Source organism: Rugamonas rubra (assembly GCF_900114705.1).
Lineage (GTDB): Bacteria > Pseudomonadota > Gammaproteobacteria > Burkholderiales > Burkholderiaceae_D > Rugamonas > Rugamonas rubra.
Window position 1 is genome coordinate 1 of sequence record NZ_FOTW01000016.1, and the last position, 56,218, is coordinate 56,218.

Below are 56,218 nucleotides of genomic sequence, written 5' to 3' on the forward strand. Positions count from 1 at the left end.
GGGATCAACCAGGAGATCTGGGGCGCGTGCATCGCCTACAACCTGGTGCGCCTTGAAATGGCCAACGTCGCCGCCGACGCTCAATGCAACCCCACCGACATCAGCTTCGTCCGTGCATTTCACATCATTCAATACGAACTAACATGGGCCGCCGCGACTCGCGCCTATGGCAAGCTGCCTTCCCTACTACAAAGAATGCGGCAAAGGCTAGTCACAGAACTGACTGTCAAACGACCCGGCCGTCATTTTGACCGGGTCGTCAAATCAAAGGCACAGCGCTACCCATACAAGAAGTCAAAAGCTTAAGTCAACGGCATTAGGGTCAGACCCTAGGTTTTCGCCGTTGGGTTTTCTTTGGGCCGCTGGTGCCGCGCTTAGATCGTGCCGTAGCGCCGCATCAGCCAGGCCTTGCCGGTCTGGCACAGCGCCAGGTAGCCGAGCAGGATGGCCGGCAGCGCCAGCCAATAGCCGGGCGGCATGGCGGCGAAGCCAAGCGCGGCGCCGAAGGGCGACACCGGCAGCCACACGCCGACGCCGCAGATGCCCAGCGTGGTGGCCAGCAGCGCGCGGCTGGGCTTGCTTTCGACGAAGGGGATGCGGCCGGTGCGGATCACGTGCACCACCAGCGTTTGCGACAGCAGCGATTCGAGGAACCAGCCGGTCTGGAACAGCGCCGGGTCTTGGCCTGCGCCGAAGCCGAACCACAGCACGGCGAAGGTGAGGTAGTCGAACAGCGAGCTGATCGGGCCGAGCACCAGCATCACCCGGCCGATGTTGGCGATGTCCCAGCGGCGCGGCCGGCGCAGGTAGTCGGCGTCGACGTGGTCGCTGGCCAGGGTGGTTTGCGACACGTCGTACAGCAGGTTGTTGAGCAGGATCTGCACCGGCGCCATCGGCAGGAAGGGCAGCAGCACGCTGGCGCCGAGCACGCTGAGCATGTTGCCGAAGTTCGAGCTGGCGCTCATGCGGATGTATTTGCTGATGTTGCCGAACACCCGGCGGCCCTCCAGCACGCCGTCCTTCAGGGCCAGCAGGCTCTTTTCCAGCAGGATGATGTCGGCCGACTCCTTGGCGATGTCGACCGCGCTGTCGACCGAGATGCCGACGTCGGCCGCCTTCAGCGCGGCGCCGTCGTTGATGCCGTCGCCCATGTAGCCGACCACGTGGCCGCCGCTCTGCAGCGCGCGGATCACGCGCGCCTTCTGCGCCGGCGCCAGCTTGGCGAACACCGTGGTGGTTTCGGCGCGGGCCGCCAGGGCGGCGTCGTCGAGGGCGTCGATGTCGCTGCCGAGCAGGGACTGCTGCACCTCCAGGCCGACATGGCGGCACACGCTGCGGGTGACCGCCTCGTTGTCGCCGGTCAGCACCTTGACGGCGATGCCGTAGTGGCGCAGCGCGCTGATGGCCGCCGCCGCGCTGTCCTTGGGCGGGTCGAGGAAGGCGATGTAGCCGACCAGCACCAGATCGGCCTCGTCGGCGGCGCCGAAGCCGGCCGCGCCGGCCGGCAACTCGCGGCAGGCCACGGCGATGACGCGGAAGCCGTCCTCGTTGAGCGTTTCGACGACGCGGCCGAGGGCGGCGCCGTGGTGGTCCTGCAGGGCGATCAGCTGGCCGTCCAGCTCGGCGCGGGTGCTGACGGCCAGCACCTCCTCGACCGCGCCCTTGCAAATGAGCACGCGGCTGCCGTCGGCCCGCTCGACGATCACCGACATGCGGCGGCGCTGGAAGTCGAAGGGCAGCTCGTCGACCTTGCGGAAGCCGGTCTCCGGCTTGATGTGCTCGTGTTCGTCGACATAGCGCAGCACGGCGACGTCGAGCAGGTTCTTCAGGCCGGTCTGGTAGAAGCTGTTGAGGTAGGCGTATTCGGTGACACGGGCCGAGTCCTTGCCGCCGATGTCGAGGTGTTTCTCCAAAATCACCCGGTCCTGGGTCAGGGTGCCGGTCTTGTCGGTGCACAACACGTCCATCGCGCCGAAGTTCTGGATGGAATTGAGGCGCTTGACGATGACCTTCTTGCCGGACATGGCCAGCGCGCCCTTGGCCAGGTTGATGGTGATGATCATCGGCAGCATCTCCGGCGCCAGGCCGACCGCCACGGCGACGGCGAACAGCAGCGCGTGCAGCCAGTCGCCCTTGCCGACGCCGTTCAGCAGGAACACCAGCGGCACCATCACCAGCATCACCCGCATCATCAGCCAGACGAATTTGTTGACGCCACGGTCGAAGCTGGTCAGCTCGCGCTGGCCGGACAGGTCGGCGGCGATCTGGCCGAAGCTGGTGGCGTCGCCGCTGGCCACCACCACGCCGCGCGCGCTGCCGCTGACCACGGTGGAACCCATGTAGGCGATGTTGGGCAGGTCGAGCGCGGCCGGGGCGGGAGCGTCGCCGCCGTCGGCATTGGGCGGCAGGGCGTGGGCCTGCTTTTCCACCGGCATGGCCTCGCCGGTCAGCGCCGACTGGCTGACGAACAGGTCGCGGCAGGACAGTAGGCGCAGGTCGGCCGGCACGATGGCGCCGGCCGACAGCAGCACGATGTCGCCCGGCACCAGCTCGGCCAGCGCCACCTCGCGCGGCAGCGGCCCGCCGGCGCTGCCGCGCAGCACCGTGGTGGTGGTGCGCACCATCGAGCGCAGTTGCTCGGCGGCGCGGTCGGAGCGGTGCTCCTGGACGAAGGACAGCAGCGAGGACAGCACCACCATGATGGCGATGACGCTGCCGCTCCAGGTTTCGCCGGTGAGGAAGTTGACCACCGCCAAGGCCAGCAACAGCAGCGACAGGGGGCTGGCCAGCAACAACAGGAAGCGCAGCAGGACGTTGCGGCGCGCCTGGTGGCGTATGGCGTTGGGGCCGTGGCGCTTGAGGCGCAGCGCGGCCTCGGCCTCGGCCAGGCCGTCGGCGCCGCTCTCCAGCGCGGCCAGCACGGCCGTCGGCTCCTGGCGGGCGAAGCGCAGCGTGGCGGCGGCGGCGGCGGCGGGTTGGGTGGGTGCGGTCTTGCCGTTGCTGCCGTTGGCCTTGCTTGTGTGGTCGAACAAAGCGGGGTTCCTTGCGGTGGTGGCGGGCGGATGGGCGGGCGCGGCGCGCTGACCTTGTTTCTGCGACGTGCTTGCAGAATATCAATGCTTCGGTGGAAAAAAATGACATGGATCAAAATTGCCCGAAAAACCAAGGTGTTGGGTGTGCAATGCTGTTTTATCGGCATATTTGATCTAGGTCAATCGGATCTACTGACTTTGGCCGGCGAGGCGCTCACAGTGGGGTGGGCGGCGCGTTGCGCGGCAAGGAATCACCACTAAGCAGGAGGAAATATGGAACACATGGAATGGTCGCCGGAAATGGCGCTGGGCATCGAGTCGCTCGACCAGGCGCACCAGGCGCTGCTGGCGCAAATGCTGCACCTGGCGCAGGCCAACGACGACGCGCTCGACGACGGCTTCGCCTTGCTGGTCAAGCATCTGGAGCGCGACTTCCGCGAGGAGGAGGATTTGATGGAGACCATCGCCTATCCCGCCATCCAGAGCCACCGCGAGCAGCACGCCCGCGTGCTGGGGGCGCTGCACGTGGTGGTGCCGGGCGACCACGCCGCCGCGCGCGAGGCGCTGGGCCTGCTGCCGCTGTGGTTCCAGGTGCACTTGTCGACCCAGGACGCGGCATTGGCGATGGCGCTGAACCTGGCCGACGCCTGAGCGCCGGCGCGCTTTCAAGGCGCCGGCGGCTATCACACCACCCAACGGCAACGAGCCAGGGTCAGACCCTCAGGGTCTGACCCTAGATTCACGCCGCTGGGTTTTCCTAACTCCGCTGCGCTCACGCGGGATGGCGCAAGCGCGAATGGCTACGGCCGCTATCGCGCCTTGAGGTGCTGCCGGTTCGGATGCTGCTCGGCCTCCTCCTGGCAGGGCAGACACATGCGCGCGCCGGGCTGGGCGCGCAGGCGCTCGGTGCCGATCAGCGCGCCGCAGTTGGCGCAACTGCCGTAGTTGCCGGCGGCGATGCGGCCCAGCGCGGCGTCGATGCTGCGCAGTTCGGCCAACTCGTGGCTCAGCTGGGCCAGGTTGGCCTCGTTCTCCATGCTCGCTTCGGCCTGGTCGCCACCCTCTTCGAAGAAGTTGGCAAGCGCCAGTTGTTGTGGATCGTCGCCCTGGTGCAGGCGTTCGCGCACGGTGGCGATCAGTTGCTGGCGCTGCGCGCGCAGTTGCGCGCCGAACTCGTCGACCAGTTGGCTGGCGAATGGCGTGGTCATGGCGTCTGCCCCCGGCTGCGCTGGGGCGCGTCGATGATGGCGTGGCGGACGGGAGTTGACATGATGTTTCCTTGTAAGCGGCCTGTGGCGCGCGGATGCTTGGGGGTTGCGAATTGGCCGAACGGCGGGGCCGGACGGCGTACCGGACGGTGTGCCGGACTGATTGCCCGGCTGCACATGGCGCTGCCTTGATTGCAATGTAACTGCGTAGCCCCGTCTAGTCAGTAGGCAGATTTGATCTAAGTCAAAGATCCGGACAAAAGACTGGCGGCCCCCTCCGCCGGCTCGGCTTTTGTCAGAACAGCCCGAATACGTTAAACTGGCCGTTGCCGCTATTGAAACGCTACGCCGTCAGGACTATCCCCTTGAAGAATTTGGTAATTGAAGGACAGAGCCTGGAATGGTTGCTGACGTCGGCCACCGACGCCATGCTGATCATCGACCACGAGGGCAAGATCGTGCTGCTCAACCCCGCGCTGGAGAAACTGTTCGGTTACGCGCCCGCCGCGCTGCTGGGCCAGACCATCGAGATGCTGGTGCCGGCGCGGCTGCGCCACGCCCACGTCGGCCAGCGCGCCGACTTCTTCAGCCAGCCACGGCCGCGCGCCATGGGCGGCGGCGCCGAGTTGATGGCGCTGCACCGGGACGGCCGCGAGTTCCCCGTCGAGGTCAGCCTGTCGCCGCTGCAAGGCGCGCAGGCGCAGCCACTGGTGCTGGCCACCATCCACGACATCACCAGCCGCAAGGCGGCCGAGGCGGCGCTGCAGGAGAGCGAGGCGCGCATGCGCGCCATCTTCGAGACGGCGGTCGACGCCATCATCACCATCGACGAGCGCGGCATCATGGAGCGGCTCAACCCGGCCGCGCAGGCGCTGTTCGGCTACAGCGAGGCCGAGGCGGCCGGGCAGAACGTGTCCATCCTGATGCCCGCGCCGCACCGCGCCCGCCACGACGGCTACCTCGAGCACTACCTGGACACCGGCGAGAAGAAGATCATCGGCAAGGGCCGCGAGGTCGAGGGCCTGCGCCGCGACGGCACGCTGTTCCCGATGGACTTGACGGTGACAGAGATGAAGCTGGGCAGCCGGCGCATGTTCACCGGCATGGTGCGCGACATCACCGCGCGCAAGGCCGCCGAGCAGCACAACCGCGCGCTGCTGCAGGAGATCAGCAGCGCCAACGAGGAGCTGACCAACTTCGCCTACGTCGTCTCGCACGACCTGAAGGCGCCGCTGCGCGGCATCGGCTCGCTGGCCGACTGGCTGGCCACCGACTACGCCGAGCACTTCAACGACGAGGGCAGGGAACACATGCGCCTGCTGATCAACCGGGTGCACCGCATGGGCGCGCTGATCGACGGCATCCTGCAGTACTCGCGCGTCGGCCGTGTCAAGGAGGCGCCGCTGCCGGTCGATTTGAACAAGCTGCTGGCCGACGTGGTCGACCTGCAGGCGGCGCCGGCGCACATCCGCGTCACCGTGGCGCCCGGCCTGCCGGTGGTGGTGGTCGAGCCGACCCGCATCCAGCAGGTGTTCCACAACCTGGTGTCGAACGCCATCAAATACATGGACAAGGCCGACGGCCGGGTCGAGGTGGCCTGCGCCGACGCCGGCGCCGACTGGCGCTTTGCCGTCAGCGACAACGGCCCCGGCATCGAGGCGCGCCACTTCGAGCGCATCTTCCAGCTGTTCCAGACGCTGGCCTCGCGCGACCGCGTCGAGAGCACCGGCGTCGGCCTGGCGCTGGTCAAGAAGATCGTCGAGATGTACCACGGCCAGTACGGCGTCGAGTCGGTGATCGGCCAAGGCAGCACCTTCTGGTTCACGCTACCCAAGGCCGCCTCGCCGGCGGCCGCCAAATAAGGACACCCGCATGAAAAACAGCAACAAACCCATCCTGCTGATCGAGGACGACCACGTCGATGTGATGACCATCCTGCGCGCGCTCAAGGAGATTCACGTCGGTAACCCGGTGGTCAACATGGAGAACGGCGAGGTGGCGCTGGAGCACCTGCGCGCGCCCGGCGTGGAACGGCCCTGCATCATCCTGCTCGACCTGAACATGCCGATCATGAACGGCATCGAGTTCCTCCAACTGGTCAAGGCCGACCCGGAGCTGCGCCGCATTCCGGTGATCGTGCTGACCACCTCGGAGGAGCAGCAGGACAAGGTCAACAGCTTCAACCTGGGCGTGGCCGGCTATATGGCCAAGCCGGTCGACTACCGCCGCTTCGTCGAGATGATGCGTTCGATCGACCTGTACTGGACCCTGAGCGAGATGCCCTGAACGCCATGAGCAAGCACCCGATCCGCGTCTTGATCGTCGAGGACGACGTGGTCGACCGCATCGCCTGCCGGCGCGCCTTCGCCGCCGACAGCGAGCACGACTTCATCCTGCTGGATTCCGAGAGCGGCCAGCAGGGCCTGGCGTTGGCGCACAGCGAGCGGCCCGACTGCATCCTGCTCGACTACCACCTGCCCGACCTGACCGGGCTGGAATTCCTCGCCCGCATCGGTGCCGACCCGGTGGCCACCGCCATCCCGGTGATGATGTTGACCGGCGCCGACAGCGCCGCCGTGGCCGCCGAGTCGATGCGCCGCGGTGCGCGCGACTACCTGGTCAAGGACGTCGACGGCCACTACCTGCGCTTCCTGCCGCAGGCCATCGACCGCATGCTGCGCGAGCAGCGCCTGCTCGACGACAAACGCCAGGTCGAGGCCAAGTTCCGCACCCTGGTCGAGCAGATCCAGGCGATCACCTACATCGCCGAGCTCGACGAGGGCGAGACCATGCGCTACATCAGCCCGCAGATCCAGACGCTGGGCTACAGCCCGGCCGAGTGGCTGGCCGCGCCCGGCCTGCACGCCGGCCGCATGCACCCGGACGAGCGGCTCGCCGCGCTGCAGGCGATAGTCGCCAGCCGGCGCGCCGGCACGGCGCTGCGGCTGGAGTACCGGCTGTACGCGCGCGACGGCGCCGAGCACTGGTTCCGCGACGAGGCCGAGGTGGTGCGCGACGACGCCGGCGTGCCCCTGTTCATGCAGGGCATCCTGGTCGACATCACCCCCAACAAGCTGGCCGAGCAGGCGCTGCTGCAGTCGCAGCACGAGCTGCGCCGGCTGGCGGCGCACCAGGAAAGCATCAAGGAGGGCGAGCGCAAGCGCATCGCCCAGGAGATCCACGACGAGCTGGGCGGCCTGCTGACCGGCATCAAGGCCTACATCAGCGTGGCGATCGAGCGCGCCGAGGCGGCCGGCCGGCCGGCCGAGCCGCTGCTGGCCGACGCCGCCGGGCTGGCGCAGGACGCCATCGGCACGGTGCGCCGGGTCATCACCGACCTGCGTCCCAGCGTGCTCGACCAGCTGGGCGTGTGGGCCGCGCTGGAATGGTACGTCGAGCAGGTCAGCCAGCGCGCCGGCCTGCACTGCAGCTGCCACATCGACGCCGCCGCCGCCGCGCTGGAGCTGGGGCCGGAGCGCAGCACGATGCTGTTCCGCATCGTCCAGGAGGCGCTGACCAACGTGGTGCGCCACGCCGAGGCCAGCGAGGTCAGCCTGAGCGTGCGCCGCGTCGCCGGCGCGCTCGAGGTGGTCATCGACGACGACGGCAAGGGTATCGAGACCGAGCGCCTGCTCAACCGCGAGTCCTGGGGCATTTTGGGCATGCACGAACGCAGCCGTCATTTCGACGGCGAATTGAACATACACGGCAAGGCCGGCCAGGGCACCACCCTGCAACTGCGCCTGCCCCTGGAGGAAGACAATGGAAGTTAAGCCGATCCGCGTGCTGCTGGTCGACGACCACGCCATCGCCCGCAACGGCGTGCGCCTGATGCTCAGCGCCGCCGACGATATTTGCGTCATGGGCGAGGCGTCCAACGCCATCGAGGCGATCGAGCGGGTCGGCGAGCAGGTGTTCGACGTGGCCCTGCTCGACATCACCATGCCCGGCAAGAACGGCCTGGAGCTGCTCAAGCAGCTGCGCGCCGAGCAGCCCAAGCTGGCCGTGCTGATGCTGAGCACGTATTCGGAGGAGATCTACGCGGTGCGCGCGCTCAAGCTGGGCGCCTCCGGCTATTTGACCAAGGATGCGCCGACGGCCGTGCTGGTGGCGGCGGTGCGCAAGGCGGCCGCCGGCGGCAAGCACGTCAGCCCGGCGCTGCTGGAGAAGCTGGCCAGCCTGATCGGCGGCGGCGGCACGTCGAGCCACGAGGCGCTGTCGAACCGCGAGCTGGAGGTGTTCAAGCTGATCGCCGCCGGCGAGTCGCTGGTGCGCATCGGCGAGCTGATGCATCTGAGCCCGAACACCGTGACCACCTACCGCACCCGCATCCTGGAGAAGATGGGGCTGGGCAGCAACGCCGAGTTGACCCGGTATGCGCTGGAGAACGGCATCATCTGAGCGCGCGGAATGGACTTCGATTGGCACGGCGGGCAGATTTCGCGCGACACCATTGTCGACGCGGGCTACAGGAATACCCAGAACGTCAGGCGTTTTCTTGCACTGGAGTGCGGCGCGGATTTTAAGTTCGACCGCGACTTCATGGCCTGGGTGGGCGATGGCGTGGGAAAGAACATGGGGGATGTCGCCGACGAGTGGCTGCGACGGCGGCGGTCAACTTGAGGGCGCAGGAGCGGCTGTTGTCGACAGAATCTGTTATTCAACGAAACGAGGTTTTCAAGAACTAAAAATTGCTTCGTTAATAGCTGCAAGAAAGCGCATTTCAGTATAAATTGCTTCGGCCGTCTCCAAACCAGTCGCCAAACGCGGTTTGGCAGCGCGTGAACTCGGGGCGAAGCCAACAAATGCAAGTTGATATAGTAACGCTACAGCCTGCAAATATAAACGGAGGAACGCGTGGCTGTTCGCAAAGACCAGTATTGGCCTAGAGTGATAATTTGTGGATTTTGCACATGTACATGATGTTATTCTGAGCGCCGCTGGCGTGGTCGACCATTTGCGGATGCTCTGCATCCGGCTCTGTAAATATTACGCGATGATTGTGATTGCCCCCCCCCCGGGGGAAGCTGCCGTCATCGAGTTTGCCAATAGATGAACTGAGGAGTCGGTCCATGAGAGTAGCTTGGCGGCCTTTGATAGCCTTCACTATGTTGACGCATATAGGGTGAAAATAGATATCGACACATTCGTAACTAGCTGGCCGTCGGGTGTGTTATCGATTTTCGGTATGATATTATTTATTTACGATGTTCAAAGCATTGAATTCCAAAGGGAGACTTATTTTGCAAAAATTGATCGCTGCCCTCAACTGGATTAAAGACCACGTACTTGCAGTTCTAATTGCTTCTTTTGTAATCCCAGGCGTTTTGTCGGTATTTAACCAACAGTCCGAAATAACGAAGACGATCTATGAAATAGACTATAAAGGCGCTAAAACAAAATTCCAAGAATGCGACCGCCTACATTCAGATTATCTTTCTGCCACCATGGCTAACGCGGGTGCTGCGCAGCTTCTTCAGGAACACTTCAATCTGGATGCCATTGCGAAGAAAGGCTCTTCGGAAGTCTACTTCATAGCGTTTAAGGGGGCGATGGAGGCTTACCAAAATTCCCTCGGTCAGGTTAAGGAGTTATTTTCCAAGACTTCTCGATGCTATGGTGAACTCACCGCCAATTATGAGAATCTTGCTCTTAGTCTAAATCTTATAGATGAGTTTCAGAATGAAACAAAGCGGGAATCTGACAAAGTGTCTCTTCTTGTCGCTAAGCGGGACACCATTGCAAAGGATATTTTTAGACGAGTCGATCCAAATGTTATTTTTGGCGCGCTTATTTCCGGCGAGGAAAAGTCCATCCTGAACGCCATGCAAACGGCAAACTTTGGGGATTTGGCGAAGCTTCAGTCTCAAAATATTGAAGTTGAGTCTGCTGTGCAGAGTCAACAACGGGTCAAATTTGTTGAGTTGAATAAGCTCTTTGCTAACGAATTAAACCGAAGATTCCACCGTGGGTTGTTTAGTTATTTCTTGGCACTGGTCAGGATTTAACTATTCAGCAGAGCGCAAGGAAGCCATTTTGCGGCAGATGATGCCGCCGACGAACAAGCTGATTTCCGAATTGGCGCGGGAGCAGGCGTTGTTGCAAAAATCGAGTCTAACTGGGACTTTCCCCTGTCCCCCATGAATTTAAGCGATACGGACGGACTGAGGGCGTGCCAGCGAGGTCATGCGATTGAGCACGCCCGCGCGGATGGCTACCTCGGTGGCCTGCGCGCCAACCGTGCGGGCCGCCAGGTTCCTGCCGGTGGGCACCTTCAAGCGGTACATCAATGTCTCAGCCAGCCCTTGGCCGCGCGCTCGATCTCTTCCTGATGCGCCTTCACCGCTGCGACCAGCAATGCGCGCTCCTCAACCAGGCGCTTGCCTTCATAGTCGGCAGCGGCCTGATGCAGCACGCCGTTGCCTAACTTCAGCACACGCGTGACGAAAAGTGCCTTCTTCGACAGGTGGCCAAAGGTGACAACTATTTCGTCTTTGCACGGTCCATTCGGCACCGTCGAGGTGCAGCCACGGATCTTCGCCAAGGAGGCGGGGACGCCAGGCCGGGCGTTCCAGCTCGCCATGTCGACGACTTTTATGGCGGCGTCATGCGCCTTCACCGCCGCGCGCGCCTCATCCGGCGACATGCCCAACTTGAGGCCGACGATGTCGGTGGTCTTGGCCTGGCCGAACGACGGCCCGGAGAGGCCCAAGGTGACGAGTGCTACGGCTGCGAACAGCATGCCCTGAATCCGTTCCATTTGCCTTCTACACAGGTTCTATGAAAGATGACGAAGTTCTTCTACTCTCGCAATTATTTACGGAAGTACGCGACGAGATTGCCATGCTTCGTCCTTGCATATGCCCAATTGCTGGCGGCACAAGCAAAGACGCTCGATCCCGTCGTGGCGCATGGCGACGCCTGCCTGCCCAAGCTGATGGCGGATGGTGTGGTGTGTGCCCTGAGGCAGTTGGCACCAGACAGCGGTAAATCGTCGCGGTGGGCGCGGCACCAGGAAAAACCGGCGATCATCGCTGGCAGGCAGATTTCGGGGGAGACCGAGATACGGTGGTTCAGAGCGATGGATGAGGTCATCCGCTACTTCTCATCCCGCGCACACCTGGCTATCAGGTGACGCGCACCGCTCATTGCCACATAAGCTTGATCGTTATCGCGGACAGGTAAAGACCGCACCCAAAAACCGCATGCGCCGCAAGGCTGCGCAGGCGGTTTTTCCAGGGAGTCGGCGTGCGCGATGCCGCGATCCCTGCGCCCATTGCGGGCTGCATCACGAACAGGGGTATGACGACAGTCGCCACTCCCACGGCAAGGGCAGGCAGCCACGCGGGATCAAGCAGCCACGCCGTGCCGTGGACGCCTACCAGCAACGCAGCGAATGTTATGCCCACGGCATAGTGGATCGCCCACCCCGCTAACAGCTCGCCCCGTATTGGCGCGGCCTTGCCGATGCTGGCGTGCGCGATCCTGCCTCGCCACAAATGGCCTGCCCACCGGCCAACCAATGCATAGTCGAGCGTAGGAATGCCCAAGCCCTTCTGAATCATTGACCACACGTCCATCACGGCTGTCGCGCCGATCCCGATCAGAACCACCCTTGCCAACTCGTCCATCGATACCATGCCCTGTCCTTTCCATTGATGAGGCCATCGTTTTCAGGCATGATATAAGTTGAAGTCAACTTCAAGTCAATGGGTCTGCAGATGGATATCGCCGAGGTTGTAAAGCGCACGGGAGTTCCCGCCCACACATTACGCTACTACGAGAAGAAGGGTTTGATCGCGTCTGTCGGCCCGCGCGGGGCTCGCCGCCAGTTTGCGTCTGTCGTGCTGGAGCAGTTGGCTCTTATCGCGCTCAGTCAGGCTGGAGGTTTCTCGCTGGACGAGATACGCGACATGCTTCCCCCGTGCGGTGAGACACTTGTTGATAGAAACTTGCTTTTGGCCAAGGCAGATGAGATTGATGCCACCATCAAGCAACTGCAGGCGATGAGCCGGGGATTGCGGCATGCGGCCGCATGTCCAGCCCCTAGCCACGCAGAGTGCCCGGCATTTCAGCGCCTGCTCAAGGCCGCGGCGGCTGGTGCCTTGAAGCGGCGGCGTCATTCGGCTCCACGTCCTGCTGCCGTCCGATCTTGAGCGCGCCAGGGACGTGAGCCGGCGCGGCGATTTCTGGACAGTGTTATCACCCGCCGGATACAACGGGATAATTGCCAAAAAATTAAGCGATTCTGTGGAACAGCATGCGCCAGTTCATTTCCCACGTCGCCCCGCCGTCGGGCGACATTGCCTGCTCCCAACGGGCGCTGCCGGGCGCGATATCCGACCAGGTGTAGCGCAGCCGGATCGGCTTGCCGTCGAGTTCGTCATCGCATTCGAAGACGCCGACGCCCTGGTCAAACTTGCCAACCACTGGCGGCAGCAGCAGGCCCGATGGGTCCAGCCCGGCGGTATTGTTGTCGAGCCAGTAAATGCTCCAAAGCTTGGTCTGCGGGTTGAACAGGCGCAGCGACATGCCGACAAAACCGGGCCGCCAGCTGTCGGCGATGAAGTCGTCGAAGTTGCCTATGCCGCCGGGCAAGGCCTGGTTGTGTTGGGTGGCGTCGAAGGTTTCCCATTCGTCGTTGTTCTGCAAGCGCTTGCGCAGTCGGCGGTTCTCGACCCGCCAGCGGCCAAGGAGAAAATCGAAATCACGGATGCCATCGTTGTTCATGCTGGCACCGGTGCTTGGCGCAGACTGCCGATCAGCGCGTCGTCCGCTTCGATCACCGCTGTCGTATAGTGCTCGATGCACGCCATGACGGCCTCGCGCGGTCCTTGCAACCAGGCCGGGCTGGTGTAGAAATCATCCTGGCTCCGGCCGCGCTGCGCCAAACTTTGATATGCCCGGATCAACAGGTAAGAGTCCGGCGCATGCATGGATGGTCGCGCCGCCACGACGTCGGTGCCCGCCGCACGTAGCATCGGCAGGGATTGTTCCTGCATAATGCGGTGGAACAGTTCGGTCGAGCCGGGCTTGAGCGTGTATGTCCTGATTTCAACAATTCGATTCATGTGTTCTGTCCTATTGGTAAGGTAGAACGATGATATGGCCCGGTGCGCTTCACCACAACGCTGCATTCAAGGTGTTTTGGGCCGGGCGGCACCACTATTGAAGGTTTTTTGAGAGGTTTGCTTTGAATGTTGATTTGGACGCCTATGACCGCAAAATTATTGCGCTTTTGCAAAGCGATGGCCGTCTTACTTTCTCGGAAATCGGACGCAGGATTCACCTGACTTCACCCGCCGTGGCCGACCGGGTGCGGCGACTGGAAGAGGCCAAGGTGATCGAAGGTTTTGGCGTGCGGGTGAATTTGCGGGCACTTGGCTACAGTTTCGAGGCGTTTATCAACATCACGGTCGATTCCCACGCCGCGCTCGATGCTTGGGCCGCGTCGCACGCCGAAGTACTGGCGCTACATGCGACCACCGGCAGCCATTGCGCGCTGCTGCGTGTCGCCTTGACGGCGCCGGAGCACTTGCAGGCGCTGCTGCAGTCGCTGGCGCAGATTGGCAAGACAACAACGTCGATCGTGTTGTCTTCGCAATTCGAAGACCGGCTCCGCTTGCCCGGCGATCGGCTTCCGCCGGCGCCGTAGGCCGGAAGTTGCCGGCCTGTAGGGTTTCCCCTACAACAATCCACCCCGATTTCCCCTACAAAAACTGACGGCGATGCCCGATATCGGATTTTCCCGCCAGCGCTGATACTGTGTACATAGACGAGAAGCGATTTACCATTCTCTTGCAACACAATATTCAGGGGAGTAGCAAACATGACAACGACCATGCATATGGTGGCATCCACGGCCCAGCCGGCCATGACCAGCCAGAACAAGTGCGCCGTGTGCAGCTTCAAGAAGCTGTGCCTGCCCTTGGGCCTGGACGAGGCCGATGTCGGCCGTCTCGACAAGATCATTGGCCGCCGCCGCCGCGTCGCCCGCGACGAGAACCTGTACCGCATGGACCAACCCTTCACCAGCCTGTACGCGGTGCGCTTCGGCCATTTCAAAACGGCCCAGGTCAATCCCGACGGCAAGCAGCAGATCACCGGCTTCCAGATGGCCGGCGACCTGCTCGGCATGGACGCCATCGGCGCCGGCCGCCACGCCTGCGCCGCCGTGGCGCTGGAGGACAGCGAGGTGTGCGAGATCCCCTTCGCCCGCCTGCAGGAGCTGTTCGGCCAGGTGCCGCAACTGCTGCAACACTTCCACCGCATCATGAGCCAGGAGATCATGCGCGAGCAGAACGTCATGCTCTTCCTCGGCAACATGCGCGCCGAGCAACGCTTCGCCGTGTTCCTGCTCAACCTGTCGGCGCGCTACGCGGCGCGCGGCTACTCGCCGAGCAATTTCCAGCTGCGCATGTCGCGCGAGGACATCGGCGACTATCTCGGCCTGACCATCGAAAGCATCAGCCGCCTGCTGTCCAAGTTCCGCAAGGCTGGCTGGATTTCCATCGACAACCGCGAGCTGGCCATCCTCGACCGCCCGAGCTTGGAGGCGCTGTCGACCGGCGTGGCCGCCGCGCAGCGCAACAACGTCGTCGAGATCCGCCAAGCCGTCGCCGCCTAGCCACAACTGCAATGTTGAATTAACTGTCCGCTTGACGCACATCAAGAGTGCCTGCTGACTGACTTGCAGGGCGCCAGTACAGTGGGGCTGTACAGCCGCGCCCCTGCCGCAGTATCGCGGCGCGCCGCGCCGTCCGCAACGAGGAGAAACGCAATGAGCAGAATCGCACTGGTCACCGGCGGCACCCGTGGTCTTGGACAGGCCGTCTCCCTAGCATTGCAGCAGGCCGGCCACCAGGTGGCGGCGGTCTACCACAGCCACGACGAGGAGGCGCACGCCTTCGCCGCGCAGAGCGGCATCCGCGTCTTCCAGTGGGACGTGGCCGACTACGCCGCCTGCCGCGCCGGCGTGGCCCGCGTCAGCGAGGAGCTCGGCGCGCCGGATATTTTGGTCAACAACGCCGGCGTGACGGCCGATGCCATGCTGCACAAGATGACGCCGGAGCAATGGTGGCTGGTGATCCAGACCAACCTCGGTTCGATGTTCAACATGTCGCAGCAGGTCATCGAAGGCATGCGCCAGCGCGGCTTCGGCCGCATCGTCAACATCAGCTCGATCAACGGCCGCAAGGGCCAGTTGGGACAGTGCAACTACGCCGCCGCCAAGGCCGGCATCCTCGGCTTCACCAAGGCGCTGGCGCTCGAGGGCGCGCGCAAGAACATCACCGTCAACGCCATCGCGCCGGGCTACTGCGACACCTCGATGGTGGCCAAGGTGGCGCCGGAGACGCTGCAGGCGATCATCGCCGGCATTCCTGTCGGCCGGCTCGGCACGCCGGCCGAGATCGGCCGTATGGTCGCCTTCCTCGTCGCCGAGGAGTCCGGCTTCATCACCGGCGCCACCTTCGACGTCAACGGCGGCCAATATATGGCCTGATTATGGTCCGACGCCCCCAGGTTCACCGCGCGGCGGCCGCCAAGGCCGAAGCGATCCGTTTTTCAACTCTGCTGCCAAGGAAACTATCATGTTCAAAACCATACTGCTGCCTACCGACGGTTCGGTGATCTCCAACGCCATGATGCGCCGCTGCATCGAGATGGCCAAGGAGACCGGCGCCAAGGTCGTCGGCCTGCACGTGATCCCCGACTTCCACGTCTTCGCCTACCAGCCGGAGATGGTGGTCGACACCCGCGAGCAGTACAAGCTCGACAGCGAGGCGCACGCGCGCAACTACCTGGCCGACATCATCCTGGCCGCGCAGGAGGCCGGCGTGCCCTGCGAAACGCTGTTCGTGCAGGACAACGAACCCTACGAGGCGATCGTCAAGGTGGCCAAGGAGAAGGGCTGCGACCTGATCTGCATGGCCTCGCACGGCCGCAAGGGCGTCAAGGGCCTGCTGCTGGGCAGCGAAACGCAGAAGGTGCTGACCCACAGCCAGATCCCGGTGCTGGTGTTCCGCTGATTCGTGCCGCAGGACTTATTGCCAACCAACAGGGAGAGGGTATGACCGCAGCACGGCGACCTGGCCACACGGCTCGGCCGCCGTGGCGGCCCGCATGCTTGCTCCTGCCCGCCTTGCTGGCCTTGGGCGCGTGCGGCATGCTGCCGACGCCGAAGGCGCCGGCCACGGCGCCGCCGCCGGCACCGCCGGCCGCTTGGAGCGGCGCCGCCGACGCGGCGCTGGCGCAGGCCGGGCAGGGCGCCTCGCTGTCGGCGTGGTGGCAACGCTTCGGCGATGAACGTCTGGTCGGCTTGATCGAGCAGGCGCTGCGGGTCAACCACACGGTGGCCGGCGCCCGCGCCGCGCTGCTGCAGGCGCGCGCCACGCGCGACGCGGCTGCCGCCGGCCTGGGCGTGAACGTCTCGCTGAGCGCCTCGGCGCAACAGAACAAGGTGGGCACGACGGCCGCCACCGAAACCTACAACGCCGGCTTCACCGCCGCCTGGGAACCGGACGTGTTCGGCTTGCGCCGCAACGCGCTGGCCGCCGGCGAGGCGGAGCTGCGCGCCAGCGAGGTCAGTCTGGCCGACGTGCAGCTGGCCGTGGCGGCCGAGGTGGCGCTGGACTACATCGCCCTGCGCGGCGCGCAAGCGCGGCTGGCGATCGCCCGCGACAACCTGGCCAACCAGCTGGAAACCCTACAGATCACCGACTGGCGCGTGCAGGCCGGCGCCTTGACGGCGCTCGAGGGCGAGCAGGCGCGCGCCGCCAGCGAGCAGGCGGCGGCCCAGCTGCCGCCGCTGGCCACCAGCGCGGCGCAACTGGCGCACGCGCTGGCGCTGTTGTGCGGCGCCACGCCGGAGGCCATGGCGGCGCTGCTGACGCAGCCGGCAGCCGTGCCGCAGGCCGGCGCCGAGCTGGTGCTGAGCCTGCCGGCCGACACGCTGCGCCAGCGTCCCGACGTGCGCGCCGCCGAGCACCGCCTCAACGCCGCGCTGGCGCGGGTCAGCCAGGCCGACGCGGCGCGCTATCCGGCCTTCCGCCTGGAGGGCTCGATCGGCCTGCGCGGCCTGGGCATCGGTTCGTCCAACGGCACCGACCTGCTGCGCGCGCTGCTGGCCAGCGTGACCGGCCAGGCCTTCGACGGCGGCGCCGCCCGCGCCCAAGTGCGCTTGCAGCAGGGCGTGCTGGCGCAGTCCGAGGCGGCCTACCGCGGCGTGGTGTTGACGGCGCTGCAGGAGGTCGAGGACGCGCTCAGTGCCATCGGCGGCGAGCGCGAACGCCTGCGCCGCCTGGGTAACGCGGCCGACGCCGCCGGCAACGCCGCGCTGCTGGCGCGGCAGCGCTACAGCAGCGGCCTGGTCGACTTCCAGACGGTGCTGGAGACCCAGCGCTCGCTGTACGCCAGCCAGGACGGCGTGGCGAGCACCGCCGCCGCGCTCAGCGCCGACCATGTGCGCTTGTACAAGGCGCTGGGCGGCGGCTGGACGCCGGACAGTGTCGCCGATGGCGCCACGGCCGGCGGGGCTGCCGCCAACGTTGCTGGCGCCGGCGCCGCTAAGTCCGCCAACGCCGGCGCCGCTTCCACTCCCGTCGCGCCCGTTTCGGCCGCGTCCACTTCCAGGGTTTCACCATGAGCACAGACAACGCCGCCGACGCCACCATCGACGATACGCGCGCCGCGCCATCCGCCGCCCGGCTCGCGGCCCAGGCCGGCGCCCAGGCCGACGCCGCGCCGGACCAGGCGGCAGCCGCGTCCTGGTGGCGCCGGCCGCGCCTGCGCCGCCTCGCCCTGCTGGGCGGTGCCGTCCTGCTGGCGCTCGCCCTGCTGCTGGTCTGGCTGGCCCAGCGCGAGGCCGCGCCGACCACCAGCTACCGCACCGAGCCGGCCAAACGCGGCGACCTGGTGCTCAGCGTGACGGCCAACGGCAGCCTGCAGCCGACCCGCTCGGTCAACCTGGGCAGCGAGCTGTCCGGCACCGTGGCCAAGGTGCTGGTCGACGTCAACGACCCGGTGCGCGCCGGCCAGGTGCTGGTGCGGCTGGACACGGCCAAACTGGACGACCAGATCGTCCGTTCGCGCGCCGCGCTGGCGGTGGCGCGCGCCGAGCTGGCCCAGGCCCAGGCCACCGCCGCCGAAGCGACAAGCGCGCTGGCGCGGCTGGAGGAGGTGGCCCGCCTGTCCGGCGGCAAGGTGCCCTCGCGCGCCGAGCTGGAGACCGGCCGCGCCGTGCTGGCCCGCGCCGACGCCGCCGTGCAGAGCGCGCAGGCGGCCGTGGTCAGCGCCGGCGCCACCGTGTCGACCGACGCCACCAACCTGGCCAAGGCCTCGATCCGCTCGCCGATCGACGGCGTGGTGTTGAGCCGCAGCGTCGAGTCGGGCAATGCGGTGGCCGCCTCGCTGCAGGCCGTCACCTTGTTCGCGCTGGCCGAGGATTTGCACCGCATGCGCCTGTTGGTCAACGTCGACGAGGCCGACGTCGGCGCCGTCAAGCTGGGCCAGGCGGCCCGCTTCACCGTCAGCGCCTACACCAACCGGCAGTACCCGGCCACCATCACGCGGGTCGCCTACGGCTCGACGATCACCGACAACGTGGTCACCTACACCACCTATCTGGACGTCGACAACGCCGACCTGAGCCTGCGTCCCGGCATGACCGCCACCGCGACCATCCGCGCCAGCGGCCGCCACGACGCGCTGCTGGTGCCCAACAGCGCCTTGCGCTTCTCGCCGGCGACCCAGCCGGCGGCCGGCGGCAGTCTGGTGAGCAGCCTGATTCCGCGCCTGCCCGGCCGCGCGCCGCGCCGCGCCGGCGCGGTCGCCGGCGCGCAGCGGCAGATCTGGGTGCTGCGCGACGGCGTCGCCGAACCGCTGGCGATCAGCACCGGCATCAGCGACGGCCGCATGACCGAGGTGACCGGCGGCGCGCTGCAGGCCGGCATGCTGGTCATCACCGACCAGGTGGCCAAGCAGTGAACGGCCCGCTGCCGCCTGCGGCCACCGCCGCCGCCATGCCGCTGATCCGCCTGCGCGGCGTGTGCAAGCGCTACGGCAGCGGAGCCAACGCCCTGCTGGCGCTCGACCACGTCGACCTCGACGTCGCCGAGGGCGAGTTCGTCGCCATCATGGGCCCCAGCGGCTCGGGCAAGTCGACCGCGATGAACATCCTCGGCTGCCTCGACACGCCGACCGAGGGCGAGTACCGGCTGCGCGGCCGGCCGGTGCAGCAGCTGTCGCGCGACGAGCGGGCGCTGCTGCGGCGGCGCCACCTCGGCTTCATCTTCCAGGGCTTCAACCTGCTGGCGCGCACCTCGGCGCAGGACAACGTCGAGCTGCCGCTGCTGTACCGCGGCGAGGGCGCCGCCCAGCGCCACGCCCTGGCGGCGCGCGCGCTGGCCGCCGTCGGCCTGGCCGGCTGGGAGCAGCACACGCCGGCCGAGCTGTCCGGCGGCCAGCAGCAGCGCGTCGCCATCGCCCGCGCCATCGTCACCGAACCGTCGCTGCTGCTGGCCGACGAGCCCACCGGCAACCTCGACACCCAGCGCAGCCGCGAGATCATGGAGCTGCTGGTGCGCCTCAACCTGGAACACGGCATCACGGTGCTGATGGTCACCCACGCGCCCGACCTGGCGTTGTACGCGCGCCGCATCGTCCGCTTCGTCGACGGCCGCATCGCCGGCGACGAGATCAATCCGCAGCCGGTGTTGGCTTCCTTGGCCAGCTTGGCCGCCGTGGCGGGGGAGGGCTGATGCTGTTCAACACCATCGTGCTGGCGCTGCGCTCGATCCAGCGCAACCTGCTGCGCTCATTTCTCACCATGCTCGGCATCGTCATCGGCGTCGGCGCGGTCATCACCATGGTCACGCTGGGCAACGGCGCGACGGTGGCGGTGCAGCAGCAGATCGCCAGCCTGGGCAGCAACCTGCTGATGGTGCGGCCCGGCCAGCGCCAGGCCTTCGGTGCCGGTGGTGGTGGCGCCGTGGCCTTCAAGGAGGCCGACGCCGAGGCCATCGCCAGCCAGATCGGCGGCGCGGCGGCGGTCGCGCCGGAGGGTCGCACCAGCGCCACGGTGGTGGCCAACGGGCGCAACTGGAGCACCAGCGTGATCGGCAGCAGCGACGCCTGGTTCGACGCCGGCAACTGGAAGCTGGCCGCCGGCCGCCGCTTCGAGCCGGCCGAGCTGCGCGCCGGCGCCGCCGTCTGCATCATCGGTGAAACGGTGCGCCGCGCGCTGTTCGAGCAGCGCGACCCGCTCGGCGAGCTGGTGCGCGTCAAGCAGTTCTCCTGCACCGTGGTCGGCCTGCTCGCCTCGAAGGGGCAGGGCGCGATGGGCATCGACCAGGACGACATGGTGCTGCTGCCGCTGCACACGCTGCAGCGCCGCGTCACCGGCAACCTGCGCGTGGCCACGCTGCTGGTGTCGATGCGCGATGGCAGCGACAGCGCCGTCGTCAAGGCCGGCCTGACCCAGCTGCTGCGCGAGCGGCGCAAGCTGGCCGCCGACGACGAGGACAATTTCAACGTGCTCGACACGCGCCAACTGGCCGACACCATGTCCGGCACCACCCGCGTGATGACCATGCTGCTGGGCGCGGTGGCGGCGGTCAGCCTGCTGGTGGGCGGCATCGGCATCATGAACATCATGCTGGTCAGCGTGACCGAGCGCACCCGCGAGATCGGCCTGCGCCTGGCCATCGGCGCGCTCGAGCGCGACGTGCTGCTGCAGTTCCTCATCGAGGCGATGGTGCTGGCCGCGCTGGGCGGCTTGAGCGGCGTGCTGCTGGCCGCCGTCGTCACGGCTTTGCTGGCCGGGCTGATGCACCTGCCCTATCTGTTCAACCCGGTGATCAACCTGGTGTCCTTCCTGTTCGCCGCCGGCATCGGCGTGGTGTTCGGCTACGTGCCGGCGCGGCGCGCCGCCCGGCTCGACCCGATCGAGGCGCTGCGCCACGAGTGAGGGCGGGAGTTGCCGCCCCCGGTGGACGAGCGGCGAATCGCGGCTGGCGGCGCGGCTTGGAACCCCGGCTTGGCATGATGGCGGTGCGCGGCGCGGCCCCGCTGCCAGGCCCGCCACCATTGCGGCCGGGCTGCCTGCGCGATTAGCGCCAGGCCAGCCAGTACGGCACCCAGGCCGCCAGCAGGATCGCCAGCAGGCCGAAGGCCATCGGCACGAAAAAGGCGCGGCCGCCGCTGGCCGCCGCCAGCAATTTGCTGCAGGTGTTGCTGCTGATGACCAGCAACAGGCTGAGCACCAGTTCCGGCGGCGTCAACGTGCCCGAGGCGGCCAGCGACAGCACCGAACCGGCCGCCGCGTGGGCGTCGACCAGGCCGGCCAGAATGGCGCCGGCGGTGGCGGCGGCGCTGCCGAAGTGGTTGTGGGCGAAGGCCACCAGGCCGGTCGCGCCGGAAAGGATCAGCGCGAACAGCAGCGCCTGCCAAACGCTGAAGGCGCGGCCCGGCGGCGTGCCGTGGCGCGCCGTGGCGTTGGTGGCGCGCAGGCGGATGGCCGACAGCACCAGCGTGGCCAACAGCGCCGCGCCCAGGCTGGGCGCGACGTGGCCCAGCATGTTCGGCGCGACGGCCAGCGCGATCACCAGCAGCAGGATGTAGGTGGCGACGTTCGACAGCAGCGCCGCCGTCACGCAGGGGCCGAGCAGGGTCGGATCGGCGCGGTAGCGCTGGCCCATCGCCGCCGTGGTCGCGGTGCTCGAGACGAAGCCCGAGGCCAGTCCGGCCACCGCCAGGCCGAGGCCCGGGCTGGTCACGCGCAACGCGATGTGGGCGGCGCCCTGCAAGCCCATGATGACCACCGCCACGCCCCACAGCCGGCGCGGGTTGGCGCCCAGCAGCCAGTCGCTGGCGGCGTCGGGCAGCAGCGGCCAGACGATCAGCGCGGCGCCGGCCAGGATCAGGCCGTCGCGCAGCTCGCCGGCGCGCAGCGTGACGCGGGCGAAGTGGTGCAAGGGTTGGCGCAGGTTGAGCATGCCGGCGATCACCACCGCCGCGCCGGCGGCGATGCCGGGGTGGAGCACCGCGCACACGCCAAGTAGGTAGGCGAGGAAGAAGGCCAGTTCGGTGGTCACACCCGGGTCGTCCGGCCGCCGGCGCCAATACGAGATGGCGCACAAGGCCGCGACCATGGCGGCGCCGACCACCACCAGGCCGGCCGCCAGGATCTGCGCCAGCGCGCCGCACAGGCACACCAGGGCGACGCTGCGCACGCCGGCGAAGCCGCGCTGCGGCCCGCTGCCCTTGCGCCGCTCGCGTTCGATGCCGATCAACAGGCCGCAGCCGAGCGCCACGCTCAAGCCGGTCAGCAGGGGGAGGTAGGGCAGGCCGGCCAGGGCCGCGTTCATATCGCCGGGCCTGCTGGCGCCGGCGCGGCGGTCAGCGCCGCAGCGCTGGTGCCGCCGGACCGGGGCGACAGGGCCGCCTGCCGCCGCGCCACGGCGCGGGCGCCACGGCGCGTCCTTGGCTGCGCGCAAGGAGTCGCGCCACGGCCGGCCGGCCGCGACGCGTCAGGCCGCATGGGCCGTGGCGAGTTGCGGCTGGCGCGTTTCGGCCTCGTCGGCGGGGGGCGGGCTGACATAGCCGCCGGCCAGGCGTTGCAGGCCGGCGGCGTCGAGCACGGTGACGGCGCGGCCGGACACCTCCAGCAGGCCCTGGCTCTTCAGGCCGAACAGCAGGCGGCTGACGCTTTCCGGCGTCAGGCCGAGGAAGTCGGCGATGTCCTGCCGGCTCATGTGCAGGCGGAAGCTGGTCGAGGAGTAGCCGCGCGCCGCGTAGCGCAAGGAGATGCCGAGCAGGAAGGCGGTCAGCCTTTGTTCGGCGCGGGTGTTGCGCAGCAGGAGGGCGGCGTCCTGCTCGCGCGCGATCTCCTTGCTGAGCATGGTGTAGAAGTGGCGCTGCAGCGGGATCAGCGCCTCGCGGCGGGCGTGTAGGCAGTCGTAGGAGATCTCGCAGACCTCGCTGTCCTCGAGCGCGATGGCGCCGCAGCGGTGGTTGGTCAGGCCCATGGTGTCGAGCGCCATGTGGTCGCCGCTGATGTGGAAGCCGACGATGCGCTGCAGGCCGCCCGGGTCGAGGTGGTAGGTCTTGAAGCTGCCGTAGCGCACGGCGTAGAAGCGATCGCCGACCGGTTCGCCGAGCTGGTACAGGTGGTCGCCACGGACGATCTTGATGCGCCGCTGCACCATCTGGCAGTCGGTGGCGGTGCTGGTCAGGCTGGCCGGCAGGCAGATGCGGCCGACCAGGCAGGTCGAGCAGTCGATCTTGGGGCCGGCGCTGGCGGCATGGTGGGTCTCGGCGGGGGGCGGAGTGAGCAGGCGGTTCATGTTGATTTGGCTTTCTTGCATGCTGACTAAACAGGTGCTGGATGGCCCCTGGCAGCAGGGGACGATATTCGGCATTGCTGCGCGGTTGAAACGGCCCGCCGGCGCCGCCTTGTGGGCGGGAATGACGGGACTTGAACTATGGCAAAAAGCTTATCAACGGCGAAGTGAAGAAACCTTGATCTAGGTCAAGTAGTGCCTTGTTTCAACTGTGGCGCGGTGATTTCCACGGAAGGCGTGGTCAATTCGGCGCCCACAGGCGGGGTCAGGTCCGACATTCGGACACGGCCCCAGCATTCCGCCGCTCGCTGCGGGTTCGGCGCTGGTACGGCTCAGCTCGTGTCCGAATGTCGGCACTGACCCCGCCTGCTGACGCCGCCGGGCGCTGGCCGCGTAGTTCGCGCCGGCCGGCCGCGACTCGCGCCGCCACGGCGCATTTCGTCGCATCGGCCGGCGTCGGCCTGCGCGCCGGCCTACAGTTCAATCCTGTCGCAGCCACTCGCGCTGTCAGCCACCAGGAGACGAACATGACAACACTCACCACCGCCACACTGTACGGCGCCCTGCTGCTGGCCTGCGCCACGGCCGGGGCGGCCGACCTGACGATCCGCGTCGACGCCGTCAAGTCGGCCGACGGCAAGCTGATGGTCGCCATCTACGACAACGCCGCCACCTTCCTACGCAAGCCGCGCAGCGATCTGGTCGTCGCGCCTGTGACCGGCAGCAACACCGTGCTGGTCAAGGACCTGCCGCCGGGCGACTACGCCATCGCCGTGTTCCACGACGAGAATGGCAACGGCAAGATGGACGCCAACGCCTTCGGCATTCCCACCGAACGGATCGGCTTCAGCAACGACGCACGCGGCAACATGGGCCCACCGGGCTTCGACAGCGCCCGCCTGAGTCTGCCTGTCGGCGGCGCCAGCATCCAGTTCAGCCTGCATTGACCGTGCCGTGCCGGCGGCCCGGCTTGCGGCCCGCAGCCAACCCTTGCGCCGCCAGCCCAGGCCCGGCCCGAGCCCGGCAAACGCATCCCACCCATCCCAATTTGAAGGCCACCATCATGATGCACCGCCGCCAATTCCTCTCCCGTAGCGCCAGCCTGGGCGCGCTCGGACTCAGCTCCGGCGCCGCGCTGGCCAACAGCGACACCTACCAGCGCTTCCACGCCGCGCTGGCCGCCGACGCCAGCCTGCAGGTCTACGCCGACGTGGCCGGCGACCAGGCCGGCGCCGCCAGCGTGCTGGGCCGTATCCCGCGCGAGCTGAACGGTGTGCTGTTCCGCAACGGCCCGGGCCGCTTCGAGCTGGGCGGCGAGCGTGCCCACCACTGGTTCGACGGCGACGGCTTCGCCCAGCGCTGGCAAATCCGCGACGGCCGGGTCGGCCATGTCGGCAAGTTCGTCCAGACCCGCCGCTTCGTCGAGGAGAGCGCCGCCGGCCAGTTCCTCTATCCGTCCTTCGGCACCTCGGTGAGCCGCCGCGCGCTCGACAACAACGACACCATGAACGCCGCCAACACCAACCTGCTGCCGCTCGACGGCCGCCTGTACGCGCTGTGGGAGGGCGGCTCGGCCTACGAGCTCGACCCGGCCACGCTGGCCACCGTCGGCGTCAAGACCTGGCGCCAGGACTTGAAGGCGATGCCGTTCTCGGCCCACCCGAAGCTGGACCCGGACGGCGGGCTGTGGAACTTCGGCACCATCCCCGGCGCCGACCTGCTGGCCGTCTACCGCCTCGACGCGCGCGGCCGGGTGACGCGCACGGCCACCATCCGGCTGCCCAAGCTGGCCATGGTGCACGACTTCGTGGTCAGCGCGCGCCACCTGATCTTCCTGGTGCCACCCTACGACCTGCTGCCCGACACCTCCCTGAGCTTCGCCGAGCGCCACGTCTGGGCCGGCGCCGGGCCGCGGGGCAGGGCGCTGCGCGCGGTGGTGGTGGACAAGGACACCTTGCAGCTGCGCCAGGTGTTCGAGCTGCCGGCGCGCATGGTGTTCCACTTCGGCAACGCTTTCGACGACGGCCAGACCACCCGCTTCGACGCCGTGCTGCACGACGGCGACATGCTCGGCGAGCTGGGCGGCCTGATGCGCGGCCAGCGGCCGCCGCGCGACGGCAGCCGCAGCGCGCTGACCCAGATCACGCTGGATTACGCCAGCGGCCAGGCGCGCGAGGCACGCTTGTTCGGCGACAGCGAGTTTCCCCGCGTGGCGCCGCAGGCCGTGTCGCGGCGCCACCGCAAGCTGGTGGTGGCCGGCCTGGCCGACGCCGGCGCCGAGCGCCTGCTCAACTCCGTCAACCTGGTCGACATCGACAGCGGCAAGGCCGACGGCTACGCCTTCGGCGCCGGCTGGCAGGTCGAGGAGCACGTGCTGGTGCCGCGCCGCCGCGCCCGCAGCGAGACCGACGGCTATCTGCTCGGCGTGGCGCAGGACCTGCGCCGTGGCCAGACGGTGCTGACGGTGTTCGACGCGGCGCGCGTGGCGGCCGGCCCGATGGCGCTGGCGCGCTTGCCCTATCGCGCGCCGCACTGCTTTCATGGTAACTTCTTGCCGGTCTGATAATTTGGCCCGATAATTCGGCCGCGCGGCGCAGTTCGACAGCCGTGGCCACAACAAGGAGCAAACCCGCATGACAGACCTATCCGGCCGGCCCGAGCCTTGCGAATCGACTCATCCGCTCGATCTGCTGCCGCTGTTTCGCCGCTGGCCCAGCTCGCTGCTGCGCGACCTGCTCTACACCGCCGTGTGGAACGCCAGCATCGCGCTGGTGCTGGTGTCGGCCAACATGCTGTTCGCCGACCGGAGCGAGCGGTTCGCGCACCACTGGTGGCCGACGCTGTTGATCTCCAACATTGTCGGCTACCTGATACACGGCAGCCAGCATCTGTTCAACCATCTGCTGCGCGGCTGGCCGTCGCGCGCCAAGGCCCTGCCGCGCCGCGTCTACTATGTGACGCTGATCAGCGCCTGCGTGGTGCTCGGCGTCTCGCTCGGCACGGCGCTGCTGCGCGGCGCCAGCCCGCTGCGCTACCTGTTCGACAGCGCCATGCTGACCACCACGCTGCCCTTCGCCATCTTCGTCGCCCTGTTCATGGCGCTGGTGCTGCTGCTGGGCGAGCGGCGCATCGCCACCGAGACGCTGGCGGCGCGCCAGGCCGAGCAGATCGCCGCCACCGGCCGCCTGCTGGCCGAGGCCCGGCTGCGCGCGTTGCAGGCGCAGATCGAGCCGCACTTCCTCTACAACACGCTGGCCAACGTGGTCAGCCTGATCGAGCTCAAGCCGGCGCTGGCGCGGCGCATGCTCGAACGCTTCATCGACTACCTGCGCGCCAGCCTGGCCGCCAGCCGCGCCGAGCAGGCCACGCTGGGCGCCGAGGCCGACATGGTCGCCGCCTACCTCGACGTGCTGGCCGTGCGCATGGGTGCCCGGCTGAGCTACCGCATCGACATCGCCGACGGCCTGCGCCAGACACCGCTGGCGCCCATGCTGCTGCAACCGCTGGTGGAGAACGCCATCAGCCACGGCCTGGAGCCGAAGGTGGAGGGCGGCGAGCTGCTGCTCAGCGCGCGCCTCGACGGCGCCATGCTGTGCCTGCAGGTGAGCGACACCGGCGCCGGCCTGGGCGCGCCGTCCGCCAAGCCCGGCGGCGGCGTCGGCCTGAGCAACATCCGCGCGCGGCTGGCCAGTTTGTACGGCGGCGGGGCTCAGGTACAATTATTGGAAAACCAACCTTGCGGCTTGACCGTGCGTCTGCTGCTGCCATTGAACACGGAGCCATCATCAACCATCCCCGCGCCATAATCGCCGACGACGAGCCGCACCTGCTGGACTACCTGGCCAGCCAGCTGGCCGGCGTCTGGCCCGAATTGAAGGTCGTCGCCAAGGCCGCCAACGGCCTCGACGCGCTGCGCCTGATCGACGAGGAGGCGCCCGACGTGGTCTTCCTCGACATCAGCATGCCCGGCCTGAGCGGGCTGGACGTGGCGGCCCGCCTGGCCGCCGGCGCGCGGCCGCCGCGCGTCGTCTTCGTCACCGCGCACGACCAGTACGCCGTCGACGCCTTCGAACACGCCGCCGTCGACTACCTGCTCAAGCCGGTCAACCTGGAACGGCTGGGCAAGACGGTGGCCAAGCTGAAGGCGACGCTGGGCGCGCCGGCCGCGGCGCCGGCCATCGACGTCGTGCGGGCCTTGCTGGCGCAGCTCAGCGCGCAGCTGCTGCCGGGCGGCGCCGCCGGCGCTGCCGGTGTTGGTGCCGGCGTTGGCATGAGCGTTGGCGCTGCGGCCGCCGCCGGCGGCACGCAGCCGTCCGCGCCCGCGCCGGTCGCCGCGCCGTTGCAATGGATACGCGCCGCCCACGGCGAGGAGACCCGCCTGATTCCGATCGAGGAGGTGATCTACTTCCAGAGCAACGACAAGTACACCAGCGTGTTCCTGGCCGGCGGCGAGAGTTTGATCCGCACGCCGCTGCGCCAGTTGCGCGAGCAGCTCGACGAAACCAACTTCTGGCAGATCCACCGCAGCGTGATCGTGGCGGCGCGGCACGTCGCCGGCACCAAGACCGACTTCCGCGGCCGGCTGATGGTGCAGCTGAAGGGGCGGCCGGAGCAGCTGGTGGTCAGTCGCAACTACGTCGACCTGTTCCGCCAAATGTGAAGCAGGCGGGATTGCCCTTCTGGCTTACGGCGCCGGGACGCTGGCCTTAGCCCACGGCCAAACCGGGGTCAGACCCCTGCGGGGTCTGACCCCAGCTTCACGCCTCGGGGTGGTGCGTGCGCCGCCGGCACGCCAGCGCTTAGCGCAGCACCGGCTTGACCTTGCCCGCCGCTTCCTTGGCGCGCAGACGCGCCGTCTCGACGTCGTCGGCGGTGGCCAGCGCCACGCCCATGCGGCGGCGGGCGAAGGACTCCGGCTTGCCGAACAGGCGGATGTCGCTGCCCGGCACGCGCAGCGCCTCGGCCACGCCCTCGAAGGCGATGCCGGCCGCCTCGTGCTGGCCGTAGATCACCGCCGAGGCGCCGGGGGCGCGCAGCGCCACGTTGACCGGCAGGCCGAGGATGGCTTTGGCGTGCAGCTCGAACTCGCTCTGCACCTGGGTCGCCATGGTGACCATGCCGGTGTCGTGCGGACGCGGGCTCACTTCCGAGAACCACACCATGTCGTCCTTGACGAACAGTTCGACGCCGAACAGGCCCAGGCCGCCCAGGTCGCCGGTGACCTTCTCGGCGATGTCGCGCGCCCGTTGCAGCGCCAGCGGGTCCATGCGGCAGGGCTGCCATGACTCGACGTAGTCGCCCTGCACCTGGACGTGGCCGATCGGCTCGCAGAACTGCGTCTCGACCCGGCCGTCGGCGCCGATGGCGCGCACCGTCAGCAGGGTGATCTCGTAGTCGAAGTCGATGAAGCCCTCGACGATGACGCGGCCGCTGTCGACCCGGCTGCCGGCGGCGGCGTAGTCCCAGGCGGCCTTGACCTCGGCGGCGCCGTCCAGTTTCGACTGGCCCTTGCCCGACGAGGACATGACCGGCTTGACCACGCAGGGGAAACCGATCTCGGCGCAGGCGGCCTCCAGCTCGGCCAGGCTGCTGGCGAAGCGGTAGGGCGAGGTGGCCAGGCCCAGCGTCTCGGCGGCCAGGCAGCGGATGCCCTCGCGGTTCATGGTCAGCTGGGCGGCGCGGGCGGTCGGGATGCAGGTGATCTTGCCGGCCTGTTCCAGCGCGGCCAGCGTGTCGGTGGCGATCGCCTCGATCTCCGGCACGATCAGGTCGGGCTGCTCCAACTCGATCAGCGCGGCCAGCGCGGCGCCGTCGGCCATGTTGATGACGTGGGCGCGGTGCGCCACCTGGTGGCCCGGCGCGTTCGGATAGCGGTCGACGGCGATCACTTCGACGCCCAGGCGCTGCAGGGCGATGATGACTTCCTTGCCGAGCTCACCGGAGCCGAGCAGCATGACCTTGGTGGCGGAAGGGGACAGGGGAGTACCGAAAATGCGTGGCGTAGTCATAGTGGCGTAGAGAGAAGAGTAGGACGGGTTTTGGAATGGTGGCGGCCACCATGCGCGGGCCGACTATAGCAAACCGGGCGGGCTTTGGACAGCGCCAAATACACGGGCACGCTGCAAGCGGGCAGACTTTGTGTTATGTTCGACATTGCCTTTTTGTTAAGTTGAAATCCAACCAGGGAGACATGTATGAACCGGAGCGGAAAACCAGAGGGATGCAACAGTGTCGTACCCAATACCATCGTGCGCAATGTGGCCGAGGCGGTGGCGTTCTACAGCAAGGTGTTTGGCGCCGAGCAAGTACTGCGACTGACCACGCCGGACGGCAAGGTGGCCCATTGTGAGCTGCGCATCGGCGATTCGCGCATCAACCTGGGCGAGGCGATGGAGGGTTGGCCCGAGCAGCCGCTGCTGGCGCAAATCTATGTGGCCGATTCGGACGCCACCTTCGCGTTGGCGCTGAAGGAGGGCGCCAGCGAACTGAGTCCGGTGACCGACATGTTCTTCGGCTCGCGCGAGGGCCGCGTGCTCGACCCGTTCGGCAACACCTGGACCATCGCCACGCACAAGGAGGACGTGTCGGCCGAGGAGATGCAGCGCCAGCTCAACGCCATGTACGGCTGAGGCGCCAGCCTTCCCGGCGCCATGTAAAAACGCCGGCGCGGCAGCTTGGTGCTGCCGCGCCGGCGTTTTCTTTTGCTGCCGCGCTGGCCTTTAGAACGAGTAGACCAGCGTCACCGAGGTTTGCGAGTCGGTGTTCTTTTTGTCCTCGGGCACGTTGGTGTCGTTGCGCACGCTGAAGGCGGCCTTCATCTGCATGGTGCCGTTGATTTTGGTGCGCAGCGAGGTCTCGGCCATCGAATGGGTGTTCGAGGTGCCGCGCTCGACGCTGAGCGCCTGGGCGAAGGCGGCCGAATCGCTCAACTGCCATTTCAGCGTGGCCGCGCCGCGCACCGTCATGCCGCTTTCCAGGTCGCCGGTGGCGCGCATGCCCTTGAAGTAGCCGGGACCGATCTCGGCGTCGATGCTCTTGTCGCGCGTCTTCAGCCAGCGCGCGCCGTAACCGACGCCCAGCGTCGAATAGCGCGTGTAGGCGCCGAACTTGTCGTCGACGTGGGAGGCCAGGGCGAACAGCTTGGAGCCGTCCTCGACCAGCTTGTAGGCGGCCTTGGCCGACAGCGAGAAGCGCTCGGCCGAGCGCTCGCGCACCTTGCTGCCGTCCTCCTGGGTGTTCTCGTCCTCCTTGAAATAGCCGGAAAGGACGTACTCGTTGCTCCAGTCCTCCAGCTCCTGGCGCGCGTCGACCTTGCCGGTGACGGAGGTGCCGACGGTGTTGCCGGAGGTGGTGATGGCGCCCAGTTCGGCGGAGGTGGACCAGGTGCGGCCGGGTTCGGGCGCTTCTTTGGCGGCGGCGCCGCCGTGTGCGATGGCCAGGGCCAAGGCGAGCAGGGAGATTGATTTCATAGTCTGTGATGGCGTCGGCGGGCTTGTGGCGGGACGACTGTAGCGGCGCGCGTAGTGGCGCGCCTGTTTGTCTAACGGGAGAGGCTGCATTGTACCCGAGACGGGCTGAGCCTGCCGGCGCCGGCCCGCCTGCGGTGCGCGCGCCGGCGCTGCGCCGCCGTTCAGCGGGTGGCGATGATGATGATGTCGGCGTCGCAGTTGTTGTAGTGGATGATGATGACGATGATGCGGCGCAACCGGGCCGCCCTGCCCGCCGTCATCGTGCCGTCGACGACGGTGCCGGCGTCGCGGTCGGCCTGGTTCTTCATCGTGATGTTGACCTGCGAGGCGTCGCTGACTGGAATGCCCAGGCTTTTGAGCGCCATTTTCGGGTTGGCCATCAGCGCCATCGCGTGCTGGGCATCGAGCTCGGCCTTGTGGATGGACTCGACCTCGCCCATGCCGGGGTTGATCTGGTCGAACAGCTTGCGCAGGGTTTCGGTGTCGTCTTGGATTTCCATGGCTGCCTCCGTTGGTTTTCTCCGGCGCGGAATCGCGGCCGGTATGGCCAGTCTAGGAGCGGGCGCAACAGTGGTGCTGTGCCAGATCAAACGGCTGGGCTGGCTTTACGGGAAAACGGGCGCGGCGGCGAAAAGCGTGTTTGAAGGCAGGCTTTGGACGCGGGCCGCGCCCGGCGGCAACGGACTCGCCGCAATTGATTCCAATATGATTAATAGTAGATGTTAATTACTCCAAGTTACTCCGTTTCATGGAATTATCGAGCCAGGACCGTGGCTCATCGCGACAGCGCCACGCGATACTTCTCCGCGTCCCAATCGAGCAACTCGGCCAGCTGCGCCTGGTCCAGCACGGTGAGCGGGCGGTGCTCGTCCTGTCGCGCCAGCACGTCGTAGTAGCAGCGCAGTTGCGCCAGCTTGGCGGCGCTGAAACCGTCCGCCATATAGACGCCGGCGGCGCGGATGAACAGCAGCTCAGGCCAGGGCGCGTGGCGGCAGGCGGCCTGCGCGGTATGGAAATCGGCGGCGCTGTCGTGGCGGCGCGGCGCGGCGCCGAGGAAGACCACGTGGTCGGGGCAGATCGCCCAGTCGCGCGCCAGCCGCTCGAACAACTGCGGGTCGAGCGCCAACTGCTGCACGCCGTCGTCCGGCACCGGCGCCATGGGGCGGCCGTCGCTGGCCCTCGGCGGCGTCGGCGCCGGCGCGTCCATGTCCACGGCAACGGGCGCGGGGACGGGGACGGGTGGGCGCGGCGGTGTGGCGCACAGCCAAAGCAGGCGGCGCAGGAGGGCGTCGACCGCGCCGGCGTCGGCGGCGCCGATCACCACGCCATGGTTTTGCAGGAAGACGATCTGCGTGTCAGGCTGGCGCCGCAGGCCGTCGGCCACCGCGCGCGCCAGCGGCAGGCCGGGCTTGTGGTAGGCCAGCGCGAGCCAGGGCGGTAGCGGGCCGGCCGCGCCTTGCTCGGCCTCCGCCAGCGCGCGCAGGCGTTCGGCGAAGCCGGGCCGCACCAGCTGGGCCAGCAGTTCGACGGCGTGCAGGTGCAGCACCACCGGCTGCGGCATCAGCGCGTGCAGCAAGGTTTCGATCGACGGCCGCAGCCCGCCCTCGCCGAGCGGGCGCGGCGCCACGTCGAGCTGGCCGGCGGCGACGGCAGCGCGCAGATGGGCCAAGTCGACCGGCACGAAGATGTCGCGCCGGCGCGCCTCGGCCAGCCAGGTGCCGGAGGCCTTGACCCACAGCGTGGCGCCGTCCTTCCACGAGGCGTTGCCGCCGGCCCCCTGCACCAGCAGCGGGTCGGCGCCGATGCTCGCGCAGTAGTCGGTCAGCGTGGCGCGTTGCCTGGCGTCGGCGGTTTTGCCGGTGGCGCCGCGCGCATCGGGCGCAGTAGTGGGTGCGTTCATGGGCGTGCTATCGGGCGCGTTCAATGGGCCACCTCTAGTTGGCCCAGGCGGCCGAGCAGGCGGCGCACCTGGCCGAACTCGTCGAACACGGCGTCGGCGGCGTTCTCGCCCTGGCCCGGCTGCACGCCCTGGTGCAGCTTTTGCAGCGTGACGGCGTCGATGCGGCGGCGCGCGCCGCCGATGTCGTTGACCGGATTGTCGCCGATCATCCAGATGCAGTTGCCGCTCGGCCGCACCTTCTCCAGCGCCAGCTCGAACTGGGCGCCGTGCGGCTTGTCGTAACCGGCCTCCTCGCTGGTGACGATGTAGTCGAAGTAGCGGTCCAGGCCGAAGTAGACCATCTTGCGGAACTGGATCTGCGCCGTCAGGTCGGTGACGATGGCGGTCGGGATGCCGAGCAGGCGGATGTCGTCGAGCAGTTCCTTGACGCCGTCGAACAGCACGGCCTTGCCGAGGAAGGTGCGCCAGTAGGTCTGCTCCAGGTCGAGCGCCAGCAGCACCTGCGAGCCGAGGCCGATGATCTCCAGCATGCGCTGCAGGTAGAGCAGGCGGCTGTGCGAGGCGGCGGTGTCCTTCAGCCGCGCCTTGACCTCGCGGCGGGCGGTGGCGAAGGCCCGGTCGAAGTCGGCCGGCTCGATCGAGAAGGTGGCGGCGACCTTGTCGCGCACCGCGCTCATCGCCAGCGCGTGGGCCGGGTCGTAGTGGTACAGGGTGTTGTCGGTGTCGAACAGGATGGCGTTCGGGACGCGGTCGAAGCGGCCGCCGTTGGAGATTTTGATCATGACGATGTCTGCCAAAGCAGGCGCCGGCTGAGCGCCTGGTTGATATGCGCCAATGCGATCAACTGCATCAGCCCGAGTGCGCCTTCGCGCCATTGCGGCCGCAGGTCGAGGAACTCCATGATGCGCGGGAACAGCGTGGCGGCCGCCATCGCGATGTCGTCGGCGCTGGCGTCGCCCTCGATGGTCAGGCTGATCTCGCTGGCCTCGCCATCCATGCTCAGGTCGACGTGTAGGCCGCACACGCCCACCAGCACGCGCCGCAGCGACAGCTCGTTGAGGCCCTGGCGCGAGCGCACCAGCAGACGGACGCGCGGCGCCGCGCTGCCCAGCGGCCCCTCCAGCAGGTTCGGTTGCACCGGATGCAGCGCCAGCACCAGGCCGGCGTGGCGCGCCTGCGGCCGGATGAAGCGCGTCGAGTCGGGCTCGCGCTGGGCCAGCGCGTCGCGCACCTTGTCCGCGCTGTGGCCGCGCACCAGCACGTCGCGCTGCAGCTTGTAGTAGCGCCGCAGGCCCTCGTCGATGTCGAGGTAGATGGCCAGGTCGTAGCATTCGCGCAGCACCGGCAGGTACAGCGCGTGCAGGCCGCTGGCGATGATGAAGTCGTTGCTGGCCAGCCGCTGCGGGCGGCCCATCCTGCCGCTGCCGTGGTCATAGTGGCGCGACAGGATGGCCTTGCCGTCGCTCAGGGCCAGCAGGTCGGTGGCGAAGGACTCGAGGTCGTTGGCCAGCGGGCTCAAATGCGTCATCACCTGCCACATCGGCTTCTGCCGGTCCCACAGGTGGTAGTCGTCGCCCGACAACTGGGCCACCGAATGGGCGCCGAACAGGCCGCGCAGGGAATCGGCCAGCGTGTCCTTGCCGGCGCCGGAGTCGCCGGCGATGCCGATCACGAAGGGCTTGCGGCTGAGGCGGAAGTAGTCGTTCGAGCGGACCGACTCGCGCCAGAGGCGCAGCGCCAGCACGATGCCCAGGCCGGTCAGCACGGTGTGGCGCAGTGGCAGCAGCGGCAGCGGCAGCGGCGCGCCCGGCGCCGGCGCGCCCGCCGCCAGTGTCGACAAGGCCGGCAGCGGCAGGTTCTCCAGCACGAACAGGAGCGAGAAGGCGGCCGTCAACGCGATGGCGGCGCGGCCGCTGCCGGCCTGGTAGGCGACCAGCGCCGGCACGATCCAGACGAACCAGCCGGGCGAGGCCGGCGTCAACAGCACCACCAGCAGGAAGCCCAGGCCGAGCAGGGTGCTGAACAGCTCGAAGTTCATGCGCCGAACGCGCCACGCCAGGTAGAGCATCAGCAGATAGGCCAGCGGCATCACGTACAGCACCGTGCCGGCGCCCACCTGCAGGGCGAACTGGTAGACCTTGCCCATCTCCGGGTTCTGCAATAGCATGCGCAGCGCGGCCGGCGAGGCCATGAAGGGCAGGCCGAGCAGGGCGCCGGCCAGCAGGCCGCCCTTGAGGTAGTCGGGCAGCCCGGCGCGCAAGCTGCGGTTGCGCAGCAGGTAGACCAGGAAGAAGGGCAGCGCCAACAGCATGCTCAGCTTGGCCGAGACCGCCGCCGCGCACAGCGCGCCGGCCTGGCACAGCCGGCGTTGGCGGGTGCGCCACAGGGCCGCCGTCAACAGCAGCGTCGGCACCAGGTCGTTCAGGCCCAGGCCGTAGGTGGCCAGCAGCACGATCGGCGACAGCCAGTACAGCGCCAACACCAGGGTGTCGCGCTCGGGCAGCATGCGGCGCAGCAGCAGCAGCAACACGAAGTCGGCCGCCATCAGGCTGAGCGCGTAGGCGTGCAGCGCGCCGACGCCGGCCAGCTTGGCCAGCACGGCCAGCGGCAACAGCGCCAGCCACATCGCCACGCCGTAGGGGAAGGCCTGCGGCGTGCCGCCCCGGGCCAGAAAGGCGCCCCAGGGGTCGAGCGAGAGGCCGTGCGCCAGCTCGGCCACGCTGGCGTCCATGAAGGGCGCGTACCACTCCGCCGCCGCCTTCGGCACCAGCACGGCCATCAGCAGCAGCCGCAGCGCCAGGCCGACGCCGAACAGCGGATGGGTGAGCAAACGCCTCATGGCCGCGCCGCCGCCGGGTTCGGCGCCCGCCACAGGTCGGGGCGCTTGGTGCAGACGGCGTCGGCGGCGATGCCCTGTTCGGCCAACAGGGCCGCCAGCGCGGCGATGCCGCCGGCGGCCTCGCGTCCCTGCAGCTCGGGCGAGACCAGGCACAGCTTGAAGCCGGCCTGGCGCAAACGGCGCGCGGCCGCGCCGTCCAGCGGGAAGCGGGTAAAGCAGTCGACCCAGACCCAGTCGATCCGGCCGGCCAGGGCCAGCGCGGTGTCGATGGACTCGTACTCGGACACGCGCACGGCGCAGCGCCGTTCGCCGGCGCGCGCCCACTTGACCAGGAAGGGGAAGGACTGGTCAAGGAAGAAGTAGTCGGCGATGCCGTGGCTGCGCATCATATCGATCAGCGGCCCTTCCAGGCCTTCCTCCTTGACGTTGAGGATCAGCGTGCCGTGGCGGTACTCGGCCAGCCAGGGGGCGAGCGGCTCGCCCGGCGCCAGCGCGTCGTGCTGCAGGATAAGTCGGTCGCCATGGCTGCGGATGTCGATTTCGACGCCGTGTTGTGGCGGCGTCTCGCGCAACTGGGCGAGGGTGTTGCGGCGGTGTGAGATCAGGTTCATGGTTTCAGTGCCGCTTTCAGTTGCAGGCTGTAGCTGACGGTGCGCCGGATGAATTTGCGCTTGGCGGCCCAGTCGCCGTTCCAGTGCGAGGCGCCGTGGCTGCGCCGGCCGAAGCGCACCGGGAAGCGGTGCACGGCTAGGCCGGCCCGGCGCGCCTGGTAGTAGGCGTACAGGTCGAGCGAGAAGTCGTCCGGCGCGGCGCGCCAGTTGTCGAAGAAGCGGCGCGGGAACAGCGTCGGCTGGGCGTTGATGTCCCACAGCGGCGCGCCCAGCAGCAGGGTTTCGAACAGGCTCATGCCGGTGGTGAACACGGTGTCGGCGAGCGGCCGGCCGTGGCGCCGGCCCTTGACGAAGATGGCGTCGCCGTGGCGCTCGAACAGGGCCAGGCCGCGCAGCGCGTCCTGCGGGTCGGTTTGCAGGTCGGCGTGGGTCCAGCCGAGGATGTCGCCGCTGGCGGCGGCCAGGCCGGCCAGTATGCCGTGGCCGTAGCCCTGGTTGCGCTCGACCCGCACGCTGCGGCAGCCGGGGCGGGCCGGCAGCAGCCGCGCCAGTACTTGCGCGCTGTGGTCGGTCGAGCCGTTGTCGACCAGGATCACCTCGACGCCGTCGAGGCGGCCCAGCGGCGCGCAGCGTTCCAGCAGCAGCGGCAGGTTGGCCGCCTCGTTGTAGCAGGGGATGACGAGGGAGAATCTCATGTCGGCTCCGTGAGCGGCGTTGGCGCCCGGCCCGGCGCCGGCCGGTGGCGGCCCGGCCCGGCCGGCACGGTGGCGCGGTAGCGTAGCGCCAGCTGCTCGACCTTGTCTGGCGGGACGCGGCCGTCGGCCTCCAGCGTGTAAGGGTGGCCGTGCCACTTGTGGAAGCAGGACTGCCAGTACTCGAAGGTGCGCAGGTCGTCCGGCGTGCCCCAGGACAGGTAGTGGTCGACCTCGAACAGGCGGCAGTCCAGGCCCAGGGCGATGGCGTCGTTGACGCAGGAGTCCAGATAGAACTCGCCGTTGACGCGGCCGTCGCGGGCGAGCAGCAGCTCCACCAGCCGGCGCAGGTCGTCGGCGCGGCGGAATGTGAAGGCGCCCAGCACGATCGGGTCGCTGGCCGGCGCGGCCAGCGGCGCCTTGACCGAGACGCGGCGGATGCGGCCCCGCTCGGCGTCGATCCAACCGAACATCTGCGGCCGGCGGATGGCGTTGGCGTTGCCGCGCACGCCCCAGACGATCAGGTCGACCGCCGAGTCGTCCAGCAGCGCCTGAAGCGCTGCCGCGTCGTACAGCATGCCGAAGTCGCAGGCGCCGACCGTCAGCGGGCCGGCTGCCGTGGCGGCGCCGGCCGGCCCGGCCGGGTTGGCGCGCCGCCGGGCGCCAGCGGCCGCCCCGCCGCCTTGCTCGGCGCACGCCGATGGGCGCGCCAGCGCCTCGGCGCCCAGCAGGGCGGTGCAGGCCTGGCCCTCGGTGACCGCCGCCACGGTGACGACCAACGCGCCCGGATGGGCGCGCTCCAGCTCGGCGGCTGTCTCGTCGTGGCCGGGCATGTCGGCGCGCAGCACGAAGCAGTGGCGCAGGGCCGCCGGCAGGTCGTGCACGGCCTGCTCGACCATCGGCCGGCCGGACACCTCGATCAGCGGCTTGGTCAGCGCATAGCCCTGGTCGGCGAAGCGCTGGCCCATGCCGGCCATCGGCAGCAGCAGCGCGCCGGCCGGCGCCGGCGCCGGCGCGGCGGCGGGCCGCGCCAGGCGGGCGAAGGCGGCCGACCAGCCCTGGTACTCGGCCAGGTCCTGCGGCGTCCCCCACTGCATGAAGTGCTGCAGCGGATACACGGCGATGCGCCGGCCAGCCTGCAGCAGCGGGCGGTAGGCCAGGCTGACGTAGTATTCGCCGCCGACCGTCAACTGCTGCTCGACGGCGCCACGCAGCGCCTCTTCCAACAGGCGGCCGCTGGCGAAGTAGTAGCTGCCGCTGGAGGCGTATTCCTCCATCCTGTTGTCGGTGTAGGGCTGCTTCTCCTGGATCGCCTCGACCCAGCCGCCGGTTTCGCGCAGGTAGGCGTAGTTGGTGCTGCCCAGGGTGTGCGGGTGGAAGCCCCGGTAGGCCGGAATCGCGCCGTCGCACCCGCTGCTGGCGACGAACCGGCGGAAGTGCCGCCAGTCCCAGTAGCAGCAGAAGTCGCAGTAGTTGACCAGCACCGGCCGCGCCGGGTCGATCAGTTGCGGCTCCTGGCGCAGCGCCTGCAGCACGGCGTGCACCGGCCCCAGGCCGTGCGGCGCGATGGCGACGATGCGGGCCGTGGGGCACAGGCCGCGCAGCGTGTCGGCCATGCGGTAGGCCGGCTCGGCCAGGTGCTCCTGGTTGCAGACGAAGACGAACTCGCAGTCGGCGTCGAACATGCCGACCACGTGGGCGATGATCGGTTTGCCGTCGACCTCGATCAGCGGCTTGGGCAGCCGGTGGCCGGCGCGGCGGAAGCGTTCGCCGAAGCCGGACATGGGGACGATGATTTGCATGGCGCGCATGGTCACAGTTGGAACAGGTAGTTGAGCTTGACGAAGAACTTGCGGCCGGTGTGCAGGTCGAGCGCGCGGGTGCGCTCGAGGATCTGCGGGTTGCCGCTCAGGCGCAGGTTCTCCTGGCGGTCGGTGTAGCCGAAGAACAGCGCGGTGCCGGGGCTGAGCAGATAGCTGAACAGCAGGTCGGCGGTCAGCTGCTTGCCGCCGGCGAGCGCGGTCAGGCCGCCGTTGGTGTCGAGCCGCGTGTAGTCGAGGATCAGGTGGGCGGTGAGGAAGCGGCTGTGCTGGTAGTTGAACTTGGTGCGCGACAGCAGCTCGCGGTAGACGTTGCTGCCGGCGCCTTGGCCGCCGACGCCGTCCTTGCTGCGCAGGTCGTTCCAGAACAAGGTCTGCTCGATGCGGAACTGCGGATGTGGCGTGAACTTCAGGTTGGCCGAGGCGCTGCGCGCGTCGCCCAGGAAGGGCGCCAGGCCGGCCGCCGGCACGTAGTTGATGACGTCGTTCTGGCCCACCTTGACCCAGCCCTGCAGCCAGTGGAACCACTCGGTGCTGGCGGCCAGCTGGAAGCCGCTCTTGCGGAAGTCCAGCCCGCCGTAGAGCTCGTAGGCGTCCAGCTTGTGCGCCTCGAAGGTGGTGCTGCGCAGGCCGTTGACGCTGTACCAGGCGTCGGTCGACCAGTCCTGCAGCACGCTGGCGTGGTCCTTGGTGCCGATCGCCTTGATGCTCGGGCCGTGGCTGGCCAGCCAGCCGCCGTCGCCGCGGTTCCACAAATAGCTGGCGCTCTGGGTGGTCTGGCGGATGTCGGCGCGCGGCACGAAGGCCAGGTCGCTGGCGAACTTGCGCGAGACGTCGAGGAACTGGCCGGTGTAGTTGAAGTCGCGGTCCGAGCGCAGCGCCTCGACAAAGGCCAGGTTGCCGGTGGCGTCGGGCACGCCGGTTTCGCTGCTACGGCTGGCGGCCAGCTGGCCGGTCAGCACCCAGTTGTCGTTGAGCTTCCAGCGCACGTCGGCGCCGGCCACCGTGTTGGCGTGGCCGGCGATGCGGCGGTCGGTCAGCATGGCGCCCATGTTGGAGTCGGCCGAGAAGTCGCGCTGGGCGCGCGCCACGGCGACGCGGGCGTCCTTGCCGTGGGCCGGGTCGCCGAACGGCGCCAGCTTGCCGGTCGCCTGGTCGTTCATCAGCAGGCCGCCCAGCGACCAGTCGCCGGTGCGGCCGGTGACGCGGGCGCCCAGCTGCGGGTCGATGATGCGGCGCGAGAAGAACAGCGGCTGCGGCGTGGCGAAGAAGCCCGAGTTCTCTAGGAAGAAGGGGCGCTTCTCGGGGAACAGCACCTCGTAGCGCTGGTCGATGATGACCTGCGGCTCGTCCGACTCGACCTCGCTGAAGTCGGGGTTGAAGGTGAGGTCGACGGCGAAGGCGTCGGCCAGCACGAACTTGGTGTCCAGGCCGGCCTGGTTGTTGTTGTCGTGGCGCCAGCCGGGGCGGCTCGGATCGGCCGCCTCCAGCGCCCGGCTGCGGCCCATGTAGAGGTAGGGGTTGAGCTGGATGTTGCGGCCGGCCGAGACCGGCGCGGCGATTTCGGCGCTGGCCATCTGCGGCACGAAGGCCTCCTGCCGCTGGGTGATGTAGGGCCAGTAGGAGAACTCGTTCAAGCGCGGCACGATGCGGCCCAGCGCGATGCCCCAGTCCTGCACGTCGGCGCTGCGGAAACGCAGGCTCTTGAACGGGATCGCCATCAACACCACGTAGCCGTCGGCGGTCAGCTGGCCGTCCGAGCGCCATTGCGTGTCGAAGTTGAAGTCGTCACCGACGCCCTCGGTGTGCTTGGCGTCCATCTGCACGCCGTAGGGGTTGGCGTAGAAGCGGAAGGAACGCTGCTTGTCGTGGAAGGTGTCGAGGTCGAGCTGCACGGCGTCGTCGCCGGGCAGGTCTTCGCGCCGGGCGATGCGGGCGCGCACCTGCTTGGGGTCGTCCTTGCAGACGAAGACGGCGTAGAAGTGCTGCTCGTCGTAGGACAGGTAGGCGCGCGTCTCGACCGAGGCGGGCTGGCCGTCGCCCGGCTTGTTCTGGCGGAAGCCGGTGACCAGCACGCCGGCGTCGGCCGGTACGCCGTTGACGTAGTCGGCCAGCGCCGGGGCGCGGCTGGCGCGCGGGATGCGCAGCTTGTCCTCGGCGGCGTGGCTCAGCGTGGCGGCCAGCGAGGCGGTCAGCAACAGCAGCGCGGACAGCAGGCTGCGGCGCAATGGGGCGGATTTCAGGGTGTGCATGGGATGCTCGCTTTCAAAGTGGGGAATCGGTCCGCGCTGGCGACATGGCGCCGGCGGGTGGAAAGGGGGAGGTATTGCTGTCGCCGTGCTGCGGCCGGCGCGTGGTGCGCGCCAGGTCGCTTGGACGGCGCAGGGCGAACCACAGGCACAGCGCCAGCGCGGCCAGTTGGCTGGCCGTGGACAGCGCCAGCAGGGCCGGCAGCTGGGCCGGCGCGGCCAGGCTGAACGGCATGACCGGCGCCAGCGCCAGCCACAGTAGGGCCAGCGCCGCGCTGATGGCGGCGCCGGCCGGCGCCGCGGCGGCCAGCAGGCACCACAGCCACAGGGCAGGGAACAGCGCGTAGTCGTCCGGCGTGAACGGGCTGCGCAGCGCGGCCAGGCCGAGCAGCGCGATCCAGAGCGCCGCCAGCCGCAGGCGCGCCGTCGGCGTGTCGGCCGCGTCGGCGGCGGCACCTGCGCCGGTATTCGCGCCGACTAGCGAGGCGGGCCTGGCGCCGGCGCCGGCATGGCGCGCCGCCAGCCAGGCGATGGTCAGCAGCGCCAGCGACCAGACCCAGGCCGCGTTGGCCATCATGTGGTGGTCCATGCCGGGCAGGCCGAGCAGGCGCAGCTTGAAGACCAGGCCCGGCACGGAATGGTTGATCGCCACCACGCCCTCCAGTCCCTCCAGCTCCAGCCAGGCCCACAGCTCGCCGCTGGCGATGCGTGGCAGCTCGTAGCCGATGAAGTCGCGGAAGGGCTGGGCGCCCAGCACGGCCCAGCCGGCGGCCAGGAACAGCAGCGAGAAGGCGACGCTGCAGGCCAGCGCGCGCCAGCGCCGCGTGAACAGCAGGTAGGCGCACAGGATGGCGGGGAAGATCTTCACCATCGCCAGCGCCAACAGCGCGCCGCCGGCCAGAGCGCGGCCGCGCTGGAACAGCAGCATGGCCAGCACCGACAGGGCGATGGCGGGCAGCTGGAAATTGCCGGTCTGGAGGGTGACCAGCGTCGGCAGCGCCAGCCAGACGGCCGGCAGCAGCAGCGCCGCGCGGCGGCCGGCGGCGCCGCCTATCCAAGCGCACAGGGCCAGCATGGCGCCGGCCAGCAGCGTGGCGTCGAGCGCGAACCACAGGGCGCGCAGCGGCAGGAAGCTGTCCGCCGGCGTGCCGAGCAGGGCGCTGGCGGCGCGCGGCAGCAGCAGGAACTGCGGCGGGTACAGGTACTCGTCGAGCTTGAACCTGTCCTGCTTGCCCTCGTAGGGCCGCTCCTGGTAGATGTTGAGGCCGGGCGTGTGGCTCAGCTCGGCCGCCTTCCAGTAGCCGGACAGGCAGCTGTGGTTGACGTAGAACGGGTCGAACCAGATGGCCGAGGCCTGCGGCCGCTGCGGGTCGGCCATGTACAGGCCGACGCCGGCGCTGCGGCCCAATGCCGCCAAGGCCAGCAGCAGCCAGAGCGCGCACAGCAGCGGGCGGGCGCGGCGCAGGCCGTCCCAGGCGGCCGGCAGGCGGCGCGCCAGCGCGCCGTGGCAGAGCGGTGCGGCCAGCAGCGGCAGCAGGGCCAGCGCCGCCCAGGGCGAGCCGGGACGGATGAAGGCGCTGCTGCCGACCGCCGCGAACAGGCCGCCGAAGGCGCACAGCAGCAAGGCGACGACACGCCTTTCGAGGGGGATGCTTGGATGGGTTGTCATACCGGGACTCCTAGGGCGGCGACTGCCAGTCCGACGCCGCCGACGGCCAGCGCGCAGGCCAGGACGGTGCGCAACAGGCGCTCCTGGCGGTGCGAGCGGGCCAGGGCCTCGCCGTAGGGCATGGTGGAATGGGCGATCATGGTGTACAGCGGCAGCCATCGGCGCGGCCACAGCCGGTTCAGCGCCAAGTCGAGCCGCTTGCGGGCGATGAACCAGGGCGACTGCACCTTCTGTCGCAGCTCGACAAAATTGGCCTTCGACAGCTCTGCCAGCACGTCGGTGTGCGGCCGGCGCGCCGACTCGTACTCGCTGAAGGCGGCGGCGCGGTCGGCGGGCCGGGCCGCCAGCGCCGCCATCAGCACGCAGCAGTCCTCGAAGGCCGAGTTCATGCCCTGGCCGTAGAAGGGGTAGACGGCGTGGCAGGCGTCGCCCAGCAGCACGGCCCAGTCGTCGAAGCGCCAGGGCGCGGTGCGGGTGGTGATCAGCGAGCCGGTCGGGTGGCTGGCCCATTGCTCCAGCAGGCCGGGCAGCATGGCTTGCAGGTCGGGGAAGTGGCGCCGGAACAGCGCCGCCACCTGCTCGGGCGTGCGCACGGTGGCGAAGCTCTCCTCGCCCTCGTGCGGCAGGAACAGCGTCAGCGTGTGCGAACCGTCCAGGTTGGGGTGCGAGACGAACAGGCAGTGGCTGCGCGGCCAGACGTGCAGCGCGGTCAGCTCGATGGCCGAGCCGCCGTCGGCCAGCGGCGCCAGCGTCAGCTCCTTGTAGCCCCACTCCAGATACTCCTGGTGGTAGTCGGCCCGCTCGCCGTGCTGCAGCTCGCGGCGCATGCAGGAGAAGGCGCCGTCGGCGCCGGCCACCCACAGCGGGCGCACCGTCAACCGGCCGCGCGGGCTGTCGAGTTCGAGCTCGCGGCGGGCCTTGTCGGCGCGCAGCAGGCGGTGCTCGAAGTGCAGGCGCACGCCGGGGAGCGCCTCGGCGCGGTCGAGCAGCAGGCGGTTGAGTTCGTTGCGGTCGATCGAGTGCAGCACCTCGCCGGCGTCGCGGCCGTAGGGCTGGTAGCGGGTCGAGCCGTCCGGCGCGTGGATGACGCGGCCGCGCATCACCACGGCGCGCGCCAGCACCTGCTCGAGCAGGCCGACCATGGCCAGCGCCTGCATGCCGCGCTTGGACAGGCCGAGGTTGATCGAGCGGCCGGCGGCGCCGTCCTGGCGGCGCGGGTCGGGCCGGCGCTCGTAGACGTCGACGCCGTGGCCGCGCCGCGCCAGCGCCAGCGCCAGCAGCGAGCCGGCCAGGCCGCCGCCGACGATGGCGATGCGCTGTTCGCCGTCCGTTTGGTCGAGGCGCGGGCCGCCATCCTGCGCTTGTGGCGGGCGCGCGCTCATGGACGTACTCCTTCGCAAACGGTGGCGGCAGGGGCGGCGGGCGGCAGCTCGCCGGCCAGGTCCGGCGGCAGCGGCAGCGCCGCCAGCGCGGCCAACGCGGCGCCTTCGCCGCGCAGCGCGTGGCCGGCGCGGCGCTCGATCTCGGCTTCGACCACGCCGTCGATGGCCTGCTCCAGCTTGGCCGGCGCCAGGCTGCCGGCCAGCCGGTACAGGTAGGCGCGCAGGAAGGCGGCGCGCGCCTCGGCCGGGTAGCCGTCGCGCAGCAGGAAGGGCAGGTCCGAATCGACCATGTGGCGGATCGCCAGGATGGGGATGGGGCTGCGCAGCGGGCGGAAGTCCGGATTGCGCAGGCCCGCGCTCTCGTTGAGGGCGTGGAACTCGCCCAGCATCAGGCCCATGTCGACGAAGTCGCGCTTGAGGCGGTACTGCACCTGGTCGACCACGGCGGCGCCCTCGGCGCCCAGGTTGGGGAACAGGACCATGAAGGCCTTGTTGATCGAGTCCGGGCCGTCGGTCGGCGGGGTGGCCAGGAACAGGTCGCGGTAGGTGGCGATGACCGCCGCGATGCTCTCCAGGCTGGGCTCGGGGTCGTTGATCTCGGCCAGCCAAATGCTGTCCTGCGCCAGGGCGATCGGCACGAAGGGGCAGACCGGCCCCTTGCGGCCCAGGTCCGGGTGGGTGCGCGCCAGGAAGGCGCGGGTCCAGGCCAGTACCTCGGCCAGCGGCGCGTCGGCCGGATAGTCGCGGTCGACCTCGGAGGCCCGCATCAGGCGCGGGCCGGGAGGCTTGGGTGGGGCCGCCGCGACGCCGTGCTCCGCCGGCGGGCAGCTGGCCCGTGGCGCTTGTGTATGAAGTTCTGTTTGAGTCATCATGTTCACCATCGAAGATTGGTTGTGATCCACTTGCGTGGGCGCGCGCATCAGGCCGCGCCGGCGTGGCCGCCATGGCCGGCCGGCGCCATCTGCCCGCGTTCCGTTGTTGCTGCCGGGCCGTCGCAGGCGTCCGGCAATTGCTCGACATGGCGCACCGCCGGCACGCACCATGCCGCCAAGGCCACCGCCGCCATCAGCAGCCCCAGCGTGATGAACATCAGCCCGATGCCGCGTCCGGCGCCGGTGCCTATCCATCGTCCCAGCGAGTCGGCCAGCGCGCCGTCGCGCGCCAGCAGCGGCTCGAACAGCCGTTCGGCCAGCGGTCCGGCCAGCACGTAGCCGACCGGCATGGCCGACTCCGACAGCACGCGCTGGATGGCGAAGCAACGGCCCTGCAGCGCGGCCGGCACCTTGCTCTGCCACAGGCTGTCGTTGCAGGCGCCGATCACCGGCAGCATGGCGAACAGCGCGAAGCCGGCCGCCGTCACCAGCAGCATCGACGGCGCCAGCCCGTGCAGCGCCAGCGCCAGGCCGGCCAGCAGCGAACAACCGAGCACGCCGTGGATGCGCCGCGTCGGCCCGCCGCTGGCGGTCATCGCCAGGCCGCCCAGCAGCAGGCCGGCGCCGCCCAGTCCCATCTGCAAACCCAGCATGGCCGGGTCGGCGAAGGACAGCACCAGCGGCGTGATGGCGATGCTGGCGATACCGAACAGGAAGTTGTTGACGCCGAAGACCGACAACAGGCCGAGCAGGCCGCCGCGCGAGCGTACGTAGCGCCAGCCTTCGCCGGCCTCGCGCCACAGGCCGCCGCCCCCGGCCGGGTCGGCCGGGTCGGGCCCCTCGGCGCGTGGCGGGCGCGGCACCCGCGCCAGCGCCAGCGCGGCGGCGCCGGTCAGGAAGCTGGCGGCGTCGACCAGCAGCACGCCGTATAGGCTGATGCTGCTGACCAGCACCCCGGCCAGCAGCGGCCCGGCCACCTGCGCCACGGCGGCGCCGGTTTGCACCAGGCCGTTGACGCGGCTGAGCTGTTCGCGCGTGGCCAGCAGCGGAATGCTGGCCGAGTAGGCCGGCGCCAGGAAGGCGTTGGCCAGCGAGGACAGGCCGACGCCGGCGTAGATGTGCCACAGCGCCAAGCGGTCGAAGGCCAGCAGCGCGGCCAGCGTCAGCATGCTGGCGGCCGACAGCAGCTCGCAGCCGAGCATGACGCGGCGCCGGTCCCAGCGGTCGACCAGGGCGCCGGCCAGCGGCGACACCAGCAGCGCCGGCACCGCCATGGCGACGAAGATCAACGCGAAGCGGGTGGTCGAGCCGGTGCTCTGCAGGACCCAGATGCCCAGCGCGAAGGCCGACAGGCGCGAGCCGACGCCGGACACCAGCTGGCCGAACCAGATCAGCAGGAAGTTGCGCAGGCCGGCCAGCTGCGCCAGCTTGGCCGGTTTGGCGGCGGCGCTCATGCGCGCCGCTCCGGCGCGGCCGGCGCGGGCAGGAAGCCGCGCGCCCGCATGTGGCGCAGGTACGTCGCCATCAGGGTGCGGTCGGCCGGCGGGCAGACGGTGCCCAGCGGCGCCACCGCCGCCATCGTCGCGCCGCAGTCGAAGCGCGGTTCGCGCGCGTCGATCCGCTCGGCCGCCGGGAACAGCGCGGCGAAGCCGGCCAGCGCGTTGTCGCGCGAGTCGGCGGTGGCGGCCAGCAGGGCCGTGCGCCAGCTGGCGTAGTCGGTCGGCGCGACGGCGTGGCCGGCGGCGCGCAGGCAGTCCAGCAGCTCGTCGAGCGACATGCGCCGCGGGTTGAGGAAGTGGAAGTTGCCGTCGGCCGGGCCGGCGCCGAGCGCCAACTGGACGATGGCGCGGCTGACGTAGTCGACCGGCGCCATGTCGAAGCTGTCGCCGTCGACGCGCGGCGCCAGGCCCAGCTGCACACAGCCCTTGATCCACGAGTGGAAGTAGTCGCCCAGGTTGGCCGTGCCGTCGCGGCTGTCGCCGGTGATGCGCGCCGGCCGGTACAGCGCCACCGGCAGGCCGCGCGCGCGCGCCGCCAACGCCAGCTGCTCGGCCACCCACTTGCTCTGGTTGTAGCCGCCGTGCTGGCCGGCCGGCGTCGGCGCCGGCGAGCGCTCGCTGACGGTGGCGTCGAGCTGGTCCTCGGTCAGGTAGACGCCCAGGGTGGAGACCAGGTGCACCGGTTTGACGCGGACGCTGCTGGCCAGGCGCAGCACGTCGCGCGTGCCGCCCACGTTGGCCGCCTCCAGGCTCTCGTAGGGGGCGAGGAAGTTGACCTGGCCGCCGTTGTGGAAGACCACGTCGGCCCGTTCGGCCAGCGCGGCGAAGCCGGCCGCGTCGAGGCCGAAGGACGGCGCGGCCAGGTCGCCGGGCAGGGCCTCGACGCGCGCCTCGTCGCCGGGGCGCCACAGGCCGTAGCCCTGCAGGTTGGCGCGGATGCGGCGCAGGCCGTCGGCCTGGTCGGCCGCGCGCACCAGGCAGAGCATGCGGGCGGAGCTCAGGTCGAGCAGGTCGCGCAGCATGTAGGCGCCGAGGAAGCCGGTGGCGCCGGTGATGAAGACGCAGCCGGGCTGCGCGCGCGGGGCGCGCGGCGGCAGCGCCCGGGCCGGGTCGATCTCGGCGGGCAGCACCACCTTCGACGCCAGGTCCAGCTCGGCCGGCGCGATGCCGGCGCGCAGATCGTCGACCACGCGCGCCAGCGCCGCCACGGTGGGCGCGGCGAACACGGCGCTGAGCGGCACTTCGACGCCGAAGGCCTGGCCGAGGCGGAACACCAGCGGCAGGGTCAGCAGGGAGTCGCCGCCGACGCGGAAGAACTCGTCGTCGACGCCGAGGTCCTGGCGCGCCAGCAGCTCGCTCCAAATCGCTAGCATGGCGCGTTCGGTGTCGCTGGCCGGCGGCGTCGCTGCGCGTAGCGGCGCGTTGTGCGCGGTATTCCGCGAGGTGCCCTGCGCCATGGTGCTCGGCGTCGGCAGGGCGCGGCGGTCGACCTTGCCGTTGACGGTCAGCGGCAGCGCGTCCAGGCGCTGGAACAGCGACGGCAGCATGGCGTCGGGCAGGCGGCCGGCGAGGAAGGCGCGCAGATTGGCGGCGTCGACTGCGGCGCCGTCGGCGGCGACGAAGTAGGCCACCAGGCGGCGCTCGCCGGGCGCCACCTCGCAGACGCTGGCGACGGCGGCGCCAATGCCGGGGTAGTCGCCCAGCGCCGCCTCCACCTCGCCGAGCTCGATGCGCACGCCGCGCAGCTTGACTTGCTGGTCGCTGCGGCCGATGAAGTGCAGGCTGCCGTCGGCGTTCCAGCGCGCCTGGTCGCCGCTGCGGTACAGGCGGGGCGCGACTGGGCTTATGCCTGCGTCTATGCCCGCGTCTATGCCTGCGCCTGAGCCTTCCCTCGTGCTTGCGCCGTCGCCGCTATCGGCCGCGAAGGGATCGGGCACGAAGCGGGCCACGTCCAGATCGGGCGCGTTCAGATAGCCGCGCGCCACGCCGGCGCCGCCTATGCACAGTTCGCCGACGACGCCGCGCGGCGCCAATTGCAGATGGGCGTCGAGCACGTGCACTTGCACGCCGGGCAGCGGCCGGCCGATCGGCAGGTCCGGCCCCGCCAACCCGGCGCCGTCGACGGTGCTGAGCAGGGTGGCGCAGACGGTGGCCTCGGTCGGGCCATAGTGGTTGCTCAGGGTGACGCGCCGGCCGGTCAGCGCGGCGAAGCGGCGCACCAGCGACAGCGGCACCGCCTCGCCGCCGAACATCAGCATGCGCAGTGTGGGCAGCAGGGGCGTGGCCGAGGCGGAACTGGCATCGGCACTGGCATTGGCATTGGCATTGGCGCCTGTGGCTGGCCGGCCCAGGCCCTCGGTCCAGCGCCGCCACAGCGCGGCCGGCGCGTCGATGGCGCTGATGTCGAACTCGGCGCAGTAGCGCTCCAGCTCGCGCGGACCCAGCTCGTTCGGCGCCGGGTGCAGCACCAGCGTGGCGCCGGCCGCCAGCACGGGGAAGATGTCGCCGACCGAGGCGTCGAACTGCAGCGGCGGGATCATCAACAGGCGGTGGCCGGCGCAGTCGTGGCGCAGAGCGAAGGCCTGCACCAGGTTGATAACGCCGGCGTGGCTGATCGAGACGCCCTTCGGCAGTCCGGTCGAGCCGGAGGTGTAGATGACATAGGCTTCGGCGGCGCCCGCGGCACCGTCATATGCCGCCATGTTCGTCTTGGCTGCCGGCTCGCGCCAGTCCAGGCTTAACAGCGGCAGGGGGCGGCCGCCGGCCAAGCGGTCGGCGCGGGCGCCCAGCGGGGCGGGGAAGGCCAGCGCGACGGCGCCGGCGTCGTCCAACATGTGGCCCAGGCGGTCGTCGGGATGGGCCGGATCGAGCGGCAGGTAGGCGGCGCCGGCCGCCAGAATGCCGAGCAGGCCGACCATGGCGTCCGCCGAGCGGTCCGCCAGCAGGGCGACGCGGGCGCCGGGGCCGACGCCGAGCGCGCGCAGGTGCCCGGCCACGGCGTCGGCCGCCCGTGCCAGCTCGGCGTAGCTGAGCCGCGCGTGCGGCGCCAGCAGCGCGGGGGCGTCCGGCCGCAGCGCCGCCTGGGCGCGCACCCAGCCGAACAGATTGCCGCCGGCCGGCGGCGCCAGCACGGTGGCGGCGGGGCCGCCGTCGGCCAGGGCCAGCAGCTCGGCGCGTTGGGCGGCGTCCAGCAGCGGCAGGCGCGACAGCGCGCAGTCCGGCGCGCGCGCCGCGCCGTCCAGCAGCACCAGGTACTGGCCGGCCATGCGGGCGACGCCGGCGGGCTCGAACAACTCGGTGTTGTAGTCCAGCGCCGCCAGCATGCCGTCGGCCTGGCGGGTCAGCGACAGGGTCAGCTCGAAGCGGGCGCTGTCGAAGTCGCAATGCAGCGGCAGGCTGCGCAAGCCGCGCAGTTGCAGCGGCTTTTCCACCCCGGGCTGGAGCACGAACATCGCCTGGACCAGGGCGCTGCGGCCGGGCACCCGCTCCAGCTTGAGGGTGTCGACGATGCGCTCGAGCGGCGTGTCGGCGTGGCTGTAGGCGTCCAGGCAGTAGCTGCGGGTGCGCGCCAGCAGCTGGCGGAACGAGGGGTCGCCCGACAGGTCGCCACGCATCGGCAAGGTGTTGGCGAACAGGCCGATCAGGGGCTCGAACTCGGCGCGGCCACGGTTGGCGAAGGGCGTGCCGACCACCACGTCGTCCTGCCCGGCGTGGCGGCCCAGCAGGCACTGGAAGGCCGCCAGCAGCACCATGAACAGCGTGGCGTTTTCGTTGCGCGCCAGTTGCTCCAGGCGCTCGATCAAGGCGGCCGGCAGGCGGCAGCTGTGGCGTGCGCCGCCTGCGCCCAGCGTTTCGGGACGCGGTTTGTCGGTCGGCAGGCTCAGTGCGCCGCCGACGCCGGCCAACGCGCCGCGCCAGTAGTCGAGCCCGCGTTCCAGCTTGCGCTGCTGCGCCGGCGCGGTTTGCCAGCGCACGATATCGGGAAAGCCGGGCCGCAGCGGCGCCCATTCCTGCGCCTCCCCGCCGACCAGGGCGTTGTAGCGCAGCTCCAGCTCCGAGCCGAGCACGTCGCTGGACCAGGCGTCGCCGACGATGTGGTGCAGTACCACCAGCAGCGCGTGGTCGTCGTCTGCCATGCGCACCAGGGTGGCGCGCAGCAGCGGCGGGCGGGCCAGGTCGAAGGGGTGGGCGTTCTCCTGGCTGGCCAGGCGGCTCAGTTCCGTCTCGCGCGCGGCCGGCGCCTGCGCGGACAGGTCCAGCCGCCGCAGCTGGAAGGCGACGTCGGCGTGGACGCTTTGCATCGGCTGCCCGGCCTGTTCGCAAAAGCCGCTGCGCAGGGCGGCGTGGCGGGCGACGATGGCACTGAAGGCGGCCTGCAGCGCGTCCGCATCCAAGGCGCCGAGCAGGCGGTGGTGCTGGTAGAGGTTGTAGGCGCCGCTGCCCGCTTGCAGCCGCTCGAAGAACCAGATGCGCTGCTGCGCCGGCGCCTGCGCGAACGGCTCGCCGTCGGCCAGCGGCGCCAGGGCGTCGATGCCGGCGGCCAGGTCGGGTGTGGCGTGCTCCGCGCTTTTGCCGCTCGCGCTCAGGCGTTGCTGCAGCAAGGCGCGCTGCTGTGGCGTCAGACGGGCCAGGCGGTCTTCCGCCGTCGCGCCGCCGTGCTGGCCGGCTTGCGCTGATGGTTGTTGGTTCATGGTTGCTCCACGGCGCTGGCCAGCAGCGCGTCGATGTTGGCGTCGGAAAGGCCTTCGAGTTGGTCGAGCATGGCGGCCAGCGCGCCGTCGTCGACCTCGTCGAGGCGGCTGCGCAGCAGCAGTTCGGCGAAGGCCGCCACGGTGGGCGCCTCGAACAGGCTGCGCAGCGCCAGCTCGGCGCCCAGGGTCTGCTGCACGCGCATGATCAAGCGCGTCGCCAGCAGCGAATGGCCGCCCAGCTTGAAGAAGTCGTCGTCGATGCCGACCCTTGGCAAGGCCAGCACCTCGGCCCACAGCGCGCACAGCGCCTCCTCGTCGGCGTTGCGCGGGGCGCGGTAGCCGGCGCCGTCCACGCTGGCGCCGTCCGGCTTGGGCAGGGCGCGGCGGTCGATTTTTCCGTTCGGCGTCAACGGCAGCTGGGCCAGCGCGACAAACGCCGACGGCAGCATGTATTCGGGCAGGCGGCCGGCGGCGTGGGCGCGCAGCGCGGCGGCCGGCGGCACGCTGGCGCCGGCGGCGGCGACCAGGTAGGCCACCAGGCGCTTGTCGCCGGGCTGGTCCTCGCGGCAGATCACCACCGCCTGGGCCAGCGCGGCGTGCTCCTGCAGCACCGCCTCGATCTCGCCTAGCTCGATGCGGTAGCCGCGCAGCTTGACCTGGTTGTCGATCCGGCCCAGCACCTCGATGCGGCCGTCGCGGCAGCGCCGCGCCAGGTCGCCGCTGCGGTACAGCTTGGCCTCGGCGGCGGATGGATTGAACGGGTCGGCGACGAACTTCTCCGCCGTCAGTTCGGGCCGGCGCAGGTAGCCCAGCGCCACGCCGGCGCCGCCGATCAGCATTTCGCCCGGCACGCCGGCCGGTTGCAGCTGCATGTGCGCGTCGACCACGTAGACCTGGGTGTTGGCGATCGGCTGGCCGATGCTGATCGGCGCGGCGTCGGGCCCGACCTGTTCCACCGTCGACCAGATCGTCGTCTCGGTCGGACCGTACATGTTCCACAGCGCGCCGCAGCGCTCCAGCAGGCGGTCGGCAAGTTCGCGCGTCAGCGCCTCGCCGCCGCTCAGCGCGGTCAGGCCGGCGCGGCCGCGCCATCCCGCTTCGAGCAGCATGCGCCAGGTGGCCGGCGTGGCCTGCATGTAGCTGGCGCCGCTGCTGTCGATCAAGCGCGCCAGCGCGGCGCCGTCGGCGGCGGTGGCGCCGTCGGCGATCTCGACGCTGGCGCCCAGCGTCAGCGGCAGCAGCAGTTCGAGCACGGCGATGTCGAACGACAGCGTGGTGACGGCGCAGACCCGGTCGGCCGCCGTCATGCCCGGCCGCCGCGCCATCGAGGCGAGGAAGTTGACCACCGCGCGGTGCGGCAGCAGCACGCCCTTGGGCCGGCCGGTCGAACCGGAGGTGTAGATCACGTAGGCCGGCGCGTCGGCGTCCAGCGCGACGGCGGGCGCCTCGTCGGCGGCGCCAAGCCCGTCGAGCAGCAGGGTGGCGGGCGCCTGGGCCGGCAGCTGGCCCAGCAGCGCGCCCTCGGTGACGACGACGCTGGCGGCCGAGTCCTCCAGCATGAAGGCCAGCCGCTCGGCCGGATAGGCCGGGTCGAGCGGCAAATAGGCGGCGCCGGCCTTGAGGATGCCCAGCAGCGCCACCAGCATCTCCGGCGCGCGGCGCACGAACAGGCCGGCCAGGTCGCCCGGGCCGACGCCGCGCGCGGTCAGCGCCCGGGCCAGCGCGTTGGCGCGGCCGTCGAGTTCGGCGTAGCTGACGCTGCGGCCGAGGTGGCGCACGGCGACGGCGTCCGGCGTGCGCGCCGCTTGGGCCTCGAACATGGCGTGCACGCTGCCCTGCGGCGGCACCGGCTGGGCGCTGGCGTTCCAGTCGTGCAGCAGTTGGCGGCGCTCGTCCGGCGCCAGGATCTCCAGTTTGGACAGGGCCAGCTGCGGTGCCGCCACGGCCGAGCGCAGCAATTGGACCAGGTGGCCGGCGAAGGCGTCGATGGTGGTGCCGTCGAACAGGTCGGTGGCGTACTCCAGGTACAGGCTCAGGCCGCCGTCCTCCTCGCCGGCGAACAAGGTCAGGTCGGCCCGCGCGGTGCCGGCGTCGAGCGCGCCGTGCTCGGTCGGCAGCAAGCTCAGGCCGTGCAGCTTGACCTCCTGCGGCGGGAAGTTTTGGAAGAACAGCATGGCCTGGAACAGCGGCGAGTGGCTCAGCGAGCGCTCCAGGTTCAGCTCCTCGAGCAGCCGCTCGACCGGCAGGTCCTGGTGCGAGTAGGCGCCCAGGGTGCCCTCCTTGACCCGGCCCAGCAGCTGGCGGAAGCTGGGGTCGCCCGACAGGTCGGTGCGCAGCGCCAACGTGTTGACGAAGAAGCCGACCAGCGGCTCCATCTCCTCGCGGCGGCGGTTGGCCACGCCGACGCCGACGATCTGGTCGTCCTGGCCGGAGTAGCGCGCCAGCAGCGCCTGGAAGGCGGCGGCCACCACCATGAACGGCGTGGCGCCCTCGTCGCGGCCGAGGCGCTTGATGTCCTCGTACTGGGCGGCGGCAATGCGGTGGCAGCGCGCGGCGCCGCGCTTGCTCTGCACCGCCGGGCGCGGCCGGTCGCCGGGCAGCTCGAGCACGGGCAGCTGGCCGGCCAGGCGCTCCTTCCAATAGTCGAGCTGGCGCGCCAGGGAGGCGCTGCCCTCGGCCAGCAGCTCGTTCTGCCACAGCGTGTAGTCGGCGTACTGGATCGGCAGCTCGGCCAGTGGCGATGGCCGGCCGGCCTGGAAGGCGTCGTACAGCGCGCACAGTTCGGCGAAGATGACGCCGTGCGACCAGCCGTCGAAGGCGATGTGGTGGGCGTTCAGCACGAACAGGTGCTGGCGCTCGTCGAGCCGGATCAGCACGGCGCGCAGCAGCGGGCCGCTGGCCAGATTGAACGGCCGGCGCGCCTCCTCGCGCGCCAGGCGCAGCGCCGCCGCGCGGCGCTGCTCGGCCGGCAGCGCGCCGACGTCGAGCCGCTCCAGCGTGAACGGCGCGGCCGCCAGCACGCGCTGGTGCGGCCCGGCCTCGTCCTGCACGATCACCGTGCGCAGCACCTCGTGGCGGGCGACGATCTCGCCCAGCGCCCGCTCCAGCACGGCGGCGCGCGCCTCGCCCTGCAGCCATATCGCGCTGGGCACGTTGTAGACCGGCGATTCCGGCTCCAGCTGGTCGAGGAACCACAGGCGCTGCTGGGCGAAGGAGAGCGGCAGGCGGGCCGGGCGCGCCCGGCGGCCGATGTCGTGGCGCACCGGCGGCGCGGCTTGTTTGCTCAACTGCTGCATCAGCAGGGCGCGTTTTTCCGGCGACAGGCCGGCCAGTCGTTGGTTCAGATCAGTCATGATGTTTTCCAGTGTGGTTCGGTGGTGGTTGCTATCGGGGTAAGGGCGCGTGCGCCGCCCTCGGGTTTGCCGCCTACTGTGCCGCCTAATGTGCCGCCTAATGTGCTGCCGGTTTTGCCGGCTGCGGCGGCGGCTTGGCGGCGGCGGGTGGCCAAGCGTCGTCCAGGCGCTCGCTGGCCTGTTCGTCGCTGATATCCTCCAACTGGCGCAGCAGGTCGTCGAGCGCGGCGGGTTGGCAGCCGGCGCGCAGGATGGCGACGCGCGCCGCCATTTGGTTCAGCGTCGGCGCCTCGAACACGGCGTCGAGCGGAAACTCGATGCCGTAGTGCTGTTCGATGCGCGCCACCAGCCGTACCGCCAGCAAGGAGTGGCCGCCGAGGTCGAAGAAGTTGTCGGCGCCGGCCAGGCGTGGCTGGCGCAGCAGCGCGCGCCACAGTTCGGCCAGCTCCGCCTCCTCGGCGCTGAGCGCGACGGCGGGCGCCGTGGTGTCCGTCCGGCCCGCCGCCTGCTCCGATTGCGCCGCCAGGTCCGGTGGCGGCAGGGCGCGCCGATCCACCTTGCCGTTCGCCGTCAGGGGCAAGCGCGCCAGCCGCACCAGGGCGCTGGGCAGCATGTAGGCGGGCAGCGCCGCCTTCAGCGCCTGCCGCAGCGCGGCCGGGTCGAGCTCGGCGCCGTCGGCCGCGCTGACATAGCCGACCAGGCGGCGCTCGCCGGGACTGTCCTCGCGCAACAGCACCAGCGCCTCGCGCACGCCGGGCTGGGCCGCCAGCACCGCCTCGATCTCGCCCGGTTCGATGCGGAAGCCGCGCAGCTTCAACTGCTCGTCGTTGCGGCCGATGAACTCGAGGTTGCCGTCGGCGCGCCAGCGCCCCAGGTCGCCGCTGCGGTACATGCGGGCGCCCTCGACGGCGCTAAACGGATCGGCGACGAAGCGTTGCGCGCTCAGCGCCGGCTGGTTCAGGTAGCCGCGCGCCACGCCGTCGCCGCCGATGCAGATCTCGCCGGTTACGCCGATGGGCACCGGCTGGCCCTCGCCGTCGAGCAGGTAGACGCTGGTGTTGCCGATCGGCCGGCCGATCGGGACGGCGCGCGCCTGCGCCGTCTCGGCGCCCAGCTCGCAGGTGGTGGCGAAGGTGGTGGTTTCGGTCGGGCCGTAGCAGTTGAGCAGATGGCGCGGCCGGCCGGCCTTGCCCAACACGCGGGCGGCGCGCTGCGGGTCGAGCACCTCGCCGCCGGTGAGCAGCCAGCGCAGGCGGGCGAAGGCCGGCTCGAGCGCATCGGCGTATTCGTGGAACAGGCCGGTGGTCAGAAACAGCGCGGTGGCGCCGCCGTCGAGCAGGGCGGCGTTGAGCGCCTGCGGCCGCAGCACCGTTTGCGCCGGCAGCACCAGCAGGCGGGCGCCGTTCAGCAGCGCGCCCCAGATCTCCCAGGTGGCGGCGTCGAAGGCCGGGTTGGCGCAGTGCGCCACGCAGTCGTCCGCCGCCAACGGCGCGTAGCCGCCGTTGAGCGCCAGCCGCAGCACGTTGCGGTGCTCGACCATCACGCCCTTCGGCGCGCCGGTCGAGCCGGAGGTGTACATCACGTAGGCCAGC

General features: G+C 69.6%; 49 protein-coding genes and 2 pseudogenes (1 of these 51 cut by a window edge). 25 read left to right on the plus strand and 26 right to left on the minus strand.

The window, feature by feature from the left end; translation table 11 throughout:
* Positions 1-306 (plus strand): annotated as a pseudogene (locus tag BM252_RS31080) (IS4 family transposase); the annotation flags it as partial.
* A 68-nt stretch (positions 307-374) separates the two neighbouring features.
* On the opposite strand, the gene mgtA reads toward BM252_RS31080, so the two are convergent.
* Positions 375-3,032, minus strand: a complete 2,658-nt coding sequence (mgtA, locus tag BM252_RS16880; RefSeq protein WP_093388844.1) for a magnesium-translocating P-type ATPase — start codon at positions 3,030-3,032, stop codon at positions 375-377.
* 273 nt (positions 3,033-3,305) lie between these two features.
* On the opposite strand from mgtA, the gene BM252_RS16885 reads away from it, so the two are divergent.
* Positions 3,306-3,683, plus strand: coding sequence for a bacteriohemerythrin (locus BM252_RS16885; RefSeq protein WP_093388845.1), 378 nt, complete (start codon positions 3,306-3,308; stop codon positions 3,681-3,683).
* A gap of 158 nt (positions 3,684-3,841) precedes the next feature.
* Here the strand turns inward: BM252_RS16885 and BM252_RS16890 are convergent, their stop codons facing one another.
* On the minus strand, positions 3,842-4,240 hold the full coding sequence (locus BM252_RS16890) for a TraR/DksA family transcriptional regulator (RefSeq protein WP_093388846.1): 399 nt from the start codon (positions 4,238-4,240) through the stop codon (positions 3,842-3,844).
* A gap of 365 nt (positions 4,241-4,605) precedes the next feature.
* Here BM252_RS16890 and BM252_RS16895 point away from each other — a divergent pair, with 365 nt between their 5' ends.
* From BM252_RS16895 to BM252_RS16920, 6 genes are all read left to right on the plus strand, one after another.
* Positions 4,606-6,102, plus strand: a complete 1,497-nt coding sequence (locus BM252_RS16895; protein WP_093388847.1) for a sensor histidine kinase — start codon at positions 4,606-4,608, stop codon at positions 6,100-6,102.
* 10 nt (positions 6,103-6,112) lie between these two features.
* Positions 6,113-6,526, plus strand: coding sequence for a response regulator (locus tag BM252_RS16900; protein WP_093388848.1), 414 nt, complete (start codon positions 6,113-6,115; stop codon positions 6,524-6,526).
* A gap of 5 nt (positions 6,527-6,531) precedes the next feature.
* Complete coding sequence (locus BM252_RS16905) at positions 6,532-8,013, plus strand: response regulator (protein ID WP_093388849.1); 1,482 nt, start codon at positions 6,532-6,534, stop codon at positions 8,011-8,013.
* Positions 8,003-8,641, plus strand: a complete 639-nt coding sequence (locus BM252_RS16910; protein ID WP_093388850.1) for a response regulator — start codon at positions 8,003-8,005, stop codon at positions 8,639-8,641. Before BM252_RS16905 ends, BM252_RS16910 begins: the two co-directional genes overlap by 11 nt.
* 9 nt (positions 8,642-8,650) lie before the next feature.
* Positions 8,651-8,863, plus strand: a complete 213-nt coding sequence (locus tag BM252_RS16915; protein ID WP_093388851.1) for a DUF6434 domain-containing protein — start codon at positions 8,651-8,653, stop codon at positions 8,861-8,863.
* 620 nt (positions 8,864-9,483) lie between these two features.
* A complete protein-coding gene (locus BM252_RS16920) occupies positions 9,484-10,248 on the plus strand; it encodes a hypothetical protein (protein WP_139236558.1) in 765 nt (254 codons plus the stop codon).
* Positions 10,249-10,386: 138 nt separating this feature from the next.
* Here BM252_RS16920 and BM252_RS30225 read toward each other — a convergent pair.
* Both BM252_RS30225 and BM252_RS16925 read right to left on the minus strand, forming a co-directional pair.
* Positions 10,387-10,548, minus strand: a pseudogene (locus tag BM252_RS30225) (IS5/IS1182 family transposase); the annotation flags it as partial.
* Entirely contained in the window at positions 10,527-11,000 is a 474-nt protein-coding gene (locus BM252_RS16925) for a hypothetical protein (protein ID WP_093388853.1), read from the minus strand. The pseudogene BM252_RS30225 and the gene BM252_RS16925, both read right to left, overlap by 22 nt.
* 27 nt (positions 11,001-11,027) lie before the next feature.
* On the opposite strand from BM252_RS16925, the gene BM252_RS16930 reads away from it, so the two are divergent.
* A complete protein-coding gene (locus BM252_RS16930) occupies positions 11,028-11,375 on the plus strand; it encodes a hypothetical protein (RefSeq protein WP_093388854.1) in 348 nt (115 codons plus the stop codon).
* A gap of 10 nt (positions 11,376-11,385) precedes the next feature.
* On the opposite strand, the gene BM252_RS16935 is transcribed toward BM252_RS16930, so the two are convergent.
* Entirely contained in the window at positions 11,386-11,880 is a 495-nt protein-coding gene (locus tag BM252_RS16935; protein ID WP_093388855.1) for a DUF2938 domain-containing protein, read from the minus strand.
* An 81-nt stretch (positions 11,881-11,961) separates the two neighbouring features.
* Here BM252_RS16935 and BM252_RS16940 point away from each other — a divergent pair, with 81 nt between their 5' ends.
* A complete protein-coding gene (locus BM252_RS16940) occupies positions 11,962-12,396 on the plus strand; it encodes a helix-turn-helix domain-containing protein (protein WP_093388984.1) in 435 nt (144 codons plus the stop codon).
* 82 nt (positions 12,397-12,478) lie between these two features.
* Here the strand turns inward: BM252_RS16940 and BM252_RS16945 are convergent, their stop codons facing one another.
* Both BM252_RS16945 and BM252_RS16950 read right to left on the minus strand, forming a co-directional pair.
* The gene (locus BM252_RS16945) at positions 12,479-12,970 is read right to left on the minus strand and encodes a hypothetical protein (protein WP_093388856.1); all 492 of its coding nucleotides are present in this window, start codon (positions 12,968-12,970) and stop codon (positions 12,479-12,481) included.
* Positions 12,967-13,311 carry an NIPSNAP family protein gene (locus BM252_RS16950; RefSeq protein ID WP_093388857.1) on the minus strand — a complete coding sequence of 115 codons (345 nt, stop codon included), beginning with the start codon at positions 13,309-13,311 and terminating at the stop codon, positions 12,967-12,969. Before BM252_RS16950 ends, BM252_RS16945 begins: the two co-directional genes overlap by 4 nt.
* 134 nt (positions 13,312-13,445) lie before the next feature.
* On the opposite strand from BM252_RS16950, the gene BM252_RS16955 reads away from it, so the two are divergent.
* From BM252_RS16955 to BM252_RS16990, 8 genes are all read left to right on the plus strand, one after another.
* Positions 13,446-13,895 (plus strand): Lrp/AsnC family transcriptional regulator, encoded by a 450-nt coding sequence (locus BM252_RS16955; protein WP_174900563.1) that lies wholly within the window; start codon positions 13,446-13,448, stop codon positions 13,893-13,895.
* A gap of 192 nt (positions 13,896-14,087) precedes the next feature.
* A complete protein-coding gene (fnr, locus tag BM252_RS16960; protein WP_425442329.1) occupies positions 14,088-14,867 on the plus strand; it encodes a fumarate/nitrate reduction transcriptional regulator Fnr in 780 nt (259 codons plus the stop codon).
* A 153-nt stretch (positions 14,868-15,020) separates the two neighbouring features.
* The gene (gene phbB / locus BM252_RS16965; RefSeq protein WP_093388860.1) at positions 15,021-15,743 is read left to right on the plus strand and encodes an acetoacetyl-CoA reductase; all 723 of its coding nucleotides are present in this window, start codon (positions 15,021-15,023) and stop codon (positions 15,741-15,743) included.
* Positions 15,744-15,831: 88 nt separating this feature from the next.
* Positions 15,832-16,269, plus strand: coding sequence for a universal stress protein (locus BM252_RS16970; RefSeq protein WP_093388861.1), 438 nt, complete (start codon positions 15,832-15,834; stop codon positions 16,267-16,269).
* Positions 16,270-16,310: 41 nt separating this feature from the next.
* Complete coding sequence (locus BM252_RS16975) at positions 16,311-17,885, plus strand: efflux transporter outer membrane subunit (RefSeq protein WP_139236560.1); 1,575 nt, start codon at positions 16,311-16,313, stop codon at positions 17,883-17,885.
* Entirely contained in the window at positions 17,882-19,225 is a 1,344-nt protein-coding gene (locus BM252_RS16980; RefSeq protein WP_093388862.1) for an efflux RND transporter periplasmic adaptor subunit, read from the plus strand. The genes BM252_RS16975 and BM252_RS16980 overlap by 4 nt, the downstream gene beginning before the upstream one ends.
* Before the next feature lie 35 nt (positions 19,226-19,260).
* Positions 19,261-19,998 carry an ABC transporter ATP-binding protein gene (locus BM252_RS16985; RefSeq protein ID WP_093388985.1) on the plus strand — a complete coding sequence of 246 codons (738 nt, stop codon included), beginning with the start codon at positions 19,261-19,263 and terminating at the stop codon, positions 19,996-19,998.
* On the plus strand, positions 19,998-21,206 hold the full coding sequence (locus BM252_RS16990; RefSeq protein ID WP_093388863.1) for an ABC transporter permease: 1,209 nt from the start codon (positions 19,998-20,000) through the stop codon (positions 21,204-21,206). The genes BM252_RS16985 and BM252_RS16990 overlap by 1 nt, the downstream gene beginning before the upstream one ends.
* Before the next feature lie 142 nt (positions 21,207-21,348).
* On the opposite strand, the gene BM252_RS16995 is transcribed toward BM252_RS16990, so the two are convergent.
* Positions 21,349-22,605, minus strand: a complete 1,257-nt coding sequence (locus tag BM252_RS16995; protein ID WP_093388864.1) for an MgtC/SapB family protein — start codon at positions 22,603-22,605, stop codon at positions 21,349-21,351.
* Positions 22,606-22,767: 162 nt separating this feature from the next.
* Entirely contained in the window at positions 22,768-23,604 is an 837-nt protein-coding gene (locus BM252_RS17000) for a helix-turn-helix domain-containing protein (RefSeq protein ID WP_245774306.1), read from the minus strand.
* Between BM252_RS17000 and BM252_RS31085 the strand changes: the two genes are divergently transcribed.
* The 5 genes from BM252_RS31085 to BM252_RS17020 all read left to right on the plus strand — a co-directional run bounded on the left by BM252_RS31085 (position 23,603) and on the right by BM252_RS17020 (position 28,240).
* The gene (locus BM252_RS31085; RefSeq protein WP_174900564.1) at positions 23,603-23,767 is read left to right on the plus strand and encodes a hypothetical protein; all 165 of its coding nucleotides are present in this window, start codon (positions 23,603-23,605) and stop codon (positions 23,765-23,767) included. The two genes, BM252_RS17000 and BM252_RS31085, sit on opposite strands and share 2 nt — an antisense overlap.
* 340 nt (positions 23,768-24,107) lie before the next feature.
* Positions 24,108-24,527 carry a DUF2141 domain-containing protein gene (locus BM252_RS17005; RefSeq protein WP_174900565.1) on the plus strand — a complete coding sequence of 140 codons (420 nt, stop codon included), beginning with the start codon at positions 24,108-24,110 and terminating at the stop codon, positions 24,525-24,527.
* A gap of 116 nt (positions 24,528-24,643) precedes the next feature.
* Entirely contained in the window at positions 24,644-26,143 is a 1,500-nt protein-coding gene (locus BM252_RS17010; protein ID WP_093388987.1) for a carotenoid oxygenase family protein, read from the plus strand.
* 70 nt (positions 26,144-26,213) lie between these two features.
* Positions 26,214-27,386 carry a sensor histidine kinase gene (locus tag BM252_RS17015; protein WP_093388866.1) on the plus strand — a complete coding sequence of 391 codons (1,173 nt, stop codon included), beginning with the start codon at positions 26,214-26,216 and terminating at the stop codon, positions 27,384-27,386.
* Positions 27,387-27,406: 20 nt separating this feature from the next.
* Positions 27,407-28,240: a LytR/AlgR family response regulator transcription factor gene (locus BM252_RS17020; RefSeq protein WP_425442334.1), complete on the plus strand. Its 834-nt coding sequence runs from the start codon at positions 27,407-27,409 to the stop codon at positions 28,238-28,240.
* Positions 28,241-28,379: 139 nt separating this feature from the next.
* On the opposite strand, the gene purT is transcribed toward BM252_RS17020, so the two are convergent.
* Positions 28,380-29,588 carry a formate-dependent phosphoribosylglycinamide formyltransferase gene (purT, locus tag BM252_RS17025; RefSeq protein ID WP_093388867.1) on the minus strand — a complete coding sequence of 403 codons (1,209 nt, stop codon included), beginning with the start codon at positions 29,586-29,588 and terminating at the stop codon, positions 28,380-28,382.
* Positions 29,589-29,774: 186 nt separating this feature from the next.
* Here purT and BM252_RS17030 point away from each other — a divergent pair, with 186 nt between their 5' ends.
* The gene (locus BM252_RS17030) at positions 29,775-30,209 is read left to right on the plus strand and encodes a VOC family protein (protein WP_093388868.1); all 435 of its coding nucleotides are present in this window, start codon (positions 29,775-29,777) and stop codon (positions 30,207-30,209) included.
* Positions 30,210-30,299: 90 nt separating this feature from the next.
* On the opposite strand, the gene BM252_RS17035 is transcribed toward BM252_RS17030, so the two are convergent.
* Together BM252_RS17035 and BM252_RS17040 are read right to left on the minus strand one after the other, a co-directional pair.
* Complete coding sequence (locus BM252_RS17035; RefSeq protein ID WP_093388869.1) at positions 30,300-31,049, minus strand: DUF481 domain-containing protein; 750 nt, start codon at positions 31,047-31,049, stop codon at positions 30,300-30,302.
* 161 nt (positions 31,050-31,210) lie between these two features.
* Positions 31,211-31,549, minus strand: a complete 339-nt coding sequence (locus tag BM252_RS17040) for a hypothetical protein (RefSeq protein WP_093388870.1) — start codon at positions 31,547-31,549, stop codon at positions 31,211-31,213.
* On the opposite strand from BM252_RS17040, the gene BM252_RS30230 reads away from it, so the two are divergent.
* Positions 31,548-31,775: a hypothetical protein gene (locus tag BM252_RS30230; protein ID WP_139236562.1), complete on the plus strand. Its 228-nt coding sequence runs from the start codon at positions 31,548-31,550 to the stop codon at positions 31,773-31,775. The genes BM252_RS17040 and BM252_RS30230 overlap by 2 nt on opposite strands.
* A gap of 49 nt (positions 31,776-31,824) precedes the next feature.
* Here BM252_RS30230 and BM252_RS17045 read toward each other — a convergent pair whose 3' ends face one another.
* The 14 genes from BM252_RS17045 to BM252_RS17110 form a co-directional block, all read right to left on the minus strand.
* Complete coding sequence (locus BM252_RS17045) at positions 31,825-32,949, minus strand: class II aldolase/adducin family protein (protein ID WP_093388871.1); 1,125 nt, start codon at positions 32,947-32,949, stop codon at positions 31,825-31,827.
* A gap of 20 nt (positions 32,950-32,969) precedes the next feature.
* Entirely contained in the window at positions 32,970-33,731 is a 762-nt protein-coding gene (locus BM252_RS17050; RefSeq protein ID WP_093388872.1) for an HAD family hydrolase, read from the minus strand.
* A complete protein-coding gene (locus BM252_RS17055; RefSeq protein ID WP_093388989.1) occupies positions 33,728-35,788 on the minus strand; it encodes a uridine kinase in 2,061 nt (686 codons plus the stop codon). The genes BM252_RS17050 and BM252_RS17055 overlap by 4 nt, the downstream gene beginning before the upstream one ends.
* Positions 35,785-36,399, minus strand: coding sequence for a phosphatidylinositol-specific phospholipase C/glycerophosphodiester phosphodiesterase family protein (locus tag BM252_RS17060; protein WP_093388873.1), 615 nt, complete (start codon positions 36,397-36,399; stop codon positions 35,785-35,787). Before BM252_RS17060 ends, BM252_RS17055 begins: the two co-directional genes overlap by 4 nt.
* Entirely contained in the window at positions 36,396-37,094 is a 699-nt protein-coding gene (locus BM252_RS17065; protein WP_093388874.1) for a glycosyltransferase family 2 protein, read from the minus strand. The genes BM252_RS17060 and BM252_RS17065 overlap by 4 nt, the downstream gene beginning before the upstream one ends.
* Entirely contained in the window at positions 37,091-38,893 is a 1,803-nt protein-coding gene (locus BM252_RS17070) for an NTP transferase domain-containing protein (RefSeq protein ID WP_093388990.1), read from the minus strand. The genes BM252_RS17065 and BM252_RS17070 overlap by 4 nt, the downstream gene beginning before the upstream one ends.
* Positions 38,894-38,904: 11 nt before the next feature.
* Positions 38,905-41,163: a carbohydrate binding family 9 domain-containing protein gene (locus BM252_RS17075; RefSeq protein ID WP_093388875.1), complete on the minus strand. Its 2,259-nt coding sequence runs from the start codon at positions 41,161-41,163 to the stop codon at positions 38,905-38,907.
* 13 nt (positions 41,164-41,176) lie between these two features.
* Positions 41,177-42,829: a glycosyltransferase family 87 protein gene (locus BM252_RS17080; protein ID WP_217429924.1), complete on the minus strand. Its 1,653-nt coding sequence runs from the start codon at positions 42,827-42,829 to the stop codon at positions 41,177-41,179.
* Positions 42,826-44,211, minus strand: coding sequence for an FAD-dependent oxidoreductase (locus BM252_RS17085; RefSeq protein WP_217429925.1), 1,386 nt, complete (start codon positions 44,209-44,211; stop codon positions 42,826-42,828). The genes BM252_RS17080 and BM252_RS17085 overlap by 4 nt, the downstream gene beginning before the upstream one ends.
* Positions 44,208-45,083: a DUF6875 domain-containing protein gene (locus BM252_RS17090; protein WP_139236564.1), complete on the minus strand. Its 876-nt coding sequence runs from the start codon at positions 45,081-45,083 to the stop codon at positions 44,208-44,210. The genes BM252_RS17085 and BM252_RS17090 overlap by 4 nt, the downstream gene beginning before the upstream one ends.
* A 47-nt stretch (positions 45,084-45,130) precedes the next feature.
* Positions 45,131-46,537 (minus strand): MFS transporter, encoded by a 1,407-nt coding sequence (locus BM252_RS17095; protein ID WP_093388877.1) that lies wholly within the window; start codon positions 46,535-46,537, stop codon positions 45,131-45,133.
* Complete coding sequence (locus BM252_RS17100; RefSeq protein ID WP_093388878.1) at positions 46,534-51,273, minus strand: non-ribosomal peptide synthetase; 4,740 nt, start codon at positions 51,271-51,273, stop codon at positions 46,534-46,536. The genes BM252_RS17095 and BM252_RS17100 overlap by 4 nt, the downstream gene beginning before the upstream one ends.
* The gene (locus BM252_RS17105; protein ID WP_093388879.1) at positions 51,270-54,626 is read right to left on the minus strand and encodes a non-ribosomal peptide synthetase; all 3,357 of its coding nucleotides are present in this window, start codon (positions 54,624-54,626) and stop codon (positions 51,270-51,272) included. Before BM252_RS17105 ends, BM252_RS17100 begins: the two co-directional genes overlap by 4 nt.
* Before the next feature lie 97 nt (positions 54,627-54,723).
* Positions 54,724-56,218: the final stretch of a non-ribosomal peptide synthetase gene (locus BM252_RS17110; RefSeq protein ID WP_174900566.1), read on the minus strand. It continues 3,782 nt past the right edge of the window; 1,495 of the gene's 5,277 nt are visible here — the last part of the coding sequence; its start codon lies beyond the right edge, outside the window; it ends in the stop codon at positions 54,724-54,726.

Bases quoted from the DNA above. Each gene is read 5' to 3' on its own strand.
- BM252_RS16885 (WP_093388845.1), top strand. From the start codon at position 3,306: ATGGAACACATGGAATGGTCGCCGGAAATGGCGCTGGGCATCGAGTCG.
- BM252_RS16890 (WP_093388846.1), bottom strand. From the start codon at position 4,240: ATGACCACGCCATTCGCCAGCCAACTGGTCGACGAGTTCGGCGCGCAA.
- BM252_RS16900 (WP_093388848.1), top strand. From the start codon at position 6,113: ATGAAAAACAGCAACAAACCCATCCTGCTGATCGAGGACGACCACGTC.
- BM252_RS16905 (WP_093388849.1), top strand. From the start codon at position 6,532: ATGAGCAAGCACCCGATCCGCGTCTTGATCGTCGAGGACGACGTGGTC.
- BM252_RS16910 (WP_093388850.1), top strand. From the start codon at position 8,003: ATGGAAGTTAAGCCGATCCGCGTGCTGCTGGTCGACGACCACGCCATC.
- BM252_RS16915 (WP_093388851.1), top strand. From the start codon at position 8,651: ATGGACTTCGATTGGCACGGCGGGCAGATTTCGCGCGACACCATTGTC.
- BM252_RS16925 (WP_093388853.1), bottom strand. From the start codon at position 11,000: ATGGAACGGATTCAGGGCATGCTGTTCGCAGCCGTAGCACTCGTCACC.
- BM252_RS16930 (WP_093388854.1), top strand. From the start codon at position 11,028: ATGACGAAGTTCTTCTACTCTCGCAATTATTTACGGAAGTACGCGACG.
- BM252_RS16935 (WP_093388855.1), bottom strand. From the start codon at position 11,880: ATGGTATCGATGGACGAGTTGGCAAGGGTGGTTCTGATCGGGATCGGC.
- BM252_RS16940 (WP_093388984.1), top strand. From the start codon at position 11,962: ATGGATATCGCCGAGGTTGTAAAGCGCACGGGAGTTCCCGCCCACACA.
- BM252_RS16945 (WP_093388856.1), bottom strand. From the start codon at position 12,970: ATGAACAACGATGGCATCCGTGATTTCGATTTTCTCCTTGGCCGCTGG.
- BM252_RS16950 (WP_093388857.1), bottom strand. From the start codon at position 13,311: ATGAATCGAATTGTTGAAATCAGGACATACACGCTCAAGCCCGGCTCG.
- fnr (WP_425442329.1), top strand. From the start codon at position 14,088: ATGGTGGCATCCACGGCCCAGCCGGCCATGACCAGCCAGAACAAGTGC.
- phbB (WP_093388860.1), top strand. From the start codon at position 15,021: ATGAGCAGAATCGCACTGGTCACCGGCGGCACCCGTGGTCTTGGACAG.
- BM252_RS16970 (WP_093388861.1), top strand. From the start codon at position 15,832: ATGTTCAAAACCATACTGCTGCCTACCGACGGTTCGGTGATCTCCAAC.
- BM252_RS16975 (WP_139236560.1), top strand. From the start codon at position 16,311: ATGACCGCAGCACGGCGACCTGGCCACACGGCTCGGCCGCCGTGGCGG.
- BM252_RS16980 (WP_093388862.1), top strand. From the start codon at position 17,882: ATGAGCACAGACAACGCCGCCGACGCCACCATCGACGATACGCGCGCC.
- BM252_RS16985 (WP_093388985.1), top strand. From the start codon at position 19,261: ATGCCGCTGATCCGCCTGCGCGGCGTGTGCAAGCGCTACGGCAGCGGA.
- BM252_RS16990 (WP_093388863.1), top strand. From the start codon at position 19,998: ATGCTGTTCAACACCATCGTGCTGGCGCTGCGCTCGATCCAGCGCAAC.
- BM252_RS16995 (WP_093388864.1), bottom strand. From the start codon at position 22,605: ATGAACGCGGCCCTGGCCGGCCTGCCCTACCTCCCCCTGCTGACCGGC.
- BM252_RS31085 (WP_174900564.1), top strand. From the start codon at position 23,603: ATGCTGACTAAACAGGTGCTGGATGGCCCCTGGCAGCAGGGGACGATA.
- BM252_RS17000 (WP_245774306.1), bottom strand. From the start codon at position 23,604: ATGCAAGAAAGCCAAATCAACATGAACCGCCTGCTCACTCCGCCCCCC.
- BM252_RS17005 (WP_174900565.1), top strand. From the start codon at position 24,108: ATGACAACACTCACCACCGCCACACTGTACGGCGCCCTGCTGCTGGCC.
- BM252_RS17010 (WP_093388987.1), top strand. From the start codon at position 24,644: ATGATGCACCGCCGCCAATTCCTCTCCCGTAGCGCCAGCCTGGGCGCG.
- BM252_RS17015 (WP_093388866.1), top strand. From the start codon at position 26,214: ATGACAGACCTATCCGGCCGGCCCGAGCCTTGCGAATCGACTCATCCG.
- purT (WP_093388867.1), bottom strand. From the start codon at position 29,588: ATGACTACGCCACGCATTTTCGGTACTCCCCTGTCCCCTTCCGCCACC.
- BM252_RS17030 (WP_093388868.1), top strand. From the start codon at position 29,775: ATGAACCGGAGCGGAAAACCAGAGGGATGCAACAGTGTCGTACCCAAT.
- BM252_RS17035 (WP_093388869.1), bottom strand. From the start codon at position 31,049: ATGAAATCAATCTCCCTGCTCGCCTTGGCCCTGGCCATCGCACACGGC.
- BM252_RS30230 (WP_139236562.1), top strand. From the start codon at position 31,548: ATGGCTGCCTCCGTTGGTTTTCTCCGGCGCGGAATCGCGGCCGGTATG.
- BM252_RS17040 (WP_093388870.1), bottom strand. From the start codon at position 31,549: ATGGAAATCCAAGACGACACCGAAACCCTGCGCAAGCTGTTCGACCAG.
- BM252_RS17045 (WP_093388871.1), bottom strand. From the start codon at position 32,949: ATGAACGCACCCACTACTGCGCCCGATGCGCGCGGCGCCACCGGCAAA.
- BM252_RS17050 (WP_093388872.1), bottom strand. From the start codon at position 33,731: ATGATCAAAATCTCCAACGGCGGCCGCTTCGACCGCGTCCCGAACGCC.
- BM252_RS17055 (WP_093388989.1), bottom strand. From the start codon at position 35,788: ATGAGGCGTTTGCTCACCCATCCGCTGTTCGGCGTCGGCCTGGCGCTG.
- BM252_RS17060 (WP_093388873.1), bottom strand. From the start codon at position 36,399: ATGAACCTGATCTCACACCGCCGCAACACCCTCGCCCAGTTGCGCGAG.
- BM252_RS17065 (WP_093388874.1), bottom strand. From the start codon at position 37,094: ATGAGATTCTCCCTCGTCATCCCCTGCTACAACGAGGCGGCCAACCTG.
- BM252_RS17070 (WP_093388990.1), bottom strand. From the start codon at position 38,893: ATGCAAATCATCGTCCCCATGTCCGGCTTCGGCGAACGCTTCCGCCGC.
- BM252_RS17075 (WP_093388875.1), bottom strand. From the start codon at position 41,163: ATGCACACCCTGAAATCCGCCCCATTGCGCCGCAGCCTGCTGTCCGCG.
- BM252_RS17080 (WP_217429924.1), bottom strand. From the start codon at position 42,829: ATGACAACCCATCCAAGCATCCCCCTCGAAAGGCGTGTCGTCGCCTTG.
- BM252_RS17085 (WP_217429925.1), bottom strand. From the start codon at position 44,211: ATGAGCGCGCGCCCGCCACAAGCGCAGGATGGCGGCCCGCGCCTCGAC.
- BM252_RS17090 (WP_139236564.1), bottom strand. From the start codon at position 45,083: ATGATGACTCAAACAGAACTTCATACACAAGCGCCACGGGCCAGCTGC.
- BM252_RS17095 (WP_093388877.1), bottom strand. From the start codon at position 46,537: ATGAGCGCCGCCGCCAAACCGGCCAAGCTGGCGCAGCTGGCCGGCCTG.
- BM252_RS17100 (WP_093388878.1), bottom strand. From the start codon at position 51,273: ATGAACCAACAACCATCAGCGCAAGCCGGCCAGCACGGCGGCGCGACG.
- BM252_RS17105 (WP_093388879.1), bottom strand. From the start codon at position 54,626: ATGACTGATCTGAACCAACGACTGGCCGGCCTGTCGCCGGAAAAACGC.